Annotated in this window: 50 protein-coding genes; 20 read left to right on the top strand and 30 right to left on the bottom strand. The window is 48.9% G+C overall.

From position 1 onward, the window contains the following. Positions 1–131: 131 nt before the first annotated feature. From tilS to F4X88_21600, 8 genes are all read left to right on the top strand, one after another. On the top strand, positions 132–1,640 hold the full coding sequence (tilS, locus tag F4X88_21635) for a tRNA lysidine(34) synthetase TilS (protein ID MYA58887.1): 1,509 nt from the start codon (positions 132–134) through the stop codon (positions 1,638–1,640). Next, entirely contained in the window at positions 1,627–2,190 is a 564-nt protein-coding gene (gene hpt, locus F4X88_21630; protein MYA58886.1) for a hypoxanthine phosphoribosyltransferase, read from the top strand. The genes tilS and hpt overlap by 14 nt, the downstream gene beginning before the upstream one ends. Positions 2,191–2,319: 129 nt before the next feature. Continuing rightward, complete coding sequence (locus tag F4X88_21625) at positions 2,320–3,105, top strand: cytochrome c (GenBank protein MYA58885.1); 786 nt, start codon at positions 2,320–2,322, stop codon at positions 3,103–3,105. Positions 3,106–3,279: 174 nt separating this feature from the next. After that, positions 3,280–3,810 (top strand): hypothetical protein, encoded by a 531-nt coding sequence (locus F4X88_21620; protein ID MYA58884.1) that lies wholly within the window; start codon positions 3,280–3,282, stop codon positions 3,808–3,810. Between the two features lie 101 nt (positions 3,811–3,911). Beyond that, a complete protein-coding gene (locus F4X88_21615) occupies positions 3,912–4,694 on the top strand; it encodes a M23 family metallopeptidase (GenBank protein ID MYA58883.1) in 783 nt (260 codons plus the stop codon). Next, a complete protein-coding gene (locus F4X88_21610; protein MYA58882.1) occupies positions 4,660–6,102 on the top strand; it encodes a transglycosylase SLT domain-containing protein in 1,443 nt (480 codons plus the stop codon). The genes F4X88_21615 and F4X88_21610 overlap by 35 nt, the downstream gene beginning before the upstream one ends. Before the next feature lie 36 nt (positions 6,103–6,138). Continuing rightward, positions 6,139–7,401: a Gfo/Idh/MocA family oxidoreductase gene (locus F4X88_21605; protein ID MYA58881.1), complete on the top strand. Its 1,263-nt coding sequence runs from the start codon at positions 6,139–6,141 to the stop codon at positions 7,399–7,401. Between the two features lie 37 nt (positions 7,402–7,438). Continuing rightward, positions 7,439–8,503: a Gfo/Idh/MocA family oxidoreductase gene (locus tag F4X88_21600; protein MYA58880.1), complete on the top strand. Its 1,065-nt coding sequence runs from the start codon at positions 7,439–7,441 to the stop codon at positions 8,501–8,503. A 16-nt stretch (positions 8,504–8,519) separates the two neighbouring features. Here the strand turns inward: F4X88_21600 and F4X88_21595 are convergent, their stop codons facing one another. Together F4X88_21595 and F4X88_21590 are read right to left on the bottom strand one after the other, a co-directional pair. Beyond that, on the bottom strand, positions 8,520–9,707 hold the full coding sequence (locus F4X88_21595) for a mandelate racemase/muconate lactonizing enzyme family protein (protein MYA58879.1): 1,188 nt from the start codon (positions 9,705–9,707) through the stop codon (positions 8,520–8,522). A gap of 224 nt (positions 9,708–9,931) precedes the next feature. Further along, the gene (locus tag F4X88_21590) at positions 9,932–10,933 is read right to left on the bottom strand and encodes a Gfo/Idh/MocA family oxidoreductase (GenBank protein MYA58878.1); all 1,002 of its coding nucleotides are present in this window, start codon (positions 10,931–10,933) and stop codon (positions 9,932–9,934) included. Between the two features lie 185 nt (positions 10,934–11,118). On the opposite strand from F4X88_21590, the gene F4X88_21585 reads away from it, so the two are divergent. Together F4X88_21585 and F4X88_21580 are read left to right on the top strand one after the other, a co-directional pair. Beyond that, positions 11,119–12,285, top strand: a complete 1,167-nt coding sequence (locus F4X88_21585; protein MYA58877.1) for an ABC transporter substrate-binding protein — start codon at positions 11,119–11,121, stop codon at positions 12,283–12,285. A 43-nt stretch (positions 12,286–12,328) separates the two neighbouring features. Beyond that, positions 12,329–13,186: a hypothetical protein gene (locus F4X88_21580; GenBank protein MYA58876.1), complete on the top strand. Its 858-nt coding sequence runs from the start codon at positions 12,329–12,331 to the stop codon at positions 13,184–13,186. Positions 13,187–13,223: 37 nt separating this feature from the next. Here the strand turns inward: F4X88_21580 and F4X88_21575 are convergent, their stop codons facing one another. The 10 genes from F4X88_21575 to F4X88_21530 all read right to left on the bottom strand — a co-directional run bounded on the left by F4X88_21575 (position 13,224) and on the right by F4X88_21530 (position 24,051). Then, positions 13,224–14,372, bottom strand: a complete 1,149-nt coding sequence (locus F4X88_21575; GenBank protein MYA58875.1) for an FAD-binding oxidoreductase — start codon at positions 14,370–14,372, stop codon at positions 13,224–13,226. A 52-nt stretch (positions 14,373–14,424) separates the two neighbouring features. Further along, on the bottom strand, positions 14,425–15,048 hold the full coding sequence (locus F4X88_21570; GenBank protein ID MYA58874.1) for a hypothetical protein: 624 nt from the start codon (positions 15,046–15,048) through the stop codon (positions 14,425–14,427). 58 nt (positions 15,049–15,106) lie between these two features. Next, positions 15,107–15,571: a hypothetical protein gene (locus F4X88_21565; GenBank protein MYA58873.1), complete on the bottom strand. Its 465-nt coding sequence runs from the start codon at positions 15,569–15,571 to the stop codon at positions 15,107–15,109. Positions 15,572–15,783: 212 nt separating this feature from the next. Next, positions 15,784–16,521 (bottom strand): hypothetical protein, encoded by a 738-nt coding sequence (locus tag F4X88_21560; GenBank protein MYA58872.1) that lies wholly within the window; start codon positions 16,519–16,521, stop codon positions 15,784–15,786. 71 nt (positions 16,522–16,592) lie between these two features. Continuing rightward, positions 16,593–17,717, bottom strand: coding sequence for a mandelate racemase (locus F4X88_21555; protein ID MYA58871.1), 1,125 nt, complete (start codon positions 17,715–17,717; stop codon positions 16,593–16,595). Positions 17,718–17,853: 136 nt separating this feature from the next. Further along, on the bottom strand, positions 17,854–18,363 hold the full coding sequence (locus F4X88_21550) for a DUF1854 domain-containing protein (protein MYA58870.1): 510 nt from the start codon (positions 18,361–18,363) through the stop codon (positions 17,854–17,856). An 81-nt stretch (positions 18,364–18,444) separates the two neighbouring features. Next, entirely contained in the window at positions 18,445–20,901 is a 2,457-nt protein-coding gene (locus F4X88_21545; protein MYA58869.1) for an ATP-binding cassette domain-containing protein, read from the bottom strand. Positions 20,902–21,072: 171 nt separating this feature from the next. Then, entirely contained in the window at positions 21,073–21,489 is a 417-nt protein-coding gene (locus tag F4X88_21540; protein MYA58868.1) for a cupin domain-containing protein, read from the bottom strand. 60 nt (positions 21,490–21,549) lie between these two features. After that, positions 21,550–22,368, bottom strand: a complete 819-nt coding sequence (locus F4X88_21535; protein MYA58867.1) for a glucose 1-dehydrogenase — start codon at positions 22,366–22,368, stop codon at positions 21,550–21,552. A 12-nt stretch (positions 22,369–22,380) separates the two neighbouring features. Next, positions 22,381–24,051, bottom strand: coding sequence for a Na+/H+ antiporter NhaC family protein (locus F4X88_21530; protein ID MYA58866.1), 1,671 nt, complete (start codon positions 24,049–24,051; stop codon positions 22,381–22,383). Between the two features lie 886 nt (positions 24,052–24,937). Between F4X88_21530 and F4X88_21525 the strand changes: the two genes are divergently transcribed. The 7 genes from F4X88_21525 (at position 24,938) to F4X88_21495 (ending at position 33,385) form a co-directional block, all read left to right on the top strand. Further along, positions 24,938–25,609: an ABC transporter ATP-binding protein gene (locus F4X88_21525; GenBank protein MYA58865.1), complete on the top strand. Its 672-nt coding sequence runs from the start codon at positions 24,938–24,940 to the stop codon at positions 25,607–25,609. Between the two features lie 243 nt (positions 25,610–25,852). Next, positions 25,853–26,806, top strand: coding sequence for a ribokinase (gene rbsK, locus F4X88_21520; protein MYA58864.1), 954 nt, complete (start codon positions 25,853–25,855; stop codon positions 26,804–26,806). Positions 26,807–27,103: 297 nt separating this feature from the next. Next, entirely contained in the window at positions 27,104–30,031 is a 2,928-nt protein-coding gene (locus F4X88_21515; GenBank protein MYA58863.1) for a tetratricopeptide repeat protein, read from the top strand. 265 nt (positions 30,032–30,296) lie between these two features. Beyond that, complete coding sequence (locus F4X88_21510; protein MYA58862.1) at positions 30,297–31,313, top strand: site-specific DNA-methyltransferase; 1,017 nt, start codon at positions 30,297–30,299, stop codon at positions 31,311–31,313. After that, the gene (locus F4X88_21505) at positions 31,291–32,220 is read left to right on the top strand and encodes a hypothetical protein (GenBank protein ID MYA58861.1); all 930 of its coding nucleotides are present in this window, start codon (positions 31,291–31,293) and stop codon (positions 32,218–32,220) included. Before F4X88_21510 ends, F4X88_21505 begins: the two co-directional genes overlap by 23 nt. Positions 32,221–32,304: 84 nt before the next feature. Further along, the gene (locus F4X88_21500; protein ID MYA58860.1) at positions 32,305–32,964 is read left to right on the top strand and encodes a biotin--[acetyl-CoA-carboxylase] ligase; all 660 of its coding nucleotides are present in this window, start codon (positions 32,305–32,307) and stop codon (positions 32,962–32,964) included. Then, on the top strand, positions 32,948–33,385 hold the full coding sequence (locus tag F4X88_21495) for a DUF523 domain-containing protein (protein ID MYA58859.1): 438 nt from the start codon (positions 32,948–32,950) through the stop codon (positions 33,383–33,385). The genes F4X88_21500 and F4X88_21495 overlap by 17 nt, the downstream gene beginning before the upstream one ends. Positions 33,386–33,461: 76 nt before the next feature. Here F4X88_21495 and trpC read toward each other — a convergent pair whose 3' ends face one another. From trpC to F4X88_21480, 3 genes are all read right to left on the bottom strand, one after another. Beyond that, the gene (gene trpC, locus F4X88_21490; GenBank protein ID MYA58858.1) at positions 33,462–34,283 is read right to left on the bottom strand and encodes an indole-3-glycerol phosphate synthase TrpC; all 822 of its coding nucleotides are present in this window, start codon (positions 34,281–34,283) and stop codon (positions 33,462–33,464) included. A gap of 75 nt (positions 34,284–34,358) precedes the next feature. Further along, a complete protein-coding gene (gene trpD / locus F4X88_21485; GenBank protein MYA58857.1) occupies positions 34,359–35,402 on the bottom strand; it encodes an anthranilate phosphoribosyltransferase in 1,044 nt (347 codons plus the stop codon). 334 nt (positions 35,403–35,736) lie between these two features. Then, positions 35,737–37,425, bottom strand: a complete 1,689-nt coding sequence (locus F4X88_21480) for a hypothetical protein (protein ID MYA58856.1) — start codon at positions 37,423–37,425, stop codon at positions 35,737–35,739. Between the two features lie 469 nt (positions 37,426–37,894). Between F4X88_21480 and F4X88_21475 the strand changes: the two genes are divergently transcribed. Further along, entirely contained in the window at positions 37,895–38,731 is an 837-nt protein-coding gene (locus F4X88_21475; protein MYA58855.1) for a hypothetical protein, read from the top strand. A 40-nt stretch (positions 38,732–38,771) separates the two neighbouring features. Here F4X88_21475 and F4X88_21470 read toward each other — a convergent pair whose 3' ends face one another. Further along, on the bottom strand, positions 38,772–39,677 hold the full coding sequence (locus F4X88_21470; protein ID MYA58854.1) for a hypothetical protein: 906 nt from the start codon (positions 39,675–39,677) through the stop codon (positions 38,772–38,774). A gap of 321 nt (positions 39,678–39,998) precedes the next feature. On the opposite strand from F4X88_21470, the gene F4X88_21465 reads away from it, so the two are divergent. Continuing rightward, complete coding sequence (locus F4X88_21465; GenBank protein MYA58853.1) at positions 39,999–40,664, top strand: DUF1080 domain-containing protein; 666 nt, start codon at positions 39,999–40,001, stop codon at positions 40,662–40,664. A 39-nt stretch (positions 40,665–40,703) separates the two neighbouring features. After that, positions 40,704–41,792 carry a Gfo/Idh/MocA family oxidoreductase gene (locus F4X88_21460; protein ID MYA58852.1) on the top strand — a complete coding sequence of 363 codons (1,089 nt, stop codon included), beginning with the start codon at positions 40,704–40,706 and terminating at the stop codon, positions 41,790–41,792. A gap of 93 nt (positions 41,793–41,885) precedes the next feature. Here the strand turns inward: F4X88_21460 and F4X88_21455 are convergent, their stop codons facing one another. The 14 genes from F4X88_21455 to F4X88_21390 all read right to left on the bottom strand — a co-directional run bounded on the left by F4X88_21455 (position 41,886) and on the right by F4X88_21390 (position 54,853). After that, positions 41,886–42,317, bottom strand: coding sequence for a DUF5069 domain-containing protein (locus tag F4X88_21455; protein ID MYA58851.1), 432 nt, complete (start codon positions 42,315–42,317; stop codon positions 41,886–41,888). A gap of 174 nt (positions 42,318–42,491) precedes the next feature. Continuing rightward, positions 42,492–42,773 carry a hypothetical protein gene (locus tag F4X88_21450; GenBank protein MYA58850.1) on the bottom strand — a complete coding sequence of 94 codons (282 nt, stop codon included), beginning with the start codon at positions 42,771–42,773 and terminating at the stop codon, positions 42,492–42,494. A gap of 114 nt (positions 42,774–42,887) precedes the next feature. Continuing rightward, on the bottom strand, positions 42,888–44,189 hold the full coding sequence (locus tag F4X88_21445; protein ID MYA58849.1) for a phosphopyruvate hydratase: 1,302 nt from the start codon (positions 44,187–44,189) through the stop codon (positions 42,888–42,890). 48 nt (positions 44,190–44,237) lie between these two features. Next, positions 44,238–44,930: a hypothetical protein gene (locus tag F4X88_21440; protein ID MYA58848.1), complete on the bottom strand. Its 693-nt coding sequence runs from the start codon at positions 44,928–44,930 to the stop codon at positions 44,238–44,240. A 26-nt stretch (positions 44,931–44,956) separates the two neighbouring features. Further along, complete coding sequence (locus tag F4X88_21435) at positions 44,957–45,790, bottom strand: ABC transporter ATP-binding protein (GenBank protein MYA58847.1); 834 nt, start codon at positions 45,788–45,790, stop codon at positions 44,957–44,959. Positions 45,791–45,811: 21 nt separating this feature from the next. Next, on the bottom strand, positions 45,812–46,720 hold the full coding sequence (locus F4X88_21430; protein MYA58846.1) for a 2-oxoacid:ferredoxin oxidoreductase subunit beta: 909 nt from the start codon (positions 46,718–46,720) through the stop codon (positions 45,812–45,814). A gap of 18 nt (positions 46,721–46,738) precedes the next feature. Then, a complete protein-coding gene (locus F4X88_21425) occupies positions 46,739–48,523 on the bottom strand; it encodes a 2-oxoacid:acceptor oxidoreductase subunit alpha (GenBank protein MYA58845.1) in 1,785 nt (594 codons plus the stop codon). Positions 48,524–48,902: 379 nt separating this feature from the next. Further along, positions 48,903–49,514 (bottom strand): HEAT repeat domain-containing protein, encoded by a 612-nt coding sequence (locus tag F4X88_21420; GenBank protein MYA58844.1) that lies wholly within the window; start codon positions 49,512–49,514, stop codon positions 48,903–48,905. Next, positions 49,515–49,910, bottom strand: coding sequence for a hypothetical protein (locus F4X88_21415; protein MYA58843.1), 396 nt, complete (start codon positions 49,908–49,910; stop codon positions 49,515–49,517). Beyond that, positions 49,903–51,231, bottom strand: coding sequence for a carboxypeptidase regulatory-like domain-containing protein (locus tag F4X88_21410; GenBank protein ID MYA58842.1), 1,329 nt, complete (start codon positions 51,229–51,231; stop codon positions 49,903–49,905). Before F4X88_21410 ends, F4X88_21415 begins: the two co-directional genes overlap by 8 nt. Before the next feature lies 1 nt (position 51,232). Continuing rightward, complete coding sequence (locus F4X88_21405) at positions 51,233–51,580, bottom strand: hypothetical protein (GenBank protein ID MYA58841.1); 348 nt, start codon at positions 51,578–51,580, stop codon at positions 51,233–51,235. Between the two features lie 152 nt (positions 51,581–51,732). After that, the gene (locus tag F4X88_21400; protein MYA58840.1) at positions 51,733–52,290 is read right to left on the bottom strand and encodes a cytochrome c-type biogenesis protein CcmH; all 558 of its coding nucleotides are present in this window, start codon (positions 52,288–52,290) and stop codon (positions 51,733–51,735) included. 18 nt (positions 52,291–52,308) lie between these two features. Continuing rightward, on the bottom strand, positions 52,309–54,330 hold the full coding sequence (locus F4X88_21395; protein ID MYA58839.1) for a heme lyase CcmF/NrfE family subunit: 2,022 nt from the start codon (positions 54,328–54,330) through the stop codon (positions 52,309–52,311). Between the two features lie 61 nt (positions 54,331–54,391). Next, on the bottom strand, positions 54,392–54,853 hold the full coding sequence (locus F4X88_21390) for a cytochrome c maturation protein CcmE (GenBank protein ID MYA58838.1): 462 nt from the start codon (positions 54,851–54,853) through the stop codon (positions 54,392–54,394). Positions 54,854–55,191: the final 338 nt, after the last annotated feature.

The following is a 55,191-nucleotide window of genomic DNA, read 5'->3' as shown; positions in this document are numbered from 1 at the left end:
GAGCACACGACTCATAATCGTGCTGTCCGGAGTTCGACTCTCCGCACCGGCATTGCCTTTTTGGCGCAACTCGCAAGTAATATGCGGGTAGGCACAAGACCTACCCCTACCGTCAAAAATAGGCATATCTCATGACAGCCGACTTTGTGCGACAGATGCACCGCTTTATTTTGCGGCACGCAATGATTAAGAACGGCGAAACAGTGCTTGTTGCAGTCTCAGGTGGTGCGGATTCCCTTGCACTCCTATACGGTTTGCACGCCCTACACTCGCAACTCGACTGCCAACTTCATCTCGCCCATTTAAATCACTGCCTCCGTCCGGACGCTGATGCAGATGCAGACTTTGTCCAGCAGCACGCAGCACATTTAGAATTGCCTTGCACCCTTGAGCGTGTTGAAGTGGCTCGTTTGGCAAAGCAATGGAAAGTCTCTGTGGAGACAGCCGCTCGGAGAGCGCGGTATCAATTTTTTGAGGAGGTCTCCACGCACATCGGTGCGACCAAGGTGGCTCTGGGACACCATCAGGACGACACCGCCGAGACGGTTCTGATGAACCTCATTCGCGGAAGCGGCTCTACTGGACTGAAAGGGATTACCCCTGTCAGGAATTTTAGATTTTTTGGCGCAACTTGCAAGCCAAAACTTGCCGTCAAAAGTATTCGACCCCTCATGGGGTTCACACGGCAACAGATTGAAGCATTCCTGACCTCCAAAGGGTTAGTGCCACGGCATGATTCAACGAACACGGATATCCGCTATCTCCGCAATCGTATTCGTCATGCGTTAATACCGAGGCTTGAAAGCGACTATAATCCGAATATCAGAGTCGGATTAAGCCGGACTGCTGATGTATTAGGTGCCGAATCGGAATACCTCGACACAGTCGCGCAGGAGGCGTTTGAGACCTGCCGTGTTCGAGACCCAGATCAGGTTAAGGCACTCGCAACATCGAAAAGTGTCGTGTTGGACAGAGCGAAGTTTCAACAGTTTCACATCGCAGTCCAGAGACGGGTACTTCGGCAGAGTTTCTTTGAAATGTTAGCGGATATGGGTGATCTCTATTTTACGCATTGTGAAGCGATGCTGGATCTTATTGAAGGGGATGCCCCTAGTGCTATATTGGCACTTCCAAACGACGTGCGATTCCGACGTGTATATCAGTATCTTATTTTTGAGGTAAACACAAGTTCCATATCACGGCTTCCGATTGAGAGTTTTGCTTATCCGTTGACTGTTCCCGGTAAAACGTTTATCGCTGCTTTAAATACGGAAATTACCGCTGAGTTGGGTGATATCCGGTCCCGTGAGGTTCGGACGTTCCCAGATGGAAGATTTGAAGCAATTTTTGATTATGAAAAGGTAAGGGGAGCGTTCGTAGATTTCCCTTCAGAAGCCTTTCCGCTTACGATACGCAATCGACGGCAAGGCGACCGATTTCAGCCTTATGGTATGCAAGGAAGGAAAAAGATTAAGGATTTCATGATAGATGCCAAGGTGCCTCGCGATGCACGCGGGCGCATTCCAATGCTTGTTTGTGGCGATGAGGTTCTCTGGATTGTTGGTTATACCACCAGTGAACCGTTCAAGATTCATCCGGGCACACGGCAATATCTTCACCTACGTTATGTCAGCGACTAAACCTTCTCCTGAATCCGTCCTCATTTCTGAATCCTGCCTTCAGTACCGCATTCGTGAACTCGGTACGCAGATATTAACTGATTATGAGAACAAGGAATTGGTCCTGCTAGGTGTCCTTAGGGGCAGCGTTCTCTTTTTTGCGGATCTTGCGCGTGCTATCTTTAAGGCACAGGATGAAAGTCAAACAAGAGAAGTCGCACTTCGTTTTGAGTTTGTGCAACTCATGAGTTACCACGATAGTACACGACCTTCAACAGTAAAGCTCATTGGTGGTGGTAGCAATTATCTCACAGAGCGACATGTCCTCATTGTAGAAGATATTGTTGATACTGGTCGGACTTTAACGTTTCTCTGTGAACATCTTCAGACACTGAATCCGAAAACCGTTAAGGTTTGTACATTACTTGATAAACCTTCTCAACGCCAGGTGCCTATTGCTGTTGATTACATCGGTTTTGAAATTCCAGATACTTTCGTGGTTGGATATGGTCTTGATTATGCACAACAGTATCGAAATTTACCCTATATTGCGGTTTTAGAGCCAATTTAAGTGTTTTTCGCCGAAAATCGCGGGTGTATAAACCCACAATCCGGGGCAAACTATGTTTTCTCATTTTTCTGTTGACAATAAATTATATATTTAGTAAGATACTTGACATCATATCTTGAAAGGAGATTCATGATGCGTAAATTGGTTTTATTTGGTCTCTGTGGTGCTTTGATTGCAGGATTTATCCTTCTCACCCAAGCCCAAATGTCAGACAAAGCGCAATTGGGGCGCGAACTTTTCCACGATCCAACTTTTAAAGGAACACTTAAACCAGGTAATAGGTCAGGTTATGCGACCGGGCTTTCCTGTGCAAACTGCCACGCGGATTTCGATGAGATCGCAAATCCAGACGGTCTGATTCGAGCAGGTCACAGTGTCGTGGGTGTGCCGCATCGCGGCGAAGCGAAAGGTGGAATGATTAAAGGCGCGGATTTCGCACGTGCGGCTGGTGGCGGTGGTTTCTGTTATGAGCACTTCTTACAGCGAGTCCCACACGATAAAGTGAATCCCACTGCTATCCCGGCAGAATATGCCGAAGCACTCATGGCTTATTTTGAGGTGATCTCTGGGGACAACAAAGGTCCCGAATTTGAGATCGCAATGCTGGATGCCGATGCGAAAAAAGCAGCGGGTGAGAAAATCGGTGCTATGAGCGGGGATTCAAGTAAGGGCTGGGAACTTTTCGGACGCGCCTGCATTGTTTGCCATCCAGCGGCGAATAAAGCCGGGGTTGGTCCGCAACTTGTTCGTTCCAGGGCCCCTCGCGATATTGATAAAACAATGGTGCGGTGGGCTACTAAAATTCGCGGTGGCGGATCTCTTATGCCGTTCTATGCCGCTGACATCCTTAGTGACCAGGAGATCGCTGATATTCTTGCATTTCTGCGTCAGGAAATAGAGAGCATAAAGCAGTAAAGAACCGATTCGGCTGGAATCATTCTTCCAGCCTCATATTCTATCTTTGAATCTGTTTGATTTTTTGTAACCAACTCTCTTTGCTACTCGTTTTTTGGAAACGAAACAGTAGTCGTATTCGTCTCAAAACGTATAAGCGTTTCGATTGATTAAAATATGAAGAGAGGTGGTGTCATGAAAGGATCTCGATTCCTTACAATATCTTTTTACATTCTCCTTACGGGTTTCGTATTAAGTTTCGCGAGTTGTGGTGGGAGCAACCTCAACAACCCTGTTTCGGAAGGGGATGCGGTCGCTGAGGGTAGTGGGAGTACCGACGGTGTCGTTGAACTTACAGGAAACCTAAACGCTGAGGAGACGACGGAGCAGATTGCCAATCTTGACGTAAAAGTCACCGTTACGAAGAAAACGGTGGACCCCGGTGAAGAGGTGGAGTTGGCTGCTTCCGTCAAAGGAGTTAGAGGTAGCAGTGTCACATTGAACTGGCTGAATATTACAAAGTATGGGAAGCTTTCCGCCTCCAGCGAAAATCCAATTACTTGGACTGCTCCGCAAACATTAAATGGGGCGAACGCTCAAGTTGAAGTCATCCAACTTATTGTGACTGTGATTAGCGAAGTTGTTTCAGTCGGTGCCTCTGGAATTGATACTGATACCCAAATTATTTCGGAAACAAAAACGGTTTTACTAACCGTTAGAGATTAGTTCGCAGAAACAAAATCTGTCCTAACAAGCGATAGTTGTATCCGATACGCTTGACATGCTGACAGAGTTTGCCTCTGCTTTGCCTTGTCTTAGGGTATCAAATGAAGAGAAAATTGATTCGTACGTTTATTGTAGTTATGTCTATGGTGGTAATCTCTGGAATGGAATTGCGTGCTAGCGGACAACAGCATTTGGTGCAAAAAGGCGATACATTGTGGGGGATTTCTCGGAAATATAAAGTACCTCTGAAAAAGATTATTCAGGCTAACAGTATTCAACCAACGAATCCATTGCAGATTGGGAAAAAGCTTTTAATTCCTGGAGCACCCGTTGAAGGGATCTGGTATCGGGTTAAAGCCGGGGATACGTTGTCTGGTATTGCGAGTCGTCATAACGTTGACTGGCAAGACCTTCAGCGCATTAATGGTATAACTTCACCGCGTCGCCTCCAGATTGGCACAAGAATCCGTATTCAACGAGATAACAGTCTAAGTTTTGGAAATCCGCTTCGGGTCCCTTTAGTCGTAACCTCAAAGTATGGTTACCGTCATCATCCTGTGACGAGACGTTACCAACTTCATGAGGGTATAGATTTTCGTGCTGCTACAGGCACACGCGTATATGCCTCCAGGGCGGGTAAGGTGATTTTTGCTGGTCGCAGAAACGGCTATGGTAAAGTTATTGGTATTGAACACGAGGGCGATTTTACGACATGGTATGGGCATTTGTCAGGTATTAGAGTAAGAGTTGGGCAAACTGTCACAAAGGGAAAGGTAATTGGGCTTTCCGGGAACACGGGTGTTTCGACAGGACCCCATTTACATTTTGAAATTAGGTACAAAGACAGAAGTGAAAATCCAACGAATCACATTACTATACCATAAACGGGGTTTGCTACTCGTAGCGATTGTTTTTCTCTCATTAGCGTATTTTCTGGGTCAAGAAAACACATCATCAGATTCTTTTAACCTGAGACCCGAAGTTGGCACGCGTGGACTTGGGTTGAGCGGCGCATTCATCAGCAGTGCAGACGATGCCACAAGTCCCCTCTGGAATCCCGCCGGACTTGCCACGTTGGAGCGTGGAAACCTAATTTACGACCTCTCCCAAGGTGCCATCTCCATCGCTTATCCTATCAAATATATTGGCACATTTGGTATAAATTTCCTTGATTTAAATCGCAACGATCGATTTCTCGTAGAACATACGGCGAACCCGATTGGCAGTTTCAAACTCGGCAATAATCAAGCGCTGTTCTCCTATGCGAGGCGGTTCGGCAGTTTTCAACTGGGTGCCAGCACAGGGTATAGCCGGGCACCTTATTATGGCAGTCTCTGGGCACAAAATTATGATGTTGGCGTTCTCACAGAACTTACCCCTTACCTTGCTGTGGGGATGCGATTACGCGACATTGCTGGCGTAACCATTCGACATAGAGATGGTCAGGTATTGCAAACTTTCGATCAGCAACTTGCCCTCGGTGCAGTCCTAACGCCTCACCCGATTATCCGATGGCATAATCGACTCGATATTATCCATCCATGTTTTGGGACAAGCGTAGAAATCGGAAATAGAACGATCGCGGCTCACATCGGGTCAATGTTCACCTTTGGCACTGGAACCCCTTCTCAATCTTGGAGTGTCGGGTTTTCACTGAACCAATTGGGGAAGCAGTTCCATTATACATATTTGAATCACCACGATTTCGAGCATAGACATCTCGCTTCGATAGGCATGTCTTTCGGTCTTCCCCAACCTGTTTCACGGTCAGCAGTCAACAAAGAAGTGCCTGAAAGCGGGCGCCCGATGGCTGCTCGTCCCTATAAAGCTGCCCAAATCGCGAGGGAATACGACATTGATGTAGCACTCATGCTTGCTATTATTCATACGGAATCCAACTTTAATCCGCTTGCCGTGTCGGAAAACGGCGCAGCAGGCTTAATGCAGCTCATGCCTGGTGCTGCACGAGACCTTGGACTCAAGGTGCCGCAGTACAAAAATAGAAGGAAACCGAACCGTGATCCGAAGATAGATGAACGATTTGATCCGAACATAAACTTGCACGCGGGTTTAACTTATTTCAAGATGCTTTATAAAAAACATTTGAACAATTTGACTTTGGCACTCGGCGCATACAACGTTGGTCCCGCCAAAGTGAAAATACGTGGTCCCCTTATTAGCAGAGGTAAAAGATATGCGAAGAAGGTGATGAACCGCGCCCAATATTATCGTGATAAGGCGGCACAAATGGAAACGGATCTCAAGCGTTTAGAAAGAATCCTTAATCAATAAAGAAGGCGCGAAGCGCGCCAGCTGCGGGGAGATAGCATGGATAAAATTAGATTAGCAATCGTTGGATGTGGCGGTATGGGACACCGACACATGTACGGGTTAGCGGAACTGCATCGGGCAGGATGGACGCGGTTTAACCTTGTCGGTGCTTGTGATCCTGTCCTCGCGAATGCCGAGTCGCTCGCTTCGCAAGCAGAAGAACGTTTCGGAGAGAAACCTGCTGTTGTTGGGAGTCTAGAAGAGCTCGCTGCAGTCGGCGTAGATGCTGTGGATGTGACGACTACGCCACCGTATCATCACACCGTGGCTATTGAGACGCTTGAGCGTGGGTGGCACACGATGGTCGAAAAGCCGATGGGGTTGACCGTTCGAGCCTGTAACCTGATTCGTCGTGCTGCCGATGCGTCGGATGCGATTCTTAGCGTTGCGGAAAACTATCGGCGCGACCCGATCAATCGGCTCGCAAAAGCGCTGATAGATGCAGAGGTTATCGGCAAACCTCGTTTCCTCATTCACCAGGCGATCGGTGGCACAAACCGTATGACTATCTCCGTCTGGCGACACCAGAAAGATCAAAGTGGTGTATTACTTGATGTCGGTGTTCACTATGCGGACATGATCGAGTATCTGCTTGGCGATATTGATACAATCTATGCGCAGACGCGACTCCATGAACCGATCCGGTATAACGCCGCGGCAGTGACGGGTGAATCCGGCTCTAATCCTGCTGGGGTGTATACGAAATGGCAACGTAAGATGCCTGCTGAATTCGAGGCGACTGCAGAGGATGCGGCGTATGCGACCTTGACTTTCAAAAGCGGGGTTGTGGGGCAATATATTGAGGACCACGGGGCATGGGGAGAAGGCGGTTGGCTTCGGAAAATTCACGGATCCCAAGGCTCTATGACGCTCCCCGGCGACCGGAGCGGCGGAATTATCACCCTCAATATTAACGGCCAGGAAACGATTAATGACGAGCGACTCTTGGATCTCGTTCCAGATTTTCGTTTAGATGCCGTCACAACAGATCTCTTTGGCGGAGACCGGTTGTGGAAATATGAATTGCCGTTTACGCAAATTGACCCGAAGATTATCGCCATTGAATATGGAGACTTTGCTGAAGCCATCGCTGGAAACAGTGAGGTTGAGGTCGATGCCGATCAGGGGACTCGGTCTGTTGCCCTTTCATACGCGATGCTTGAGTCGGGGGCAACGGGACAGATCGTTCAAATAGATCAGATGTTGGATGAATCCATTAATACATACCAACGCGAAATTGACGAAGGATTAGGTATCTAACCGTCTCGCAGTTGTGCGTTGGAGGACAATCGATACAATGACAAGCAAGCAGGAATTCGGGATCGGTTTGATTGGGTTGGGTATCGGACAGCAGCATTTGCTGGGTTATCAACGTCAAGGTTTACGCGTTGCTGCAATCTGTGATAAAGATGCTGGACGGCTTAACGAGGTTGGAGACCAATTTCACATCGATCAGCGGTATACTCGTATCGCTGATCTGATTGCGGATGCTGATGTTGATGTGGTTGATATGGCAGTGCAGCCGTGGATCCGTTCCCCTATCGTCAAAGCCGCTGCTGCGGCTGGTAAGCATATTCTCTGTCAAAAACCGTTTTCAATGTCGATGCAACAAGCGGTTGAAATGGTGGAGATCTGTGAGCGACATAACGTGCAGCTGATGGTGAACCAGAACTCCTGCTTTGTTCCCGGTTTCCTCGCGATTGAACCCTACATCACTGCTGAGCATCTCGGCGAAATTTACCATGCCTCAATAACCTGCAACGGGTTCTACACGGAGTTCCCTGAACGCCATCTGATTCCAGCGATGCAGGTGCATCACATTGGACTTATTCATAAATGGTTCGGGGAATATGAGAGCGTTTATTGCCAAGCACACGGACATAACCGCACTATTGAGGACGGAGAAGCCGTTTCCGTCGCGCTTTTCAAGAGTCGGAGCGGTGTCCAAGGCTTGCTTTCGTGTAACTGGGCGTTTCTCGCCGATTCTGGACGCAATTTACAGCATCCACACGAGGAAATCCGCATCCAAGGGACGAAAGGGGCAATCTACGGAAACAGCGAGGATATGACGGTTCAACTCACGGAACCGGAAGTGCGTGAGATTAAACCGTCGATTGAGGGAACGTGGTTTCCAGATGCCTTCGGAAACGTGATGACTCACTTTCAGGAGTGTCTACGTACGGGAGAAACGCCTATCACACATGGACGTGGTAACTTGCACGTTGTCCAAACGGTGTTCGGACTTCACCAGTCGGCGAGGTCTGGGGAGATCGTCCTGCTTGACGATATTTCCTTGGATGGCGACTACGACCTGAGTCCGCATCCTGTTCACAGCGCGGATGATACAATTATCCTGCAGTGATACCACCCGCCATTTTCTACCATTCTCCTCTTCGATCGGGCCAGGGGTGTGCTTTGGCGACCTCTTCGTTGAGATCCGTTCCCCATCCGGGACGTGTCGGGATTTTCATGTAGCCATCCGTAATGTCCGGAACGTGCGTCGTCAAATCGTCTTTCCATGGGACATCATCAATGTCTATCTCCATGATTCGCACGTTGGGCAGCACGGCACAGAGGCTCGCACTCATGTGGGTTGCAAGGTGGCTGTAGTAGTTGTGGGGCGCGACGTTGAGTTGGAACACGTTTGCTAAGTCCCCGATTTTCTTTGAGGGTGCGAATCCGTTCCAGGGCACGTCTATCATGAATACATCGGCGGCACGGCACTCAAAGTAGGGAAGGTACTCGCGCATGTAATAGAGGTTTTCGCCGGTGCATATCTTCGTGGTCGTGGAATCCTTGATTTGGCGGATAGCCTCGTGGTCGTACATATCAATTTCTAACCATAACATGTCGAATTGCTCAAGGACTTTGGCGATACGCATGCAGGCTTCCGGCTTGAAGTTAAAGTTCAGATCGAGGTTGATACTGACATCAGGACCTACGGCTTCCCTGAAAGTGCCGATTAAGGTTTCAATGTGGCGTAGCACTTGAGACGTTACGTTTCCGTCGGTCGTGCCGGGTCCACCCCCGAAGCCTCCGAAATGAACAGATGCGGTGTCGCCGGGGAAAATGACGTTGGTTTTGAGCGCAGTGAAACCCCTTTCGACGACTTCACGCCCTAAGGCGGCGATGGAATCCATGCTTTTTAAGGGTGGGACCCCGATGAGTTCATAGTTGCGTGCCCGGGAAGAACCGCAGTGCGACCAATAGACCCGGACATCATCACGTGTGGGACCACCGAACAACTCAACAACCGAGATTCCTAACGCCTTCGCCTTAATATCCACTAAGGCACACTCAATGCCGGCAATCGCTTTCGCCGCAATACCGCCGGGGCTTTGTCGAGAGCCGCGAATCATGTCCCAAAATCGCATCTCGTAAGCGCGTGGATCTCGTCCAACCATCAGTGGTGTAAAGTCTTTGATAGTCCCTACCACGCCGTTAGGGTTCCTGCCGTCGCTACATTCACCGTAGCCGGTGACACCTTCGTCGGTTTCGACCTTCACAAAAGTCCATGGACGCCATCCAGCGTCCACAATAAACGTTTCAATATTTGTAATTTTCATAGAAATTCTTCCTACAGTTCAATGTAAATTCGATGAAGGGTTTCGTAGAACAAACTGTTAGTTTGTGCCAATCGCTACGCAAACTAAATGAAGATTAATTTATTAATTCGGTAATTTTTAAAACGAATCCAGTGCGGTTGGAAACCACACCTACCGGGCCGGGGGACATACAGAATTACCGAAATATTTTCTGAAACTTCATACAGTTTGCGCTACAACTGAGGTTACAGTTTAACAATTTCTTTACGTCGATCTGATTCAAGTAAGGCATCACAAACACGCATTGTGTCTACTGCCACTTCGGACCACTGCGTCTCAAGGTTCCCGGATTGCACAATCTGAGAGAATGTTTCAATCATCTTGACCTCCTGAATGCCCCCGTCAACCGTGTTTTGTTCATTTCCATCTGGTCCATGCACCCAAAACCGAGCAGTGTCTTCAGAAGTCGGGACGGTGAAATCATCACAAACGATTGATGCCCGTGTGCCGGCGACCTCAAACCACTTCCGAAGTCCTGTATCAAACCCACAATCTAAGGTAGCGATGCGTTCATCGCTGAACCAGAGGATCCCCGCAAGATTAAAATCCACGCCGACTTTGTAACGCGCCGTCGCGAACACCTGTGTCGGCAGCTCCTCGAATGCCCAGAGAATGGCGCGGACACAGTAGTAGCCTAAATCTCCGAGACTGCCCCCTGCGAACTCCTTCATTGCGCGGATATTCCCGACAGGAATTGTGTCCCAATTGAAAGTAAACGCTGCTGTCACGCGTCGGAGCCGTCCGAGGGTGCCGTCCCCTAATTTCTTCTTCATCGCCGTGGTGCGTTCATGGTGAACCCACATCACACCGTCCATGAGTTGTACCCCGTTTTGGCGACAGGCATCTGCCATTGCGATCGCCTCATCGGTGTTTGCAGCGAGCGGTTTCTCACAGAGGACGTGTTTGCCGTGTTCGGCGGCTTTGATTGTCCATTCGGCGTGAAGTGAGGGGGGTAAGGGGATGTAGATGGCATCAAGCGATTCGTCGGCGAGAAGCGCGTCATAAGTGCCGTAAGCCGTGGGAATATTGTGTTCCTGCGCCCATGTTGCAGCGCGTTCCTCTGTTCGACTCGCAACTGCAACTAAATCTGCGTTTTCGGCGAAATGGATTGCACGGGCGACTTTTGTTGCGATGTTTGCTGTGCTGAGGATCCCCCAGCGGACGGGTGATTTTGCTTCAGTTGTCATATTACTCCGTCTGATGTGAAGTTACTCATTCTGACGCTTGGATTCACTACAATATACCACGAAATAGGAAATTGATCAAGCATATAGGAATAGAGTTGAATTGGTTTCAACTTGATTTTGAGAGTAAAAGTGATATACTAAGAAAGTCGAGAGCAATAAACACTTCGCGCTCGTAAAGGAGTTTCATGAATACGAAAAGATTTACATTATTCGCGTACCTATTCACGGTTCCCGTGCTAATGCTGGGACTTTCGGCGTGTGATCGGGTTTCACAGATTGTTCAACCTCCCACACCACAGATGACGGAAGGGAGTGCAGAAATCGCCATAGGGGTTGCCTTACCCTTGACGGGTCGGCTCACTGACACGTTTGGCATCCCAATATTGCAAGGCTTTGAATTGGCACTCGATGAGATTAACGCTGCCCACCCTAATGGTGCCAAGCTCAAGCTTATCGTCGAAGACGGTCAGGGCACGACAGAAGGCACAGTCGCTGCTTTCAATAAACTGATTCATCAAGATAGGGTATCTGTTATCCTTGGACCTACTACTTCAACGCACACGAAGGAAGTTTTTCCGATTGCACAAGAGAATCAGGTAGTGGCAATCAGTCCGACCTCCGCTGCCCGGGGTCTCAGCGCGATTGGAGATTTTGTGTTCCGCGTCGCGCTGACTACAGATATACTTATCCCCAGGGGTATTGAAGTAACACAGACACACCTCGGTTATCAACGCGTGGCGACACTCTATGATGACACCGATCTTTTCTCTACAGATGGAGATGCGGCAGTGCGGGAGGTGCTCAAGGCACGGGGTATTGAAGTGGTCGCCACTGAAACCTTCCAAGGTGGGGATACCGACTTTTCTGAACAGTTAACCCGAATACAGGCTCTGGATCCCGATGTTATCTTTGTTTCATCTCAACCTCCAGAAAAGCCTGGCATCCTCATCCAAGGGCACACACTCGGTATATCCGCCCCCTTTATCGTGCGGACATTGACAGCAGACAATGTGCGAGTTGCAGGCGTAGCCGCCGAGGGCGCGATGACTTTTATCGGATGGGGTGCTGCTGTCAATACACCGGGAAATCAAGCGTTCGTAGAGAATTATACCACCCAATTCGGCATGGCACCGAACAATTACGCGGCGCGCGCGTATGCGGCATTTTATATTCTCGCGGAGGCGATCGAGAGGGCACACTCCACCGATGCCGCTGCGATTCGAGACGCGCTGGCAAGTATCAGGGATTTTGACACAATTTTAGGCAAATTCTCTTTTGATGCTAACGGGGATGCGGTTTACGACCCGAAAATCCTGGTTGTCAAGGATGGCGAGTTGGTGCTCTTTGAGTAATCCATCCTCGAGAGACTTGACTTTGCGATAATTTACAAAAATCGTGCAACATTCATTAGACCAATTTTATACGAAATCAGAGGTCGCGCGGGCATGTTGGGAGCATTTCACGGAGACGCTTTCAACCTTAAACCGAAGTCTCAGCGACCTCTTTTTCGTAGAGCCTGCCGCTGGTACTGGTGCGTTTTATAAACTCTTACCGCCGGAAAAACGATTAGGCATAGATCTCGTGCCGAAATGTAGCGATGTGAAATCCCAAGACTTTTTTGAGGTCACCGATTTCCCGTTTACACGCAGAGATACCGCGGTTATCGGTAATCCACCTTTCGGCAAGCGCGGAAAATTAGCGATAGACTTCTTTAACCATGCTGCCCATCTGGCGGATATCGTGGCGTTTATTGTCCCCGTCAATTTCCGAAAGTTTGACACGCACAAGCGGCTTGATGAGGGCATGCGGTTTATTAGTCAATTCCCACTCCCAAGAGATGCGTTCCACCTCGCAACCGGTAAATCCTATGCGGTAAATACGGAGTTCCAGATATGGACCCGTTTGAGAAGCGCCCATCTGGACATGCGACAACATAAACGCTTACCAACCCGACACCGTGATTTTCAGATGTGGCAGTATAACAACACACCTGACGCCTTGAAAGTCTTCCAAAATCCGTTTGATTTCGCTGTGCCGTGTCAGGGATGGCAGGATTATTCTCGGAGAGAGATAGATGAAAAGCAGTGCGAACGGCATAAACAGTGGATGCTTTTAAAAGCACAAAATCCGACTGTCTTGGCGCGGCTGATGGGGATTGATTACGAACGCTTGGCACAGGAATGTGCTACGGCTGTCCCGGGTTTTCGGAAGGGGGATTTGGTGAAGGTGTACAGGGATCACTATGAAGTCTGAACTGTTATTTATAAGCGTATGAGATGGACGGGACACTCTACCCAAACCGTTCGGGTCGGTAGGGTGCGAACCAATCCACCCTTGCATTGTCGGCAATTTCCAAGCTTGCCATTTCACCCACCAAAGGTGCTAATGTTACACCGCTGTGCATTAAAGCGATATACAGATTCTGCACCGCCTCGGTAAACCCCAGGACCGGAAACCCATCAAGCGGCATTGGACGATAGCCAACCGGTGTTGGAATCGCTTCAGCGTCCCCTATAGTTGGCAAATACGCCTTGGCACGCGCGAGGAGGGCATCGGCGTGCTGCTGTGAATCATCACGGTTTATCCCTTCTTGGGTCCCCTGTCCGATTCTAAGACTCCCGTCACCCATTTGCCGGAGGTGGAGGTGCTGATGGTTCTCATCTGTCGGAGGCGCGTGGATGATTGCAACGTTGTTTAGGACTTTAGCACACGGGGTTGTCTCAATAACGATCCCCGGACTCCGTTGTTGCGGAATATGTGCATGCGCGAAGGCGGCGAGTTCAGTCGTCTGAACACCGCTCGCTAAAACGACACCCTCGCACGGAAATTCGGCATCAGCGGTTTTGACAGCAACAATACTCCCCTCACGAACCACAAACCCTGTAACGCTGGTTTGTGGATGCACAACCGCCCCACTTTCGCATGCCCGTTGGAGACACACCTCGATGAATCTGTCTGTCTCAACATGTATATCGGCTTCTGAGAAGGATGCGGCTGCTACAGTGCCAGGGTGTAAGTGTGGTTCAAATGCCAACATCTCGTCACGCGTGATGAGCCGACACGGGTAACCCCATTTCTGAATTTGTTGGATGCGTTGACGGAGTTGTGTCGCACGTTGTGGCGTGTTTTCCCACCGCATTTCGCCGCCATAGTGGATACCTATATCCGCATCCAGTTGATGTGCGAGGCGGTACCACATATCCAAGGAACGCCGGTTGAGGGTATGGTAATCCCGCGGCTCTTTCCCGAAGGCGTTTGCCCACGCGAAAGAGTGTCCGGATGCCCCGGCACCAGGAACCTCGCGCTCCAGAACCGTTACAGCGATACTATTGCGGCGGGACAGATGATACGCGATGGCGGCTCCGATGACACCCGCACCGACTATCACAATTTTTTTTCTTTTGGGACTGGGGGAAGGACTGGATTTTCTGTTTGACAATTTTTTATTTGAGGGCTACATATCTTCGGATGCTACTATAGTTGAAAGAATTCTATCGATGCGCTGCGACAATAAATCCTGTTAATCCGGTAAGCAGCAATTGGAAACCGGTTTGATAGAATAGCATTAGAAACGGTTGACAGAGCGCAATTAAACCCAGTGCGATGAAGCCGATAGAAATTTGTTCACACACGGTTTTCTGCGAAAAGACGATCGAGAAGACGATTACGCCGGGTAGCAGTAGGTGTAGGGCAGTGCTATTAAGCACGGGAAAGAAAGGCTGGTAGAGAAAAAGGATGCCGATGCCCGCGAAAGCGGCTGAACCGATAGTCGCTGCGTGTTTCGTTGGGGTTGTCATGCCAAATGCAATCGCAGTGGCGAAAAGGATATGGAACGTTGAACCCTGCAAGATTGAAGGGACAGGCAGATAGAGAAATCCGAGTCCCATCACTAAACATACACCGGAAATGATGGCGATTCGCGGTTTATTCTCAAAGGCGGTACCCGCGAGGATCGCAGCGATGCTCAGCAACACGAGTGCGATGCCTTTGAGCAAAACGGCATTCTGAACGATGAAGGATGGCAGGAATGAGATACCCTCTACATAGAGGAAGAACATACCGAGAACGAAGAACCCGACCGCAAACAGTTGGTTCCGTTTTTCTTTGGTTTCCATAACGATTTTCGATCCCTGTGAAAGTCAGGTCTCCTGTAGCCTTGCGTATCCAGCCCTATCACTCTCCCCGTTTCAGTAAACGGTCTACCCAGGTTTTGGATTGTTCCGCAATGAGTTGACTTTGCAGTTTGTCCACTTCTGTGGACAACCGCTCTTTTTGGGTTCGGAAGTCTTCCACCTTTTCCTGGAGTTGTTTATTTGTAGCGATAAGGGTTTTATTCTCCCTTTCCAATTTTTCACACGTTTCCTTCAGATGCGTGATATGAAAAACCTGACAACTGAGGTTCTCAATAATATCATCGGTTGGGATATTATAGGTGAGTTTTTTTATCAGGAGTGCGAGCCCATCAATCCTTAACTGAATCTGGGGTCTGGGACTACCGCCAGGCGTTTCAGGGGGAGCAGAGACGACGCGCAGATACGGTTCAATGTCCCCATCTCTTCGTTTTAATGTTCGGTTAATTATTCCTTCTTCCACACCTATTATCTCAGTGATTTTGGAAGGGGTCAGATAGAGGTCCATTCCGAAATTTCCTAACACATCTCTTCTACGAACTAAAGGGTAATACTGTTGCTTTCTATCAAGTGAGATTGAGAAAAGCATAACATATATTGAAACATCTGGCAAATTAAAATTTGGGTGTATCTATAGGGGGAGCTTTGAAGCACATTGTCGGCGCGAGGTGTGCTTCGCGGTCCCGGCAGATAGCAAAATACGGTTAAAAAACGCAGACGCTATGAAATCCCGTCCCAATATTTCCACATATCATCAGGCGTCTCAAACTTAATCTGGTCGAGGTCTTTTCGGCGGTACCGACTAATGCATGCGATTCGGAGATTGCGACCACAGTTCAGACCTGCAGCGTGGCTCATCTGATGATGCCAAAAACAGACATCGCCTGCCGCGCCGGTGAATTCGTAACTCGGTCCTAAGTCAAACGGTGCGATACCGCCTGGGAGGCTATCCAAGTCATGGTATCTGAAGTATTCCGCCCAAATTAGATGGCTTCCGGGCCAGACGGTAAATCCGCCGCCCTGTTTTTCAACTGTGCCCAGATAAACGGTAGCCCCCAGCGTGAACGCACTCACGACCCCTTTCGGCACACCGTTGGTAGGCGTGTGATAACCGTCAAGGTGTCCCAAGGGTTCACTCCATTTTCTATCTGGATCTGGAAAATTGATATGCGGTCCCGCGCCACCGCTCGTATTCAATTTGTCCTTGCCGACGAGCTCCTCTGCCATAGCGAAGACTCGGTTGCCGTATGTTGTGCCGCTGATGACCTCTTCACTGCCAACAGGAACCGTGCGATATCCCTGGCGTATCCAGGATTCGGGATCGTTTCTGTCTTCGTCCATCGCTTCCCAGAGTCGATCAAGCGCGGCATCAATCCCTTCCTGCTCCAAGGCACCACGCACAATTAGATAACCGTTTTCCTTAAAGAATTCCTTGTCTGCTGCAGTTAGATATGCCATGGTTCTATCTCCTATAGTTTTCCGCTCGGCATTATTCACAACGGCTTGGCACTGGTGAGCGGCCGACTTAACTACACACGAACCTGGAACCCGTTTTCTTCCTTCGCTTTTTGGTAGGGTGCTTCCTCCAGATTCAACCCGAAACCGGGACTTTGTGGGATGTTCACATAGCCGTTTGATATGGAATACCCGGCGTCATCTAAACCCGGGGTAGTCGCATGGTCCCATTCGACGAATTCAAATCGTTCCACCTTTGCTGATAGATGACCGGTGACATAATTACCGTAGTGCCCGCCGTAGTGATGGGGTGCCGTGCCAACGCCAGCTGCATCCAATTCGGGTCCCAACTCAAGCCAGCGTGAGAAGCCGGGAGAGAAGATATCGTATTGGACAATATCGATGAGTCCGTCTTTTGCCCAGTCTACCAAATTCGGTGAGGCACTACCTTCGCCGTCAGCAATACGGGTTTCTAAACCTTCGGCGTTTAGCCATTCTCTCAAGAGGCTATAGACACGGGCATCCTCGTGGAATGCCTCCTCCATCCAATAGACGTTTGCATCCGCCGCGCCGCCGAGCACCTGTTTGGTGAGATTAAGATTGTAGCCGTTGTTTGCATCTATCAAAATCGAAGCATCGGGTCCGACAGCCTCTCGGACGGCGCGGATGACATCAATATCGCGTTGCGTCCCTTTGTCGAGTGGCATGTGCATCGCCCCGCGCCCTACTTTGATTTTGTAAGCGTTATGCCCGCGCGCCTTCCCTTCTAACGCCTCAGAGGCAATGAGTGCCGCGGCTTCGGCATTATCGTCAAGGTGCAAATCATCAATATAAAGCGAGGTATCGTAACATGGGGAGCGAAACTCCCCGTTTTCTCCAGAAAGCATGGCGTAGACGGGTTTTTGCGCCAATTGTCCCACGAGATCCCAGAGCGGATACTCCAACATCCTGAATTCTTCGGTGACCCCGTTTTCTGCGTCGAATGCGTCGCTGAGCTGAAATCCGACGATAGTTTGCGCTTTTTCACGGGAAATTCGGGACCATCCGAAGCCGCTGGCACCCTCTGTTGTCGTTAGACGCGCGATAGGGGGGCGGACATGCAACCCGTGTTCATCCAGACGTGAATTGCAACCTGCTTTACGAGGACGTTCGCCTGTCAAGCGTGCCCATTCAATCCGTTCGATTCTTACGTTCTCCACTCTTAGCCACCTCCGTAGATGTAGATTCCATTTAAATAAAAAGAGAGGCGCGATCCTGTTGACTTATAGTCGAATTTAGGACGCTGCGCCTTTAAAGATTGAATGTCTCGCTGGTAGGGTTTGGGTAACCCAGCCCCTACAATTGCGTTTCAAGGAGGGCGAGACTTGCGGGATCCAAATGGTGGTAATTCTCAATCTCGTAACGATTGCCGTCGGCATCTTTAATAAGCACCCGTCCATTTTCAAGACTGACGACATCATATCGGGTGCGCATGCCGAACGTGACGGGACCGCGGTTGGTTTCTACGACCCACCGTGTAACACCGAACTGACCATCGAGTTCGTGGATCTTGGTAATCTTCGGCATAAAATACCGTTTTTGCAACTCGGACACGAGGATTTCCACTGATTCGCGAGGCAGCTGTTTGATGTCCTGAATGATACCGATTTCCGCTCCTTCGCTATCGAGGAGTGTGATATATTTGTTAGAATCGGTAAGCGGAAAGGATCGGATGGCTTCAACGTTTGTGTGACTGGTGCCGTCTGGCAGTTCAACTGTGAGTTCTTCAAACGAATTTCGCGTAAGTCTAACATTAGAGGCATCAAGGAATTCTACCTCATCGGTAATCTTCACGGCTTCCTGCATTATGTAACGTCTCCTTCTTCCGTATCAAGGAAGAGGCTCTGGTGCGTGCTTTCAAGGCGCGCACCAGAACAATATGGTTACCTATAAGGCACGAATCTTTGACAATTCTGTCTGCTTTTCACACAAACCTGCATAAGTCCCGTCTTTGGCAAGAAGTTCTTCATGCGTGCCGATTTCATCGACTTTCCCGTCTTTCAGCACAACCAATCGGTCGGCATATTTGAGCGTAGAGAGTCGGTGTGCAATAGCGAACACCGTCCGACCGCGGACAAGCCGTTCCAATGCTTCCTGAATATTCGATTCAGTCTCTGTATCCACAGAGGATGTCGCTTCGTCTAAGATGAGAATTCTCGGATTTTTCAGGATTGCGCGAGCGATAGAAATCCGTTGCCGTTCACCGCCGGACACGCGAGCCCCCCGTTCACCGACCATTGTATCGTAACCATCGGGGAATTTGATGATAAACTCGTGGGCGTTTGCGGCTTTCGCTGCAGCGATAATTTCATGCCGAGACGCACCCGGTTTTGAATACCCAATATTTTCGGCGATTGTGCCTTGGAACAGGAAGGGATCCTGCAACACCACACCTACCTGTTGCCGTAATGCTTTGAGTTTAATATCACGGGTGTCGTGTCCATCAATCTCTATTGAACCCTCGCTCGGATCGTAGAAACGGGTAATCAAGTTAATAACCGTGCTTTTTCCCGCCCCACTATGTCCGACAAGCCCAATCATTTCACCGGCTTCTGCGCGGAAACTGACACCATTGATAGCATTTTTTTCCGCATCGTAAGAGAAATAGACATCCTTGAATTCGACCTCGCCTTTGATGTTGTCAATCGTAACGGCATCTTCTTTTTCCGCGACACTTGGGGGGGTGTCTATGATTTCAAACACTCGATCCGCAGAAGTTGCGGCCCGGATGAAGCGTTCATTCATCTGGCAGAGCGTGTAAACGGGTCTGAAAAACCGTCCCATCAACGCCTGGAACATAAAGAGATCACCGAGGGATAATTCGCCTTGAAAAATCTGCGAACCGCCAACCAACCATATCAGGATAGAGCCGGAGAAAATGATGAATTCCATGATCGGGCGATAGAGTGTCCACAACTTCGCCGCATGCATTTCACCATCGAACACCTGATAGGTCTTTTCACTGAATCGGTTTACTTCATAGCGTTCGCGTGCGAAGGCTTTGACAACCCGAACCCCCGGGATGGTGCTTGCCAGTATCGTGCTAATATCGGCATACCGTTTCCACAACACGGAAAAAACTTTACCCATCTTTTTTCCAAAGAAGATGGTGAAGAAAATGAGGCAGGGAACCGGAATCAGTGTCCAAGCCGCCAACTTCCAGTTGGTGAGAAACATAATGATGCAAATGTAGATCAGTGTCAGGGAATCGCCGATTAAGTCCTGTAACCCGTTTGCGATGAAATCCCGGAGCCTCCCCACATCCTGTGTGATTCTCGACATGAGGTTACCGGTATCCCGCTGATTGTAAAAATCTAACGAGAGTGCGTTGAGATGTTCATAAGTTTCGTTCCGAAGTCGGCGTGTAATATTTTGACCTACCCACGCCATCATGTAGCCTCGCACAGCGGAAGCCCCCATCGTGAAGACGTTGAAACTTACCATTAAGAGGACAATGGTGAGGAGGTGTCCCCAACTTCCCGCAACAGGCAGCGTTAACCACCCTGAGATACTTTCGACGATGCCGCTGAGGTGTCCCCAGGTCGGTGCGGCGACTGGCTCACCGGTCTCCGTTAAAGTCGCACCGTTTATAGCCGCACTGGCGGGAACAAGGATATTATCGACCATCTCCCGGCTCAGCACTGCCGGGAAAAGCGAAACGAGGCGGATGATCATCATCAAGGCAAGTGCTGGCACCGCGACATGCCAGAACGGGGACGAATACTTGATCAGTCGGAAGATGAGTTTTCGCTTTTCAACGCAATGAACACAAACACCGGACCAACGTGGCAGCGGCTGTCCGCATGTTTCACATTTGTTTTTATTTTTGCCCCAGCCTTGCGGACGGTGTTGTTTTTCATGTTCTACATCCGGGTTCGCTTCCTGAACCAAGGTCTCTAATTCAGGCGTTGCCAACTCAAACTTTGGTGAGACCTTGCGTGAGTAGCGTGCAACTTCCGCGGCATCCTCGGATGTTCTGATCTTGAGGATATTGTTACCATACATCTCGACGATCTCAACAGCCTCAACAGATGCCAGTGGAATCTCACGAAGTTGATGTTCCGGCGCACCGTTCTGGTTAAAGGCGATGAGTCGTTTATTAGTAGCAATTACCCAATCTTTGCCGTAGTTGCCATCGAACCGTAGATCGGTTGAGACAGCGACTTTGATTTCTTCTCCGTTTGCGAGTAGTGCCTGCGCCCGATCCTCTACTTCCTCGGGCATCTCTTCTATCGTTGTTAACTCGTCGTTGGCTTGTTCATCAGATGCAGGTGGTCCACAGGAAGGACGTTTCCGTAGAAATTCCTTCCTCACACTGGACGACTTCGGGATTATCCCGCGCATAAATTAACCCCCACAGAATAATTAAAGGCGTGTTTTAGCAGCCTATATTAAACAGTTAAGATACTTTATTTAACGTAAAATATAGGAAAAGGGTTAAATTAAAATGCAAAAAACTGCCGAAAAGTGTGAATATACGTGGAATTGGCGAATTTCAGCCCCAATCATCTCAATTTATGGGTTCGGTGGGGATGTACATATCAGGACCTCCATAGACTCATCGCCTGTATTTTCGATGCCGTGCTCACACCACGGTGGGAGATGAATGAATGTTCCTGCTTCAACGGGGACCTTTTCACCAGCGAGCGTCATCACACCTTTTCCTTTTAGAATCACGTAGCATTCCTCGGTATGGTGGCTTCCGGGTTCCAGAACGACGTGCGGCGGCACAAAAAACACGACTAATCCCAAGTTTTGTGCGGGTGCGTTCGGATTAGCAGGATGAACGACCCGGACACCGATCCCATCGCAGCCGGAATACTTTACAGGCACCCCGTCCTGAACGGTGACAACATTCGCTTGCACCTGATGTGCGGGTTTCGGAATAGGAGGTTCCCCTTGATACCCTTTAAACATCGTAATTTTTGCCATTTTTTTCTCCTTTATTAAAGTCGTCGGCACACTTCATATGCCACAACTATGGTTATTTACTTACCAGTCTCGCGTATAACCAGCGATCCAACCACCGTCCACCGGGAGGACAGTCCCATTGATATAGCTTGCATCCGGTGAGACGAGGAAGAGCACGGCTGCTGCGATTTCAGTGGTTTGCCCGGGTCTGCCAATCGGAATATGCGATAGCAGGCTCGCGGCGTTTTCGGTGTACGCCCCATCGTCTCCGTAAAAGAGTGCCTTCGTGCCACGCGTCAAGGTGGAACCGGGGGCAACAGCATTCACGAGGATCCCTTCCGGCCCGAGTTCCAACGCCATTGAACGCGTTAGATTCGCCACACCTGCCTTCGCGGCAACATAAGCACTCTGCAAGCGGAGGGGCACCAATCCAGCAATAGAACTGATGTTGACGATACGTCCAGTTGCGTTTTCGGAGCCAGACCTGTTGTGCGTCTCCAAGATATATGGAATGACAGCACGACTCGTCGCAAAAACACCCGTGAGGTCTATTTCCAAGATCCGTTGCCAGTCCTCTAAGGTGTACTGATGAATCGGTACCCTATCACTTCTTGTGTTAATTCCGGCATTGTTTATCAAAATCTCAATTTTTCCGAAATGCGCTGCAATCCGAGCAGCAACATCCTCCATTTGCGTTGCATCTGAGACGTTGCCTTCTACAAACAGACAGGTTCCACCGCTTTCTTTAACCTCTTCAACGACTTTTATGCCAGCTTGCGTGTCGATGTCAACGATTGCCACTTGTGCGCCATTGGTAACCAGTGCGTCTACGGTAGAACGACCAATGCCATTCGCGCCCCCTGTAACAATTGCGACCTTTCCCTCAAGTTCAACTTTCATGTGATTTTTCCTCTATATAGCGAGTTTTGGCTTGCGAGCTACGCTAAAAAATAGCAAGATAATTAGACCCGTGCCGCCGAGAATTCCTATTGCTGAGGAGATACCGAGCGCAGCAGGAAGATAGCCGCAAAACAGCGCGATGATTGCCACAGTGAGACTATATGGCAATTGCGTCCTCACATGGTGAATCGGGTCACAACTACTGGCGATGGAACTGAGGATCGTTGTATCCGAAAGCGGCGAGCAGTGGTCTCCGAAAATGGCACCGTCCAATACTGCCCCGAGGCAGATGATTGTTGTGAGTCCGTAACTCCCATTATCGAGCGAGAACGCCACTGGAATTGCAGTCGGAATCAGGATCGCCATCGTGCCCCAGCTGGTCCCGGTCGCAAAAGAGGTAACGGATGCACATATAAAGACGAGGACTGGAAACCAGAGCGGCGACACAATATCGCTGAGCATGGTTGTGAGGAATTGCCCCGTCATGAGCCTATCGCAACTCGCTTTTAACCCCCACGCCAAGAGCAAAATACTCAACGGGGTTAGGCTGCTTTTCACACCGCTCCAAACAACCGGTGCAATCTCTGAGAATCGTAGTTTTGAGAGCCAGCGTGCACAGCCAATTGAAACAATAAAGCCACTCGCTGCCGCACAGGCGAGAATTTTGACGTTGTCTGCCTTTGAAAGTGCGTCGCGCCATGCGGTTAGGGAAAAAATAAAGCCTGTCCCCTCCCCGTCTATCCAGAAACCCGCCAATAGCAGTCCGAAAAGCGTTAGGAGCGGTAAAACTGCCGAAAAAGGTTGTGTCACAGCATTGGGTAGACTCGTGAAAGCTGAAGTATGTCCAAGTGCTTTCGCATCTGGCGCGGCGATGTTCCCTGTCTCTCGAGCACGTCTTTCCGCCTTGTGCATCGCGCCGTAATCTCTACCACTGATCGCATTGACAATAACGAAAAGAATCATCAGGATACAGTAGAACCGGAAACCGAGTGCGTCAAAGAACATTGAATACCCATCACGTTCAAGTCCGATCGTCTTCGCGATATCCTCAAAGAGTCCGACTTCATAGCCGATCCACGTGCTGACGAACGCGAGACCCGCGATTGGGGCACTCGTGGAATCCACAAGAAACGCCAATTTCTCACGACTGACCCGGTGATGATCGGTGAGTGGACGCATCGTGGGACCGACAAGCATGGCGTTGGAATAATCCCCGATGAAGATGACAATCCCCATCAACCCGGTGATAAATTGGGCTGAACGGGGCCCTTTTGCGAACTGAGAAAGCCATACAACAACGCCTCCAATACCACCGGATGCTACCACAACGGAGATCGTTGCCATGATGAGGCATACAAACAGAACGACCCAGAAATTGAAGAGATCTACACCCTCATTTCCGATGCTCACAGCACGCAGAAACCAAACAATCTCCGTCAAAAAACCGATGGGGATGGCACCCTGTTGATACCATGAGAGCACGATCCCCACACCTACTGCTATGCCGAGACTTGGAAGCAGTCGCGTTGTCAGAATCGCTAATGTAACGGCAAGTAACGGTGGGATTACGCTGGACCACACAAGATTCTCCGCGCCATCCACCTGATCCGCACGCCACTTGAAGACAAAGCAGAGTCCCAGAAAGACTAAAAACCCAATTACAAATTTTAATTTAGCGTTCATCAGCGTCCTCGGCACCTTCTCTTTCGGTTCGTAGGATTTACCATACCTCCGCTGATGTGCATAATAGCATTTTTAGCGGTCGCTAGCAAGCCAAAACTCGGTATGTAAAGTTTTGAGCATCAATTTTTTCACTGCACTACTGTTGAGTTTCCCAACCTCACCTTCAAAACACGAATACACCTTCCGCCCGGCTGGAGCTTTCCATATACACTGTTCTCTGACGGTTTATCGCTATTTCCAGCACCGTCAACCTGTTTTTCTGGAAGGCTGCGCTGTTTTCACAATTTCAAGCACTGTTGTCAACTTTTAGGTAAAAAGTATGTGCGATTTTTCCAAGTTATGTTAACATGTAAATATGGATTTTCCGATACAATCTCTCATAGATGAAGACCAAGCTCAAGCCTGGGTGTTGAATCATTTCCATCCTGAAGGTCTAAGTTGCCCGAAATGTCAAGCGAGCGTGTCGGAGGAATGCCCTTTCGTAAGACCAAAACAAGTGGTCTACAAGTCTATCGCTGCAAACACTATGCGAGTGTATACACTCTCTATAGTCAGACAGTGTTCGCCGGTACACAGTTGCGTCCGTCGCAGGTTGTTCTGCTTTTGCATGGTGTCTGTCAAGGCGTTTCAAGTGCCCAACTCGGTCGTGAATTGGTTCTAAGTCGTCGAATCGTTCTTTCGCCCGTTCCGGGGTGTTGATCACTATTGATTTCGCACAACTTTTGAGAAATGTCAGTCAATTATTTATCAAACTCACGTCATAAACGAAATGATATACCCTCTTCGCAAATTACGCAGAAACTTTAGGAATTTTCTCGGGAACACGCTAAAATCCGTTTCTGAAATCGGAAAGACAGTTAGCAACTATCCAAGAGCCACCCTCCTAATGTGGCGGGCTAGTCCGAAGGAAACGGCTGCATTTTCCCTATTCAATTTGCTTTCGGCTGCAGTCACTCCCTTACAGATATGGCTCTCAAAGTACATCATTGATGGAGTGGCTGCGGCACTACAACTGACTGAAGGCACCTCAACGACGCACCTCCGGCTGATTGCTTTTCTCATCGGATTGCAAATATGCTTATGGTTGGCAAGTAACGCTATTACCAGTATTACAAATATGCTGGTCTACCCTCTAAACTTAAAAGTTATCCATTATACCGAAGAGCTCATTTTTCAGAAGCTCTCTCGGTTAGATTTGGCTTTTTTTGAATCCCCGAACTTTTTCAATCTGATGACGCATGCGCGAGAAGAATCCACTCGACGTATTCCAAACTTCATTAACAATGTCTCAAGTCTACTGTCAAACCTCTTGATGCTCATAACCGTGTTAATTATGGTCGCAAATCTGCATATTCTGGCAATGCTGAGCATCATTGTTCTATCAATTCCCCACCTCGTTGCCACCAGTTATTTCGGCAAACGCTGGTTCCGTTTGTTGTTCAAGCAAACCCGGGAACGACGATTAGCAAACTATATCGGACAGCGTTGTTTAATTTCGATGATGCCGATTGTATCCCCAGCACCCAACAAGGCGACCTCGAAGCCTTTACCGCATTAATCGGAGCGAAGGTACCGTCAAAACACACCTTTCTAAAGCGCACTACCAACTCCGAGACCTCCTTACACCCTACCTGAAAAACGAAGACATCCCTTGGCTCGTGTGAGCTACACACCTGATGGTTGATCGCTATCCGAAATTGCCTGATTCTGACAAGGGATAAAATATGTATACACTCCTTGACAACAGCACTGCATGTCAACTATAATTGTCAAAATTCGTTAGAAAGATTAGGAATGAGTCGTGGTAAACCAAGCAACACCGCCCGCAAGCCCAAAAGTTACGGTTGTTGGCAGTCTGAACGTCGATCTGGTATGCCGAGCAACGCGGCGACCCGACAAGGGCGAAACGCTTATCGGCGATGCTTTCGATATTTTCACAGGTGGAAAAGGATTTAATCAGGCAACTGCTGCGGCACGGTTAGGTGCTGAGGTCACACTGATCGGAAGTGTGGGTGCCGATCTCTTCGGAGATATGTTACTCGCAGCAACGGAGAACGAACGTATTAATAACAGGTTTGTCACAAAACGCGGAGAGGTCGGGACGGGTGTGGCAACGATTGTCATTGAACCCGATGGCGACAACAGCATCATCGTGGTGCCGCGCGCGAATATGGCACTCACCAGAGCAGATATAGACGCTGCTGCCGACGAGATCGCAAACGCCAACGTCTTACTGCTACAATTAGAAACACCCGTGGCAGCATCGGAGCACGCTGCAGCTATCGCTAAGGCACACGGGACGCCTGTGATATTAAATCCTGCACCTGCGCAACCGTTGCCGGATAGCCTGTTAGCGTCCGTTGATATTCTCACCCCAAACGAATCCGAAACGGAGTTGTTGTCGGGGGTAAAAGTTGACAATCACGAAGACGCGCGCCGCGCAGCAGAAGTATTACGCGGGCGCATGGTGGATGCTCCAAGCACGGCTGTTGTCTTAACACTTGGTGCGCAAGGTGCCTTGATGTTAACAGCCACCGAATCTGCACATGTTTCGGCATTGCCTGTCGATGCTGTGGATACAACGGGTGCAGGGGATGCATTCTGTGGTGCACTCGCGACCACACTGGCAAGCGGCGAGACTTTACGGGCAGCTGTTGCGTTTGCGAATGCCGCTGGGGCAGCGGCAGTGACTGTGGTTGGTGCGACGCCTTCTATGCCGACACGGGCGAAAATTGAGCGTCTATTGGAATCTTGAAGTAGGACTGACGCACTTCCGCGGTAGGTGCGGTTTCTAACCGCATGATACATTACAATTTAGGAGTTTTTCGCTGTATTTGGTAGCATTGGATATAGAAATGCCGCCCTTACAGGGCTTTAGATATTTGCTTAAAAACGCTGCTATAAACATAACGTCCTTACAGGACTCAGAATTTCTGACGTATACCAAGGTTTTAGATAAGTCCAGCGCCGGTGAAGAACTCTGCCAAATTGTAGATAAAAATTTCAAGGTAGAAAAATCGTATTCCATAGTCTATCAAAAGGAAAGTACACAATGAAAAAAACTATACTAAACCCACTATCTATCGCGCTCATCATAAGCATCGGATTCAATACGTCTTTCTTACAGGTTTCTTCGGCAGTGGAAAAATGGGAATCGGACATGAGAAAAGACTTCGCAAAGGTCTTGCAAGAAAAGAGAAAACCCGCGGAGAAACATCGTGAACTCATCCTCAAATGGCAAAAACAGGGACGACTTTCTGAACTCCTCACGCTTTATACCGCAAGGGAAAACGATCGCCAAGCTCAACAACCCGCCACGCCCATAATTAAGGCGGCGTTCTATTACGGCTTGGGTTATATACATGCCCTTCAAGCACCGAAAACCGGTGAAGTGTCGGATACTGCCATTAACTACTTACAATACGCCGTTGAGATCGATCCAAATCTATTTTGGGCGCGCTTCAACCTCGGTGGTATCTATCAAGGACAAGGTAAAGACGAATTGGCACTCGCTGAATTTGAGGTGTGCATCCGTTTAAACTCTAACTACTATCCGGTTCACTATCGGATGGGTGAAATCCACTTAAAGCAGCAGAATTACATAGAAGCCCTCCAAGCCTTTGACGCTGCACGGAAGGTAAACAGAAAGTGGGAATATCCACAATACGGTATCGGTCTGGTTTATTTCGCGCAGGGTGAGATAGACCGCGCCCGCGAGACCTTTGAAAATCTTACTCAGAAAAATAAGAGGTTCGCGCCTGCCTACTTCAAACTCGGACAAGTGCTTGCGACTGAGGGATTCTTTGATGAAGCGTTAAAAGAATATGCGAAAGGATCGCAACATCAGGACTACTCCGCAGAGGTCCTTTACGAACTGGCGGTTATCTTCGATGAAAAAGGCAATACGGACGGTGCAATTCGGCTATATCAACGCACAATTGAGATTGAGCCGAGGCACGCGAACGCACTTTTCGCGCTTGGAGAACACTTCTATACGAACGGTGATACCACGGCAGCGGGGCAATACTACCAACACGCATTATCCCTCACACCGAGTCTTAAGGATATCTTTTATGAACCGCTTGAATCTTACTTCGCAGGGTTGATGACCGCAGATGAAGCGATGCCGATCCTTGAGAAAGCGATGTTAGTTCTTCCTGACGATCCACGCTCCCATTTTTATACAGGTATGGTTGAAGCCGATGCTGGCAACATCCAGGCAGCCATCGAATCTTACGAAAAGACTATTGAGATTATAGAAGTCGATCCCAGTCTTATGCAAATGGAACTCCTCTTAGGCGATTTCAACGATGTTTACTTGAAACTCGGTGAACTTTATCACCAACAGGGGGATGTAGAGACTTCTGTTGCGTATTTTAAACGTGCATTGGCGTTAAATCCAGAATTAGCGAATAAATTTATTGAACAAGGACAACGCGCTTTCGATGAGAGGAGTTATCAAGAGGCTATTGAATCTTTGAATACACACCTCCTGTTGTTTCCGGAAGACGTTAGTGCTACCTACCTACTGGGACAGAGTTATGAGGCGAATGGCGATACAGACAACGCACTCAGCCTTTACCAACGCACTTTGGTGTTAGATTCACAGCGAACAGATGTGCTTTTCAAGATGGTTCACATCTATCGAAACCGAGAATCACACCAACAGGCAATCGACACTTTAGAGAAGATTATCGAGATTGCGCCCGATACGATCGAGGCACACTCTCTAATGGCACTGTCCTACCTGACCCTGGAACAGTCGGATGCTGCGCTGACGGCGTTTCTTGCAACTGTCCGGCTCAATCCGGATGATGTCTCGGCATATTATCACGCGGCAGTCTTGTTTGAACAAAAAGGCGACATAGACAACGCCATCACACATTATGAGAAAACGATTGGACTTGATACGGCATCGATTGAAAGCCCTTTTTTTGAAGTAACAGAAGTTACACCCTTTTTCCAACTCGGTGCAATCTATCGCGAGCGCAATGATGAAGCGAATATCATTCGGGTCTATCCACCGGCGTTAGAAATTGAACCGAATCACCCGGAACTTCATCACCTTCTTGCAGTCATCTTCGAGAAGCGCGACGAACGTGAGCGTGCGATTCGGTACTATGGACTGGCGAATCAATACAATCCTGAGAAGTTTGACTGGCACTATAGCTACGCCCGTCTGCTCGACCAACACGCCGAAACCCTCGGAGATGACTATCATAAACATGCTGAAATGGCTGTCAAAGAGTATACCGCAACCATCGCTCTGAATTCAGATTATGTAGATGCGTATTTCTACCGCGGGATGCTCACGCTCCGCTACAGACGTATTGGGAAAATACTGTATCGCTATAGCCAAATTTTAGAGGATTTCAAGCAGGTAATTGAATTCCAACCCAAAAACCGTGAGGCGAACTACCAACTCGGGGTCCTTTATCTCGAAATTGATCGGCACCGTCGCGCGCAAGAGGTTTTTGAAAATATGCTCTCTCACGCTCCGGAATACAGAGGTATCCACGCGCATCTCGGTCAGATTGCGGAATGGGAGCAGGCGTGGAAAGCGGCGATTCAACATTATGAGGCGGAGGCTGCACTTATTCAAGAACCTGTCGAAGCAGACGACGAGATTGCCATCAAAACGTATCAACGCCTTGGCGATCTTTACTATGCCCACGCTTTGGATTACAACGCTGCGAAAGAGACGCTGGAAAAGGCACTCGCTTTGGACGACACACATGTGCCGACGCTTCTCAACTATGCCAATACCCTTTTCAGTATGGACCTACTCGGGGCAGCAACAGAGCAATTTGAACGGGTGATACAACTGGAACCGAGTAACTTGACTGCGAATTACAACCTCGCGTTAATGTATGAATATAGGGAGAAGCGCGAAGAGGCGAGAATGCAATGGCAACGCTTCCTTGAACTCAATCCACCCGAACAGTGGCGGATTGAAGCGGATCGACACCTGAACCAGTAGCGTTATTAGTATTCACCTATCAGTTGTCGGTTATCAGTCAGAAGCTCGTCTGTCCTTCATGAGCAGTTGAATATTGACAAGTAATACCAAATCTGAAAAATAAATTCGCATTTCAGAGATTTTGAAATGCTATGAGGATTCGGACGGATTAGACGGGCGAGGGGACCTCGCCCCTACGAGCGGGTTTTCGCTAATGAGAAACGGTTATTCAGAAATGGTATAACAATTAGAAATATGAAACGATTACATAAAAAGGGAACTGATCGTGGAATATCATAAGAGAGATGGGATCTTTTTATACAGAGGGGATGTCCTCAAGTGGTATGATAAATGGGAGTCTCCAATCGTTATTGTCTCGGATGGTCCGTATGGTATCGGGAGTTATCCGGGTGACCCACCCACGCCAGAGGAATTAGCCGAATCTTATGAACCTCATATAATTAAGTGGTCGGAATGCGCAACTCCTACGACAACGCTTTGGTTTTGGAACACAGAGCTTGGGTGGGCAAACGTGCATCCCCTGTTAGTCCAGCATGGTTGGGAATACCGAAGTTGTCACGTCTGGAATAAAGGAATAGCACACATCGCCGGTAATTCAAATGGCAAAACCCTTAGAAAATTTCCTGTAACAACGGAAGTATGTGTTCAGTATATAAAAAAAGCGTTGTTCTACGTCAACGGTACAAAAATGGATATGCAAAGGTGGCTTCGGTATGAATGGGAACGGACAGGGCTTCCATTTTCCAAAACCAATGAGGTCTGCGGTGTGAAAAATGCTGCCACGAGGAAGTATTTCACGAAAGACCACCTCTGGTACTACCCTCCACCTGAAGCGTTTGAAAAGATTGCTGAGTACGCAAACAGACACGGAAATGAGAGTGGAAAACCTTATTTCTCTGTGAATAGTATAGTCCCCATTACAGGCAAAGAATGGGCAAACATGAGAGCCAAGTTTTACTTTGAGAATGGCATCACAAACGTCTGGCAGGAACCTGCTGTTCGCGGAACGGAGCGATTAAAAAAGCGGTCCAAGAGTTTACATAACAACCAAAAACCGCTGAAACTTATGAATTTATGTATCCGATCGAGTAGTGACGTAGCGGATGTCGTATGGGAACCCTTCGGAGGTCTCTGTTCGGCGGCGATCGCTTCCCATCAACTGAAACGAAAGTGTTACGCAGCCGAAATCCATCCCGACTATTTTAAAATCGCCGTTGAGAGACTCTTAAATTACGACATCCAACAGGAGTTTGTATGCTATGACGATTTCAGTCGAGCCTAAAAGAAATCCACCACAGAGCAACGAGATTGTATATAAAGTGTATGAACGTGTCCGTGAGGCACTCTTTGCACTTCCCACCTATTTTCAGTCAGACACCTCCATAGAAGGAATATTGGCGACCGATATCTTCACCTTAAATGCTGCATTCGGAGCAACTATTGAAGACCAAGTCGTTTCAACTCTGAATCGGATGCGAGAAGTTTGGGACCCCGATGAGCAGTTCATGTATTATAGGTTTGTTAGGCAACCCCAGACGTTTCCAGATGTCCTGTTGAGAAAAGACACAAGCGGGACAGATAGACATGAGAGTGAGATTTTGTTGGGAATTGAGCTAAAAAGTTGGTATTTATTAGCGAAAGAAAGAGAACCAAGTTTTCGATTTCAAGTAACCCCTGCCGCTTGTGCCAAACAGGACTTAATCGTAGTAATCCCCTGGGCTCTCAGCAATGTGATCTCAGGCTATCCCAAAATATTTTCACCCTATGTGGAACTAGCGAAGTACGCGTCAGAATATCGAAATTACTGGTGGGAATGTATTCGGAAAACAAAGTCGAGCGTAGAAATCATGATCGCGGAAAATGTTTCTCCGTATCCCCAAAAAAGCGATAAAATCTCTGATAAACCTGTATCCGATCATGGAAATAACTTCGGGAGATTTGCACGCACGGGAATAATGGATAGTTATTTGGAGATAGCAAAAAGAGAATTGTTATGTGGAATCAGAGCAGAACATTGGTTGAACTTTTTTAAGATTTTTCAGGAAGAAAGGGATGCAGAATCTATAAACGCGGAACTCAAAAGGTTAAGAGCATTGGTAAGGGGGACAGATCGAGAGAGTGAACCTTACCCTATCGATGCCTTGGAAAAGATATTGTCAGGAATAGACGCTCTCTTGGATCAGAGATAACAACGTGATTGTCCTACTGGCTAATATGCTTGTTGGGGAATAGCCGGAAAGCAAATTGCAAATGGACCAGAATTTATAATTCTTATGACTTTTTGGATGCCGACTCAGACTTCGCTTATCGGTTGCCAGATTGAGCATTATTCACAGGTCACTTCTACCAACGACATCGCTCTTGCTCGGGGCAAGACCGGTGCCGCAGAAGGCACGCTCATCATTGCAGAACACCAAACCGCTGGTCGCGGCAGATACGGTAGGCACTGGGAAGCACCATCGGGAAAGGGTCTCCTCGTGTCCGTCGTCCTTAAACATCGGCTTCTTCGCGATCAGGTTACACTCCCGAATCTCATCGGTGCGATGGCAATAGCAGCGGTAATTCGCACAACATATAGGCTTGACGCTCGGATTAAGGTACCCAACGATGTGCGAATCGAACAGAAGAAGGTCGCGGGTGTCCTCACAGAACTCGCATACGACGCGGAAGATCACCCTTTTTTTGTTTTGGGTTTCGGTGTGAATGTCAATAACGCTTTGGAGGATTTTCCGCCTGAATTGCGTGGAACGGCAACCTCGGTGCGTATGGCGCATCCGTTCTCGGAAAATCGAAACTTTGAAATCTGTCGTGCCTCGCTATTATGCGATATTCTCTGCCACTTGGAAAAGCACTACCTGCAGCTGAAAGCAGGTAAGACGGATTTAATTATGAACGAGTTTGAGGTCTTACGAGAAGATGAAAGTCGTGATTAGTGCTTGTCTCCTTGGCGTCCGCTGCCGATACGATGGCGGTGACAGCCGAAATGAAACAGCGATAAAACAAGGGGAGACGTATGAACTTATCCCTGTCTGTCCGGAAGAATCGGGTGGGTTGCCAACGCCGCGTCCGCCTGCAGAGATTGTCGGCGGTGATGGCGGTGATGTCTTGGATGGCAGGGCAAAGGTTATGACTGCTGACGGGACGGACGTAACGGAAGCCTATTTGAAAGGTGCTCACCACGCTTTGCGGGTTGTGCAATTAAACAAAGCGACGCACGTGGTTCTGAAAGCGAGGAGTCCATCCTGTGGTTGTGGCGATATTTACGACGGCACGTTTTCTGGAACCCTCACGCCTGGAGATGGTGTAACCACTGCCCTCCTGAAACGACACGGCATTACCGTCACCTCCCTTTAATTCCAGTGGACAATATTGGATAGAATCGCCATCATCAATCCATGGGACCCCTGAAAACTGATTGCTGACTGCTACGTTAATAGTCCAAAAGATGCCGGACCTGTTCGCCAATGTCGAGGCTCCGCATCAATGACTCACCGACAAGCATTGCCTGCACACCGGCTTCTTGTAACCGCATCACATCTTCACGTGAATAGATACCACTTTCACTCACCACGACCTTATCCGCTGGGATGGCTTCGCGTAAACGGAACGTTGTGGCAATGTCGGTGTGAAATGTGCGTAAATCGCGGTTGTTGATACCGATTATCTGGGCATCCACGTCTAACGCAATAGCCAATTCCTCTTGTGTGTGCACCTCCACCAAACACGCCAGCGATAACGAGGCTGCAATATCCATGAACGTCCGCAACTCTGCTGCTGTCAACGCTGCGACAATCAGTAAAATGGCATCGGCTCCGGCGACGCGGGCTTGGTAGATGTGATACGGGTCAATTGTGAAATCTTTTCGGAGGAGCGGCACATCAACAGTGTCGCGAATTGCGCGCAGATAGTCGAGTTCGCCTGCGAAAAAATGTTTGTCTGTTAACACAGAAATCGCAGCAGCACCGTTTTCGACGTAGGTTTTGGCGATTGATACCGGATCGAAATCCTCGCGGATGATGCCTTTGCTGGGTGATTTTTTCTTCACCTCGGCGATAAGTTTGACGGTTCCACTGTCTTTGACAGCAAGTTTAGCCCCTTCCCAGTAACGGGTGGGGACTCCGGCGTTGCAAGCTGCGCCAAAATCCCGTGTCGGTGGAAGGTGATCGACCTCCTTTTCCAACCTCGTAAATGGTACCTGCGCCTGTTCGACTGCGAGTTCCTTCTGCTTATGGGCAATGATAGTGTCTAATATCAATTTTTTAATTTTCCCTATCCCACAAACTAAAGCATGAGGATTTGACGCGGGAGTGTTAAGCCTTGCGAATAATTAAAGATTGTTTGAGACGGCTTTCAGTCCTTCTAATTTCGCGAGTGCTGCACCCGAATCAATGGATTCTGAGGCAAGTTGAATACCCACATCAAGACTATCCACCTTCCCGCTTGCAGTAATCGCTGTGCCAGCGTTCAGCACAACAATATCGCGTTTGGGTCCCTTTTCACCGTTCAGGAGATTGATTACGATTTCGGCGTTCTCCTCTGGCGCGCCCCCGAGAAGTGCTTCAGGTTCGGCTCTCGGAATTCCGAATGTCGTGGGATCGAGGGTATAGGTTTCAACAGTGCCGTTTCGGAGTTCAGAAACGCGTGTGGTTGTTGTGGTTGTGATGTCGTCCAAACCGTCATCCCCACGCACGATGAATGCGTGCTGGCATCCGAGGTTATTCAAGGCATTCGCATGCGCCTCAGTCAGTTCCGGTGCATAGACACCGATGACTTGTGCCTGGGGTCCTGCTGGATTGGTTAGTGGAGCTATGGCATTGAAAATCGTTCGAATCCCAATTTCTCGTCGGGGTCCGATGGCGTATTTCATGGCGCCGTGGAGTGTTGGTGCGAATAGAAAACCGATGCCGACCTCATCAACGCACCGTCCGACGTGTTCGGGACCGATTTCGATGTTCACGCCTAACGCCATCAGCACGTTCGCACTCCCGCTCTGCCGCGTCACGCCGCGATTACCGTGCTTTGCGACCGGGACGCCTGCTCCGGCGGTAACAATGGCGGAAGTTGTCGAGATGTTGAAATGGTTCAACCCTGTCCCTCCTGTGCTACACGTATCGACAAGTCGTGGGACTTTGGGTGTCGCTTGCCAGTCAGGTGTATGAAGTGTGGGAACAGGGGTAGACTTAGCACGCATGGCACGCGTTGCCCCCGTCATTTCCTCTACTGTCTCGCCTTTAAGCCGCAGTGCGGTAAGAAAACAAGCAATCTGGGCATCTGTCGTCTTACCTTCCATGATCTCGTTCATGGTCTCCATCATTTCTGCTTCGGTTAGAGCGTTCCCTGCTATAACCTTCTGAATCGCTTCACGAATCACGCAATTTTCCTCCTGAGAATATTCTATTCGCAATTATAGCAGACACAGGTATATTTTTCAAGATTGGTCTTCTGGATCTTAGGGTCATTTATGGTAGACCTTAGAATTAATTAGACATTCAGAATCGGTGTCCCTTCCGAGTAACGGGTGGGAACTCTGGTTAGAAACCTCGCCTACCGTGATAGGGGATGCGTTTCGGGTTGGCGGACCCAACCCCTACGAAACTGTCCATATATTTTTAGGATTTACCATAAATAGCCCTGTCTGGATCTTAAGGAAAAAAACGTGCCAGGTGTTTCCGAAAGTGACGTTAATAACCAGAAAGAGACGAGTTCTAAAATAGGAACCGGTACATGGGTTGATTTGTTGTAATTCCGATGAGGCTCCATATACTGCCGATGATGAATTCGCCTAAAATTAGTCCGAGGAAGAGCGGAATCAATTTTTGGTGTGCACTCACACCCCCGTGTCGAAGAATAATCCATTTGAGGACGGAGCTCACAAAAATCGAAAACCAAAACACGTTCATTGACCAACTACTGGAGATAGCGAAGCCAGCGGGATGAAAGGGCCACCAGAAAAGCCGCATCCGCATGACCATGAGGAAACCGGTGATGAAGAAGCCGATACACATCGCGACGATTGCGGGTACATCTGGTGCTCTCGGCGAGGTTAGCCAACTTTGGAGTCGATTGAAAGGTCTTCCGGCGAACCAGTCTCGGGCACCTTCAACATAAGAGATATGATAGAACGCCCAAAATGAGGCAAATGTCCCGACAACAATCGCAATACACATTGCAATGAGCAACCGTCGGTTGGAAATTCCGGTGCGTTCCGCTAATTTAAATCCCTCCAAGATGTGTGGCATCGGATGCCCACGATAGGCACGGTTGAAGAAGAAGAGATACGCCATTATGGTTAAGTTGTGTGGTCCGAGGAGGCGCGTCCCGAAAATGCGAGGCATCATCTCATCAGGTCCAATGAAGTGTAAATCGTGGACAGGCGATCCGAGTTCGGCACGCATTCGGGTCACCGCTGTAGAGATCGCATAATAGATGCCGAAAAACACGAGAACCACCCAGATAGACATTCCCGCGGTTTTACAGAAACCGACGATAAAGACAAGACTCGCGATGAGACCTAACAGTGTCAAACGATAGGGCATCGGTTCGGCTGCGTCATCAACACGCGGATCGTTTTTAAATAACTTTCGCCCGACTTGTGCGAGGTGTTTTCGCGTCGCCACAACTGCGATAACGAACAAGCCGAGATATGCCCCGAAAGACTGTTCATCGGTGAAAGGGAAATTCGGCATACCGCGGACTCCCAAGGCATCACCGAAAACCCGCTCTACTTTCCAGAAGAGGTAGAAAAACCAGCAGGAAAACGACAGATCCAGCGGAATAAAGAAAGCGATGCCCACCGCGAACGGAAACACGGCTATCGGACTCCATCCGACGGCACTCCACGGTTTCTGTGTAAAGAACGGACGTAAATCGTAGAGTCTGCCGCCCAAACTCGGCACAGTCGGATAGAGATAGTGGAGTCCGTTGAGGATGTCAATTGCACCGGCGATACCGAAACCGAGCCACATCATCTTATTGGTCAGCAAGTTCGTTCTACCGCCACTTGTCAATTCAAGCGGCAATTGGATGATGGGGTAACTCAGTTTTTCGTGCTCTGTCCACTGTTTCCGAACGAGACTGTTAATACACACCATCAGGAAGACCATTGCACAGAGGAAGCCGCCCCAGACAAAAGTTGTTGTCAGCCACCCTTGGACAGTTTCCCATTGGTAAAGGGTTGTTTCGCCGCGATAATACTCCGTTAAGAAAGATTTTTCCTTGACAGCCATCCAGTCCGGGATATACCGATGAAACAGGTCTACCCAGTCATTCTCTGGTGTTGCATACCAGAATGCGTACGGAATCATCGGAATCAAAACGCGAAGCACGTCGTGTCCTGCAAGCGAGGAAGCAATCGCTAACATGACGTAAATTGTTAGCAATTCGCCTTGTTGCATTGCGATCCTTGGTGCTATCCGGACTAAGAAGAGGTTAACACCTATGATAACAAAGATGCAAAAAATGACGTTAAAGTAGAGGGAGATCGTGGTTGGATACCCTTGACCGGCAGAGTCCAGAATCCAGTACATGTTGGGAATAATAAGGACTGTACCGAGTAGAATTGCTCGCCATGATGCTCCATATTTGGAGGGTTCTCTGAATCTGTGAGGTTCTGAGGTTAATTCACTCTTCAAGTTACGTGATACTTTCTGTCTATGACACGCCTGTTCGCGCTTGGATGGAGATTAAACAGAGGCCTTGGTTGCGGATCCCGTCGGACCCTTTTACTTCCAACACGTGTATTTTTGCCGATCGTGAACATAAAATTGCTTTGAAATTTTTTCGGTGTGTCCTGTATAATGCATAATACGATTTGAATCTCGATTAACAATCCAGGCTACTTCAGCACGTTAAAGGATAAACGCTATGGATACTATAACAGATCTTAATCAAGCCGCAGTCTTTACACCGGAGCATCAGGAATTTGTTGAAAACAATGGGTATCTGCTGATTCAAAACGCCCTACCTCCTGATGTCGTCTCGGAAATTGATGCTGCCGTTGATGAGGTTTATGCGAAAGAGGAAGCCGCAGGTAGACTTGAGGCTGGTGGCAAATTAAACCTCCGTAACTGCATCACGCATCACGAAGCATTTCTCCAACTCCTTGACTGGCAAAAAACAGTGCCGCTCGCCTACGGGGTTCTCAATTGGAACGTCCAGATGATTACATCGCATCTGATTGTCCTCCCCTCAAAAGAGGAACCGCCGCCTGAGGTCAAGAACCGCATTGGCTTGCATCGCGACGGTGGCACGTCACATGCCGAGATGCAGGAACCGCACCCCCGCATCATGCTCAAGATTGCTTACGCCATCAGCGACCAATCTGACCCTGCCTCCGGTGCGACTGTGCTGGTGCCGGGGAGCAACCGCTTGACAGGCAGACCCCCACTTGACCCAGATACAGGTCGGGCACGCGGTGCTATCTCTATGAACGTCAACGCCGGTGATGCCTTCCTCTTTGAACAGCGGACATGGCACGGCATTGGACACAACTGGTCGGGTATGCCACGGAAAACCATTTTTATGGGATATGCTTACCGATGGGTCAAACCGATGGATTATATCGCGATGCCTGATGAACTGGTTGCTAAGTGTAACCCAATTCAGAAGCAATTGATTGGGGTCGTCAGTGATCCGCTCAGTTACTATCTACCGCAGGAACAAGATGTACCGCTGCGGGCATTAATTGACGGACAGGATTAGGTAGCGAACCTATATCGCGAAATCGGCGGCACCCCTCTCCCTATTCCAGCTCACTTTCGAGTGAAAGGCTGTAGTCGAGCAATGCATTTGCATAGGGTATGTTGTGAAGCCCGTACCCACTGTCGCCTTTAACCATGTCGTAGTTCAACTTTGCGTCGAGATAGGCTTGCGACGTTTTGTTAGGCGCGGCATCCAGCATCGTTTTGACGGCTTGCATTTTTGCCTCTATTTCGGCACGATATTGTGGTAACTTCGTCTCCATACTGTTGTCGGCACTGTCGTGACAGCCCGCGGTGCTACATGTCGAGAAATCCGCTTTGAATGTGTGGCCGCCGTGTTGTGCGACTGTCTCTGGGTCCTCTTTCGCCATGTGGCAGTGCACGCATCGTTTTTTCATTGCGCGTACGTGTGGTGAGGGCATGCGTTTCACACCAGCACCCTCGCGTCCAAGGAACATCTCCGACTGTGATTGATGGACGATACCGGCACCTGCACAACCGCAGTCCATCTTATGGCAGTCAACACACAATTTCCTCGCGGGTTTCACCAACAAGTGTTCCGATCTGCTGTTGTGTGAATGGCATGAGGAGCAGGCAACAGCGTTTACCGCTGTCTCTATGTTATAGGTATGCCCTGGATAGACCCGATCGCTGAAAACTTCATAGCCAGAAGAGTGGCAGCTTAGGCAGGAAGTCTGGAGCTCATAGGGACCCTCAATGAGATTGACAAGCGCGTGGGAATGCCCGGCTTGCTTCCATTCTTGATAAGCAGGTTCAGTGCCGTGGCACTTGACACATCCTTCAGCAAACGGAGTTGTCGGGTTAGATGTAGCAGCCTCTACAGGAGCTGCGTGAAGTGTGGCAATATTGTCATAGCCACAAAGCGCGAAAAGGGCAACCGTTCCCATCAGTAGGGACAACCCTAAAAATAAGAAAACCTGTTTCATTTTTTAATTTCTTGCTCCTGGGCACCGCTCGATTTCATTTTGCGGTGGTTTTCGGTGATCCTATACGTATTTTGGATATCCGATATATTTTTTAAAACGAAACATATCTAAGTCAACGATACTTTATCTTGATTAAATATCATACCTTAACCTCGTGAAATATGTCAATTTTTAATTATTCCTTGCCGGGGTCATTTAGTTTTAAGTAATTATGGGACTTTAGATGGATCGGGTGCGGTTAGGAAACCGCACCTACTGGGCCGGGAGATCAAAAACGCGTAAAAAACTCGATCTGAGGATCGGACTATAGGAGGGACTTTGATGTCTCAATCTGGAAACGGAATTAACCTTTTCAATGGTAAAAATATGGAGGGCTGGCTTGCGCGCGGTGGTGCCCCAGAACATGAATGGGATGCTGCTGGTAGCGTCGCCCTCAATCCTGACGATAGCAAACTGCTGCTAACGACAGCAGGCGAAGGAATTTTTTATAACGGTGCTACTGGACGCACTGTCGATATCTACACGGGGGCTGAATACAGTGATTGTGAACTCCACGTAGAATTTATAGTGCCACAAGGCTCTAACTCTGGTGTCTACCTCATGGGGAGATACGAGATCCAGATATTAGACAGTTGGGGTGAAACGGACCTTCGCTATGGGAGCTGCGGGGGTGTATATTGCCGTTGGATCGACAATCAACCGGTAGATGGTGTGCCGCCGCGCGTCAACGCCAGTAATCCGCCCGGTGAGTGGCAGACCTATAACATCACCTTCCGTGCCCCAAAATTCGATGCCGACGGTAATAAGATTGCCAATGCGACTTTCGTCAAAGTGGTGTGGAATGGACAGGTAATTCATGAAGATGTTGAAGTGGTGGGTTGTACACGCGGGGCACTGATTGAAGATGAAGCCGCTACGGGTCCGTTAATGTTGCAAGGCGACCATGGACCTGTTGCCTTTCGTAACGTTGTTCTGAAATCCATTTAAGCCATTTTGACGATAAGCCTATCGTAGTAAGGAATTGTTATGCAAAAACTGAAACTTGGTGTTATTGGGGCAGGGGGTATTGTCTGCCGGATGCATTTGCCGGATCTCGCGCAAGACAACGATTTCGAAGTGAGTGTCATCGGTGGCAGACGCGAACACCGCCTCAAACATCAATGTCAAGAATTCGATATACCCCGCTGGACACAGGATTACGACGCGATCATCGCTGATGACACGCTTGATGCGATCCTTGTCGGGACCCCACATCCTTTACACGTCTCATGGGGTATCAAAGCGTTGGAAGCCGGCAAACATGTGCTCATGCAAAAACCGCTCTGTGGGGATATGGATGAAGCGAATCAATTTGTGGCGGCAACTGAAGCGAGTGGCAAAACGGTGATGTGTCTTCCCCATTTCAACGCCGCTATCTATAAGATTCGTCAATTGATCGCGGAGAATGCGATTGGTCGGGTATCGGGTGCGAGGATGCGGAGCAGTCACGGCGGTCCCGAAATCTATTACGCGGAGATTCGTGACATCTTCGGTGAATCCGGTGATGATTTGTGGTTCTTTGATGCGAAACAGGCAAGCGTCGGTGCGCTTTTCGATATGGGGGTTTATGCCGTTTCGGGTCTCGTCGCGATGCTTGGTACCTTCAAGCGGGTGACTGGCTTCGTTTCTACCTTCGACAAACCGACAGCCTTAGAAGATGTGGCGACCCTCGTGCTTGAGATGCAATCGGGTGGAATTGTCACTGCGGAGACGAGTTGGTGTGATCCTGCCCGCACGGGTGAAGCGAGTGTGCACGGCACGGCGGGCAAATTCACGATGCCCGGCAAAGACGGCGCGACGCTCAGCCAGTGGACACCGACCTCTTATACACGCGAACACGCGCCTGTCGATGTGAAAACGATCGACTGTTCCGATGCAGCCCCGAGCGGCATGCACACACATTTTGCGGAGTGTATCCGCGAGGCAACGCAACCACCGCTCTCAAACGCGTACACGGCACGGCATGTCACTGAGATTCTGCTTGCGGGACTCAAATCCTCTGAAATGGGTAAAGCCATAGAATTGACAACAGAAGCAGAAAATTGTGGCAATTGTTCATCGTCGGACTGTTGTTAAACGGTAGAAGGGACAGATAATTAGGAAGGAAAACGGAGGCGTGCTTCATGTAGGCACGCCTTTTCGCGCGCCTACATAAAACGCTCTAAAGGTCTAACCTAAACTGGCGTGCAATTCATACCAGTCATCAAGATTGTTGAGATTAACCGCGTCTAAGATGGAGCCGTCATCTTCAATGCTGCTTGCACCGAGGATGCTCCCACGGGTATCGTCGTCGTGATTATAGCCTGAAATCGCAGCGTTCAGTTCAGCAACCGCCGCATCGTCAAAACTTCCGTTTTCCGAAACCCAGGCTTCAAACTGTGGATAGGTGGGGGAATTGTCACTGATATATGCTAGTGTCGCGTCTTTGTCGAGCCCCAAGCCGTCTAATACCATTTGATCGAAGCCTGCGCCGCATGCTGGATAATCTTCATGGAGCTGCCCCTTGGCATCCATTAGCACTTTTGACCAGAATCGCGGGAGGTGCAACACGCCGAGCGGTCCTGCAACCCCGGAACTAATTGTCGGAATCATTCCTGCCATTCTCTTTTCTCCTTCTTATGAATGTTGTGAATAATAGGCGGGCATCATCAGCACAATAGGCACTGTTGCCTGCCATGCGAAATTCCCCGCCATTATAGCACAACGTGCAAAAAAAGCAAATTTTTTAATTTTCCTTGCGGTTCAGTCAGGTTGGTTTGATGGATGAAGGTATCATTAAAAATCGGGTTTAACAACTTTAAATTTGAGTTCACCCGGTTTGATATAGCCAAGTCGCTTTCTGGCGAGGCGTTCCTTGGTTAGCCTGTCGTCCTGTAGCATTTCGACGCGTTGTTTAAGGCGATCGCGTTCCACTTCCAATTCCCGTAGCTCAGCACGGTAGGCTTCTTCCGCAAGCTGGGCCTGTTGCCAGTCACCATAACCGTCCATAAATTGCCTGACACTCACCAGGAGTAAAGCAAGCGCGATTAGGAATAAGATTGGGCGAAAAATACGCATTTTTTAATTAATTGCTCCTGGACTGCCTTCCATTACATTTCAGGCAGGTTCGGGGTTAAGCCACGACTGGTTTTAGAGATTCGATCGGTTTTCGTCTTATGCAAATACAAGCGTTTAGTGAAGATCCGCCAGATTATAGAAGACCGTCCTACCAGCAAAAATAGCACTCTCGCCCAATTCTTCCTCAATCCGGAGGAGCTGATTATATTTACAGACCCGATCGGTCCGGGAGAGCGAACCGGTTTTTATCTGTCCGGCGTTTGTTGCAACAACCAAGTCAGAGATAGTTGTATCCTCTGTTTCACCCGACCGGTGTGAAACGACAGCCGTGTAATTGAAGCGTCGCGCGAGTTCAATAGCATCCAACGTTTCCGTCAAGGTCCCAATCTGATTCACTTTAATCAGAATTGAGTTGCCTATCTGCTCATCAATACCTTGTTGCAAACGGGTAGTATTGGTAACAAACAGATCATCACCGACGAGTTGGATCTTATCACCGATTGCCTCGGTTAATTGTTTCCAACCCTCCCAATCGTTTTCGTCCATGCCGTCCTCTATAGAGACGATTGGATATTTCTCACAGAGTTCGGTGTAAAAAGCAACCATCTCTGCTGGCGATTTCGTCGGTTGTGCCTCTGCTTTCAATTCGTAGGTCCCGGTGTCTCGATTGTAGAATTCGCTGGAAGCAGCATCCAATGCCAGAAGCACATCGTTCCCGGGCGCGTAATTGGCTCGCTCAATGGCTTCAATGATGACGGCGATGGCTTCCTCATTAGAACCGAGATCCGGTGCAAACCCACCTTCATCGCCAACAGCCGTATTGCAATTTCGGGCTTGCAAGACTGCCTTCAGACTGTGAAAGATTTCAGTCCCCATGCGGAGTGCTTCGGCGAAACTCTTTGCGCCCGCTGGCATTATCATAAATTCCTGAATATCAACGTTGTTATCGGCGTGAGAACCCCCATTTAATATGTTCATCATCGGTAAAGGGAGTTCTTTCGCGTTTGTGCCACCAATATAGCGGTAAAGCGGTTGCGCCACTTCGTCTGCGGCGGCTTTTGCGACAGCCAACGAAACACCTAAAATCGCGTTTGCACCCAGTTTGCTTTTATTTTCTGTCCCGTCAAGTTCGCACATAGCGGTGTCTATGTCGTTTTGTGCAAAGACATCTTCCCCTACGAGGGCATCCGCGATGACGGTATTGACATTTTCAACGGCTTTTTGAACGCCTTTCCCCACATAGCGGTTGGCATCGTTATCGCGCAATTCGACCGCTTCGTGTTCACCTGTAGATGCACCAGAGGGGACAGCGGCGCGTCCGAAGGCACCTGTCGCTAAATTAACGTCCACTTCAACTGTCGGGTTACCACGCGAGTCCAATATCTCGCGTGCGTGTATATCAAGAATGTCTGACAAAGTTTTTCTCCTTCTTTAATGACTGCCTTCTTTAATAACTGACAGGCATTATTCTTCAATAACGGCATCTGCGAGCAGATACGCAGCGGCTAAAAAGATTAAACTATATGCGGCGATCAATTTCAGCCAGAACCCGCCCTCTAATCCACCGGTTACCAGCAGTGAAACAGTGCATTTCGCACCGCCCATAATGATTGGAATCACGAGCGGAAGTAGAATGACGGAAAGCAGACTTTCACCGCCATTTGCGCTTGTGGACATGCCCGCTAACAGGACACCAACAGCGCAAAAACCGAGCGTGCCAACACTCAGCACGCCGAAGAGTTTCAATAATATGCCCATCGTCACTACGTCGAGCAGATCCAAGAATTGAAGTGCGATGGGCGTGATGACAATTTCCAGTAGAAATAGAAATACGAGGTTGCTAACGACTTTAGAAAGGTAGAGGTTACTTGCATCAACGCCGGTGAGCCGAATACCGTCTATCGCACCGTGCGAACGTTCTAAGGTGAATGAACGGTTCAAACTAATAATTCCTGCGAAAACGAACGCTGCCCAGAGGACACTGGCGGTTAATTTACCACGTTCTACCTTTTCAGGAAAAATCGGACCGAATGCAAAAGCGAAGATGAGGACGACCAGGACGCTGAAAACGAAGATTAATACCAACGTCTCCTTTGAACGGAATTGCAGTCCAAGATCCTTACGAATCAACGCGCCAATTTGACGGAATGCCTTCATATTTATCTCGGTTTGAAAGAGACGCTCTATAGTCCTTTCGGAGCGTTGTGTGTTAACCTTTTCTCATACATGCGCAGTAATGTCTCTGCTTGGATTTCATTTTTCTGCGCAATCTCTTCCAATTCCCCATCTATCATGAAGAGGAACCGTGTGCCAGCAAGATAGCCCAACTCCGTGTTGTGTGTTGTAATGACGATGCCCGTGCCTTTTTGTCGTTCTTGTGCGATACGATCACGGACAAACTGTCTCGCAGCAGCATCCAGTCCAGAGAAGGGTTCATCAAGTAGCAACACTGAGGGGGCATGGAGAAGGGCTTTAGCGATCATGAAACGCTGCGTCATGCCGCGCGAGAAGATGCGAAGGGGTTCATGTAAAAAACGCTGCAACCCGACTTCAGTAAGCAGTGTTGTCGCACGATGTTCCAACTGCTTAATGCCGTACATCTGTCCGAAAAACTTGAGGTTCTCATAGGGACTGAACGCAGGGTAGGCGAGATTTTCATGAATAACGACCCCCAATGCACGACGGACGTCCGAGTAATCTGCGATTGCATCCGCACCTTCAATCTCAAGTTTTCCAGAGGTCGGTTTCAGGAGAGTTGCGAGAATTTTGATGAGCGTTGTCTTACCGGCACCGTTGGGACCGAAAATCGTAACGACCTCTCCGGGCTGAACGGAGAGTGTAGCGTCTTTGACAATCGTGCGATGTCCGAAGTCCTTTGTGAGTTGGGAAGCACGAAGGCGCATGATGTCAATGATTCCATGCTGACTGGAAAAGTGGAAGTTCTTCCATCTCCCATCTTTCCGTCCGTCTATCGTTTTGGAAGACCGGAAGGTTAGAAGATTGAGGGTCACTTCCATCCTTCCGTCTTTCTTTCGTCTTTACATCATACGCTGAACAATCGCGTCGCCCTGTTCCTGGGTAATACCGAGCGATTGCCGTGCCATGGGACCGTTTTCCAAAACGGGTTCCATTTCATCCAAAGCGGGTCGGCTTGTATCTTGATAGAACAGTCCGATCGGGATCTCGTCTCCCCACTTGACGGCTTGTTCAAGTGCCGCGGTCTTATCGCTTGGATCATGACCTTCCAGTTCCAAGACGCGCTGTTTGAAAAAGGCACTCGTGTTATCCTTATTAAAGGTGATACAGGGACTAAACACATCAATAAGAGCAAATCCCCTGTGTTGCATGCCGTTGTACATCAATTCCGTCAGCTGTCTTGGGTTTCCACTAAATCCTCTGGCAACATAGGTCGCTCCCGTGACAATCGCCATAGCAATTGGGTTAAGAGGTGCTTCTATGTTCCCGAAGGGAGTGCTTTTGGTTGCCATTCCGAGCATGCTGGTGGGAGAAGTTTGACCGACGGTAAGCCCATAAATCTGATTGTTCATCACGATATAGAGGAGATCAATATTTTTCCGCATCGTGTGAACAAAATGGTTTCCGCCGATACCGTATCCGTCTCCATCGCCCCCGGTAACAACCACATTCATCTCGTGATTGGCAAGTTTCGCGCCGGTAGCTACAGCCAGAGAACGTCCATGGAGCGTGTGCATCCCATACGTTTCGATGTACCCTGGCAGGTTAGAGGAGCATCCAATACCGCTCACGGTGAGGTGTTCATGATTCCCTTTGCCGAGTTTGGCATAAGCACTTTGTAGGGAACTCAGGACCCCATAATCACCACAGCCTGGGCACCAATCCGGACGCACATCCCCTTGAAAGTCTTTCGCCGTAGGCGCGCCCTTAACGGGTCTTTCTCGTCGAGTAGATCGCTCTCGTTTCGCCATCTGATTCATTCTCCTTTATTAGACGACAATTTCTTGATACGGCACGTAGAAGTCGGTTTTACCTGCCAAGAGCTCACGGGCTCCATCAACGATGTGGTGCGGCATAAATGGCTCACCGTCGTATTTTCGGATTTGACCGTCAGCCTTAAAGCCTGTTTCACCACGCAGGAATCGTGCGAATTGACCGGTGTAGTTACATTCTACAACAATGGAATGCGCAGATTTTGCAAGCACTTCGTTCACCGCATCTTCGTCCATGGGATAGAGCCACTTGAAATGGATGTGGTTGGTAGAAATGCCGGCTTCGGTTAGGAGTTGCGCGGCTTCGCCAATCACACTATGTGTGGATCCCCATCCTACGAGGGTGACTTCGGCATCTTCCGGTCCTTCAAGCGTGGGAGGCGGGAGGAGTTCGAGGATACCGTCCATCTTCCGTTGCCGTTTCTCCATAATGTCGCGGCGTTTGTGCGGGTTCGTGAATTCGTCGCTAATCAGCGTGCCGTCTTCATCGTGGTCATCCGTTGCGACGACGTGAACGTGCCCCGGTGTGCCGGGAATCGCTCGCGGTGAGATACCGCTGTCGGTAATTTCGTAGCGGAGGTATTTACCTTCCGACTGCTCGATTCCATTAATGAGCGAACCTCGGTCTATTTCGGGTTGCCAATTGACGGAATCCGGCTCGAACGTCGTGAACCCCATGGACAATGTAAGATCAGAGAGGACCATGGCGGGACACTGGAACTTGTCTGCGAGATTGAAGACTTCAGGGATAACATCAAAGCCGTCCATAATGCTCGTCGGTGCGACAACAACCTTCGGGAAATCGCCTTGGCTGGCTCCGAGGATCTGCCACAGATCGCCCTGTTCCGTCTTTGTCGGTAAACCTGTTGAGGGACCGCCGCGTTGGACGTTAATAACGACGATAGGAATTTCCATCATGCCTGCGCTACCGATGGCTTCCGACATGAGAGCGAATCCACCGCCTGATGTTGCGCACATTGCGCGGCACCCGGCGTGTGCTGCTCCAATAACCATGTTGACAACGCTAATTTCGTCTTCGCACTGGCGTACCATAATGCTGAGATCGCGAGCGTTGTTTGCCATCCAGTGGAGAACACCGGTTGAGGGGCTCATCGGATAGGCGGCGTAAAATTTGACGCCTGCGGCTGCCCCGCCCATTGCCATTGCTGAGTTACCATCAACGACGGCGAGGGCTGGTTCCTGTTTCTCAAATTGGGTATCGAATGCTGTGAAGTTTTCAGCTGCGTGATTGTAGCCGGCGCGTGCGACACCAATGTTCGCATCAACGACCGCTTGTCCTTTGCGTTTGAGGAATTGGATCGTGAGCATATCCTCAAACACTTTTAAATCTCCGCCTACAAGTTTCAGAGCTGCACCGAGCATACAGACGTTTAGCATCAATTTTTTTCTATCGGTGTTGTTGGACAATTCTTGATAGGACAGAGGTGCGAGTTGTATATCATCGCGTTCTGGTGCTTGCTTGACATCATCGCTATTATAGATGAGTGTGCCACCGGGAGCGACATGTGGAAGGTGTGTCTCCAAGCTGTTCCGGTCTAAGGCAATAACCAGATCAAGCTTGTCGCCTTGGTTGGCGACCGGTTCAGAACTGATTCTGGCAGTAAGGAAGGTATGACCACCGCGGATGAGGGATTGGTAGGCACTATAGGTAAAGACATGCAAACCGTGTCGAGCACAGATCCGTGTCAAAACTTGACCGACGGAGTCTATTCCCTGCCCGGGTGCCCCTCCTACAGCGATTACAAAATCGTATTTTGCCATCTTGGCTCCCTTTCTAACTTTTTGTATTCCATTCCGGTGTAGCGAATTCACCGAAGATACGCCACAGCCCGATAAACCTGACGACACCAGAATAGTAGACAAATAAGCAAATGGATTCGTTTGTTAGTTACATTGCGATATTCGCGCCTTTATTCTTAATATTCATGAACACATAAAACATTTTTCTTTTTTTAATTATACTACATTTGATGCATTTTTTCAAGTTTTTTTAAGCGTTGGCGAATTTACCACAACGTTTATCAGACACTAATTTCCATGAATTCAGTTTATTGAAAGCGGGTTTTCAGCGAATTCTGCCAGCATGCATACAGATGAAAATATACTTCATAATTATTTTAGGGTGTATGAAATTTTTGCCCTACGCCTGACTGAGTTCTATGAGCGCTTGTTTCGCTTCGGGAGTTCCAATTTTATCCAATGCAAACGCTACGTGATGTTGAACCCGTTCAGAATCGTCCGCTAATGCCTTGATTAACGCAGGGACAGCCTCTGCGGCAGCCGCCTCAAGGTTTGAGATTGCATACGCACTATAGGTCCGGACCTCTTCTTCTGGATCGCTTAAAGCCTCAATCAGAACAGGTATCGCCTCAATTGCTGCCGTCCCCATGTTCCCGAACGCACGGATAGCATATTCGCGGAGTTGTTCATCCAAATCCTGTAAGGCTTCGCTCAGAGCGGGAATAGCGGGTGTCCCAATTCTACCTAACGTATCGCTTATACAGAGGGCGTGATGTCGTTCAGCGATTGCCAACTCTTCCATAAGTGCTGGCACTGCGGAAGCCCCGATCTCCGCCAAAATATCTGCCACTTGGTCGGGAATATCCCACAAATTTTCTGAGAGTGCCTCAATGAGTTGGGGAATCGCAGGTTCGCCGATAGCGACCAATTCTTTCCCTGCAGCCTCTCGGACATCGTCCTCCATATCCGACAGCTCATCAATCAGGTCGGCTATGACGTGTTCGTTATCCATCTATTGACCTTTTTTAACATACGCCAACATTGTGATAAGACGGTCAGTTTGCTCGGGTCGCAAGTATTTATAAAACCATTCGGAAAACTCGCGTTCGGCTCTGGTGAGTTCCGCCGTGAGTGCGGGAACGGTAGATTCACCGATTTTTGCCAATACTTCCGCAGCATGATTCGCCATCTGCTCCATATAAACAGGAATAGCGGATTCCTCAATGTGCGTGTAAAACTCGGCGCCGTACCCAGAGATATGCCAACATTCCTGCGTCAGGACATCAATGAGTTGGGGAATCGCGGGTTTGCCTATGGCAATCAATTCTGCTTTGGCGGTATCTCGAACGTTTTCATCTATATGACCCAACATGACGATCAGATCAGCGATGTGGTGTTTGCTATGCATCAGTTCTCCTTTGTTGTTCTTCGAGGAGTGTTGTGAGGCGGTCGGTTTGTTCTCGGCGCAATCGTTTATAGACGCGCTCCGAAATCTCCTGTTTCTCGTATTTATCATCGAGATGCGTAATAAATTCAAGCCTTGCGACGCGGACATGCTCGTAATCATCTGGCTTCAGTTTACGGAGCCAGCCTGCGTCTGATGGTGTTGCGGTGTTATCATCGGTGTCAGACGTGTTAGTGTTGTTTGCTGTGCGGAGTTTAAAGAGAGCGGCGACGAAGAATCCGCCGGTCAATGCCGCTGCGACAGCAATCAATATCAATTGCCCGAGGTTAGAAGATGTTTGCCCCGGTAAGGCACCGCCGCGGGCGGTTCCCATGTTTACATTAAGTGCTAAATCAACTGTAGTGCCAGCAGCAAACGCTTCTGGCGCAGTGCTTTGATATATAAGATAAATATTATTGTGAATCTGTTCGCGCTTTGGTGCGCCGAAAAACTTTGCACGCGGTGCAAAGTTGATGCCTTCGGGTACAAAGAACAGGAATTCCGTCGTGGCAAAATCCAAGCGGCGCGATAAATCCAATCTATCTCTTTGGACGTGAAAAATATAAGTATAGCCTAAATGGGTTTCTCCTGGTGGCAATGGCGTGGTGCGGATGGCTTGATTGGTAGCAGGATTTAACATGAGTTCCGTTGTCTGATGTGGCTGAAAACCCTCTGTCCCTTTCGGTAGGGTTAAATGCAGTCCGACCCTTTGCGTGCCGTGCGTTGTTCTAAAAGGCAGATCGCTCAGGTTCTCAATCCCAACTGCTTCAATAACTGTGACGGCACCATCGGGTGCGTGGTCGGGAGGTGGCGGGGCAATGACGAAGCTATGTGACCGCACACGGATTTGCGTTTTGTCATCTGTAAATCCCCCGATCTCAAAGTCAATTTCGATGTTCGGAACCCACGTGGATAAAACCACGTCCTTTTCAGTGTAGTCAGTCCCTTCATGAACGGTAGAAACCGTATAGTGGACAAGGGGATCGAGCGGTAGATTCCCAAAACGATAGTTCCCTTTTTCATCTGTCATTGTTTCCTGGGTCTCAGTGGCATCCGCCTTATGGATAGTGAGGGTTACGGGATGTGTGCTGAGAGGCGTGTCCTGCTTTCTATCGATAGCTGTGCCTTGAATACTGCCCAGTTCTGTTGTTTGTGCGTGGAGGGTGGGAAACGAGAAAAGAAGGGTCAGGGCAACGGCTAATAGGCTACATATCCACCCTATAGTGATAGAGTGAATCTGCGGATTGCCCCTCGATGTTTTATATGCGGATATATTCGTGTACATATTATGTTCTACGTTGTTGCTGTTTGAATCTTTCAATTTCGGCTTCTACATCTGACAGCGACTCATTTTCGAGTTGCATGATGACGCGTGCGGTCTCTTGCAGGAGTTCCTCACGCAATTCTTGGTAGTCGGCATTCGAGAGTTTCCCGGTTTCGTAATCCTCGTCGAGGTCGGCGAGTGCGGCGTAGCTGCGTTCACGCTCCTGGAAGAGGGTGCGTCGCCGTTCCTCAATGAGATCGTCGGACGTTGCAGTCAATTGCGAACCCGTCTTTGAAAAAATTGGAACTCCCAGATACACAAGGAGTGCGATTCCGAGAATTATTATCCATAAAAGCACGAGAAAAGACATGAAACCCCCTTGGAAGTCACGCAATCACCATCATCGTGATTTGATCTGCAACTCGCCTCCGATATGTTATCATAAGGCACGAGTTGCGGGTCAAGTGCTTTCACCTTCCTAAAGTGCACGCTGGCATTTATTCTACCCAAAAATCGCCGTGCTTAATTTTGCCGTTTATATCGCTCCAATTCGGCTTCAACCTGTTTTACAGTTGTATCGGCGACCTGCTGATTTGGTCCTTCAGACACATCACTTGTTACGGGTTGCTGCTTGAACCTACGCAGCGCGAAAAAGGCGACACCCCCGATGAGAACAAGAATGACGGCGGGCATAATGTAGGCGAGTAGATTAATACCCTCCGCTGGCATGACTGCGTAATACTGCGGTCCGAACGTATCAAGGTAATTCGTGCGAATCTGCTCGACCGTTTGACCTGCCAGCAACTGGTTGCGAAAATCCTTTTCAATCATGGCTGCCGTTTCGCATACACATACCTTAATTGTCTCTCGCGTACAACCGCAGTAACAGTAGACTGTGGTCAGCAATTCTTCTAATTTAGACGCAATTGCGGCATCTATGTCTGCTGTGCGAGGTGTTTCTGTTTGGGCGTGCGCGGGGGCGATATAGCAGCAAGCCATGAAAAGTGCAACAATCCACATAAAATTAGGAATTGGAGCGTTATTGGACCTTGTAATGTATTCAAATCTTCCAATTTTCATGGTCTTATTCCTAACGCATCAAGCATCTTTACTGCGTTCAGGTTTCTCAGCTATGGCAACGATCCCGCCCAACACCATTACTGCAACGCCGATCCAGACAACACCGATGAGTGGATTGTAATACGCTTGGACGTTCACAACACCGCCTGTCTTAACGTCCGGGGGGATGCTGCCGAGGGCGATATAGAAGTCGTTCACCCCAAAGTGTCGGATGGCAGATTCAATAGTATCCTGTTCTCCCTGTCCGGTCTTGTAATAGAAGTGGCGTGCGGGTTCCATCGTTCCTAGCTGTTTCCCATTTTTTGCGACCTCAAAAACAACGCCGGTTCTGCGATAGTTGGCGAACTCTTTCTCAAACGAATCTTTCATTGTGAGTTGAAACTGCCCAACCTCCATCGATTCCCCGATTCTCAAGCCTTTCGATTCAAGCAGAAAATAGCCTTTCGATCCCATAATGCCTATATAGAGGATAACGATCCCGATATGGATAATGTATCCCCCATATCGTCTCTTATTCCGTTGGATAAGGAGATTCAAACCGTTGAGGAAAGAGGTTTCCTGCCGTTTCGCGCGGAGTTTCGCACCCCGATAAAATTCAGCAAAAATTGCGACAACCACGAAGGTACTTGCAGAAACACAGAGGACCGAATAAAGCAGAGAAGTCTCTTCTTTTATGAATGCGAGAAATCCCCACGTCAATGCCCCTGCGACTAAACCGGTAACAAGGGGCCACAGAAACATCCGCTGGAAGTTGTTGACGGTAATTTTTTTCCATGAGATAATTGGACCCGCCCCTGTGAGGAAGAGCAGTAATAACCCCGGAATAATAACGACTTGGTTAAAAAACGCTTCGGGGACAGAGGACTTTTCACCGTTAATCGCTTCGGAGATAATCGGCCACAATGTGCCCCAGAGGATAATTAAGGTTAACCCAACAAACAGCCAATTATTCAGAACAAACGCACTTTCACGAGAGAGCAGGGATTCCAAACGGTTGGCACTTTTCAACCGTCTCCAACGATAGATAATGAGTCCGATGACCCCGGCAGTCGAGGCTAAAATGAAACCGAGGAAATATCCGCCGATATCAGATTGTGCGAAGGCATGGACGGATGTGATAATTCCACTACGCGTGATGAAGGTTCCCAGGAGCGTGAACTGGAACGCGAGGGTAATCAGGAGGATATTCCAGAGTTTGAGCATATTCCGCTTCTCTTGAATCATCACGGAATGCAAATAAGCAGTGCCGAGGAGCCACGGCATAAAAGAGGCATTTTCAACGGGATCCCACGCCCAATAACCACCCCAGCCCAGCTCGCGATATGCCCAATTGCCACCGAGCGTGATGCCGATGGTCAAGACGATCCATGAGAAGAGGGTCCATCTACGTGAGCGGAGTATCCATTCACTTCCAACTCTACCGGAGGCGAGTGCTCCAACGGCAAACGCGAAGGGGACCGTCAGGGCAATCCAACCGATATATAACGTCGGGGGATGGAATGCCATACTTGGTGTCTGGAGGAGTGGGTTCATACCGGCACCATCAGGTGCCATCTGTCCATTGGGGAAGCGTGCGAGTGGGTTATAAACGCCTTCGACTAAGCCAGTGACGAGGATAATAAAAAACAGTTGGACGACTGCGATAGGAATGAGGGCATAATCCGAGAGGGTATCATTTGTTTCTTTATTGTGCCGGTGATTCTGCCAGATGACAATCGCGCCTGCGACAGTGAGTAACCAAAGCCAGAATAGCAGGGATCCCGACATGCGTCCCCAGAGTGCCGTGATTTTATAGAGTAGCGGTTGTGCTGCGCTTGAGACTTCAACAACATAGCGCATTGAGAAATCATCGGTTACAAAACCGTAGATTAAAGCACCGGTTGCAATACTGATGAGGATGAAGGTGGCAATGACGGCGTTCCTGCCACTCTGGATGGCGTTCTGATTTCGTGTGCGTAGCCCGAAGCAGAGGAAGCCAATCGCCCACAAGCCAGAAAGCACAGAGAGAAATATAGCGGCTTGTCCAATTTCCGCGGTCATTCGTTGCTGTGCCTCCTTAAAAAAGTGTTTTTGAACATATTGTTAAATTGTTAGGGGTCCTTTACTCCGAGATATATGAGGTCTCATCCGTAGGTGTAGCACTTTCTGCTCCCTCGTATTTCGAGGCACACTTCGTCATGAGTTTGGATGCGACAATGAGGTTCTGCGTTGCGTCGTATTTACCTTCCACGAAAACGCTACCGCCATCCGTAAAATTATCGGGTTTAAGCCGATCTTTGTAAATCACGTTGACTGTTGCTGCAGTTTCGCGGTCGCAGACAGCAAAGGTGAGCTTAAAATTGGCAGCATCCCATGTGGCGCTGCCTTCTGCAATGAGCCCATCAACTTGGACCTGTTGATTGTTCATTTTGTTTCCGTCTGTGACGAGTGCAGCGGGCGTGAAGTGCCGAACACTTGTCCTTTGAATTCCAACGAACACCAAAAGTGCCATCCCACATAGCAAGACAATGCTTGCGGCAATCACTTTAAGCCTTCTCTGTTTTCGCACTTGGACTTCCTCCATCAATTAGAATCAGTAGAGATGATTTTCTTAGCCGTAATGACGAGATGAATCCCTCTTTAAAAATAATACTTGATTTTACATGCAAAATCAAGTTAAAATGGAATTTAATTTGGAAGAGCGTGCAGAATTCCGTGTAAAAAAGCGGTCAGATGCGATGAAAGAACAGGAAAACTTATGAAAACCGATTGGCAACATCATCCGTGGGCGGGTGTATTTCCGGCGACACTCTGTCCCTTTCATGAAGATGAATCGATTGACGAAGTCGGATTACGTCAATATATGCAGGAACTCGCAAGTGTTCCGGGGATAAAAGGCGTTGTCTGTAACGGACACACCGG

The organism is Candidatus Poribacteria bacterium, from assembly GCA_009839745.1.
GTDB lineage: Bacteria > Poribacteria > WGA-4E > WGA-4E > WGA-3G > WGA-3G.
The sequence above is the reverse complement of the archived record's forward strand: the minus strand, read 5'-3'. Positions and strand labels throughout refer to the sequence as shown.

Coding starts and splice junctions, on each gene's coding strand:
- F4X88_21465 (MYA58853.1), top strand. CDS start 39,999: ATGTCTCAATCTGGAAACGGAATTAACCTTTTCAATGGTAAAAATATG.
- F4X88_21515 (MYA58863.1), top strand. CDS start 27,104: ATGAAAAAAACTATACTAAACCCACTATCTATCGCGCTCATCATAAGC.
- F4X88_21460 (MYA58852.1), top strand. CDS start 40,704: ATGCAAAAACTGAAACTTGGTGTTATTGGGGCAGGGGGTATTGTCTGC.
- F4X88_21570 (MYA58874.1), bottom strand. CDS start 15,048: ATGGAAACCAAAGAAAAACGGAACCAACTGTTTGCGGTCGGGTTCTTC.
- F4X88_21470 (MYA58854.1), bottom strand. CDS start 39,677: ATGAAACAGGTTTTCTTATTTTTAGGGTTGTCCCTACTGATGGGAACG.
- F4X88_21550 (MYA58870.1), bottom strand. CDS start 18,363: ATGCAGGAAGCCGTGAAGATTACCGATGAGGTAGAATTCCTTGATGCC.
- F4X88_21605 (MYA58881.1), top strand. CDS start 6,139: ATGGATAAAATTAGATTAGCAATCGTTGGATGTGGCGGTATGGGACAC.
- F4X88_21480 (MYA58856.1), bottom strand. CDS start 37,425: ATGCAACAAGGCGAATTGCTAACAATTTACGTCATGTTAGCGATTGCT.
- F4X88_21625 (MYA58885.1), top strand. CDS start 2,320: ATGATGCGTAAATTGGTTTTATTTGGTCTCTGTGGTGCTTTGATTGCA.
- tilS (MYA58887.1), top strand. CDS start 132: ATGACAGCCGACTTTGTGCGACAGATGCACCGCTTTATTTTGCGGCAC.
- F4X88_21430 (MYA58846.1), bottom strand. CDS start 46,720: ATGGCGAAACGAGAGCGATCTACTCGACGAGAAAGACCCGTTAAGGGC.
- F4X88_21450 (MYA58850.1), bottom strand. CDS start 42,773: ATGCGTATTTTTCGCCCAATCTTATTCCTAATCGCGCTTGCTTTACTC.
- F4X88_21535 (MYA58867.1), bottom strand. CDS start 22,368: ATGAAAGTTGAACTTGAGGGAAAGGTCGCAATTGTTACAGGGGGCGCG.
- F4X88_21595 (MYA58879.1), bottom strand. CDS start 9,707: ATGAAAATTACAAATATTGAAACGTTTATTGTGGACGCTGGATGGCGT.
- F4X88_21615 (MYA58883.1), top strand. CDS start 3,912: ATGAAGAGAAAATTGATTCGTACGTTTATTGTAGTTATGTCTATGGTG.
- F4X88_21585 (MYA58877.1), top strand. CDS start 11,119: ATGAATACGAAAAGATTTACATTATTCGCGTACCTATTCACGGTTCCC.
- F4X88_21495 (MYA58859.1), top strand. CDS start 32,948: ATGAAAGTCGTGATTAGTGCTTGTCTCCTTGGCGTCCGCTGCCGATAC.
- F4X88_21545 (MYA58869.1), bottom strand. CDS start 20,901: ATGCGCGGGATAATCCCGAAGTCGTCCAGTGTGAGGAAGGAATTTCTA.
- F4X88_21565 (MYA58873.1), bottom strand. CDS start 15,571: ATGGACCTCTATCTGACCCCTTCCAAAATCACTGAGATAATAGGTGTG.
- F4X88_21455 (MYA58851.1), bottom strand. CDS start 42,317: ATGGCAGGAATGATTCCGACAATTAGTTCCGGGGTTGCAGGACCGCTC.
- F4X88_21410 (MYA58842.1), bottom strand. CDS start 51,231: ATGTACACGAATATATCCGCATATAAAACATCGAGGGGCAATCCGCAG.
- F4X88_21505 (MYA58861.1), top strand. CDS start 31,291: ATGACGATTTCAGTCGAGCCTAAAAGAAATCCACCACAGAGCAACGAG.
- F4X88_21620 (MYA58884.1), top strand. CDS start 3,280: ATGAAAGGATCTCGATTCCTTACAATATCTTTTTACATTCTCCTTACG.
- F4X88_21405 (MYA58841.1), bottom strand. CDS start 51,580: ATGTCTTTTCTCGTGCTTTTATGGATAATAATTCTCGGAATCGCACTC.
- F4X88_21475 (MYA58855.1), top strand. CDS start 37,895: ATGGATACTATAACAGATCTTAATCAAGCCGCAGTCTTTACACCGGAG.
- F4X88_21590 (MYA58878.1), bottom strand. CDS start 10,933: ATGACAACTGAAGCAAAATCACCCGTCCGCTGGGGGATCCTCAGCACA.
- F4X88_21560 (MYA58872.1), bottom strand. CDS start 16,521: ATGGCATATCTAACTGCAGCAGACAAGGAATTCTTTAAGGAAAACGGT.
- hpt (MYA58886.1), top strand. CDS start 1,627: ATGTCAGCGACTAAACCTTCTCCTGAATCCGTCCTCATTTCTGAATCC.
- F4X88_21500 (MYA58860.1), top strand. CDS start 32,305: ATGACTTTTTGGATGCCGACTCAGACTTCGCTTATCGGTTGCCAGATT.
- F4X88_21540 (MYA58868.1), bottom strand. CDS start 21,489: ATGGCAAAAATTACGATGTTTAAAGGGTATCAAGGGGAACCTCCTATT.
- F4X88_21525 (MYA58865.1), top strand. CDS start 24,938: ATGTGGCGGGCTAGTCCGAAGGAAACGGCTGCATTTTCCCTATTCAAT.
- F4X88_21395 (MYA58839.1), bottom strand. CDS start 54,330: ATGACCGCGGAAATTGGACAAGCCGCTATATTTCTCTCTGTGCTTTCT.
- F4X88_21400 (MYA58840.1), bottom strand. CDS start 52,290: ATGAAAATTGGAAGATTTGAATACATTACAAGGTCCAATAACGCTCCA.
- F4X88_21600 (MYA58880.1), top strand. CDS start 7,439: ATGACAAGCAAGCAGGAATTCGGGATCGGTTTGATTGGGTTGGGTATC.
- F4X88_21415 (MYA58843.1), bottom strand. CDS start 49,910: ATGCATAGCAAACACCACATCGCTGATCTGATCGTCATGTTGGGTCAT.
- F4X88_21440 (MYA58848.1), bottom strand. CDS start 44,930: ATGAAGGCATTCCGTCAAATTGGCGCGTTGATTCGTAAGGATCTTGGA.
- F4X88_21390 (MYA58838.1), bottom strand. CDS start 54,853: ATGGAGGAAGTCCAAGTGCGAAAACAGAGAAGGCTTAAAGTGATTGCC.
- F4X88_21425 (MYA58845.1), bottom strand. CDS start 48,523: ATGGCAAAATACGATTTTGTAATCGCTGTAGGAGGGGCACCCGGGCAG.
- F4X88_21420 (MYA58844.1), bottom strand. CDS start 49,514: ATGGATAACGAACACGTCATAGCCGACCTGATTGATGAGCTGTCGGAT.
- F4X88_21530 (MYA58866.1), bottom strand. CDS start 24,051: ATGAACGCTAAATTAAAATTTGTAATTGGGTTTTTAGTCTTTCTGGGA.
- F4X88_21435 (MYA58847.1), bottom strand. CDS start 45,790: ATGGAAGTGACCCTCAATCTTCTAACCTTCCGGTCTTCCAAAACGATA.